The sequence below is a fragment of the Rhodoferax sp. GT1R46 genome, assembly GCF_056521285.1.
In genome coordinates this window covers 1-57354 of record NZ_JBWMBC010000007.1, presented here as the reverse complement: position 1 = coordinate 57354, position 57354 = coordinate 1, and the positions used below count along the sequence as shown (strand labels likewise).

The 57354-nt window shown below is 59.0% G+C and carries 54 protein-coding genes and 1 pseudogene (1 of these 55 only partly in view); 21 read left to right on the top strand and 34 right to left on the bottom strand.

The window, feature by feature from the left end:
* Positions 1–911 carry the 3' portion of an HD-GYP domain-containing protein gene (locus AC097W_RS15275; protein WP_479603478.1) on the top strand. The gene continues 319 nt to the left of window position 1, outside the view, so 911 of the gene's 1230 nt are visible here — the last part of the coding sequence; its start codon lies off the left edge, out of view; it ends in the stop codon at positions 909–911.
* Here AC097W_RS15275 and AC097W_RS15270 read toward each other — a convergent pair.
* Positions 894–1763, bottom strand: a pseudogene (locus AC097W_RS15270) (ferritin family protein). The gene AC097W_RS15275 and the pseudogene AC097W_RS15270 sit on opposite strands and share 18 nt — an antisense overlap.
* A 266-nt stretch (positions 1764–2029) precedes the next feature.
* Between AC097W_RS15270 and AC097W_RS15265 the strand changes: the two are divergent.
* From AC097W_RS15265 to AC097W_RS15230, 8 genes are read left to right on the top strand one after another with little or no spacing between them, the layout of a single operon-like run.
* The gene (locus tag AC097W_RS15265; RefSeq protein WP_479603477.1) at positions 2030–3322 is read left to right on the top strand and encodes an NAD(P)/FAD-dependent oxidoreductase; all 1293 of its coding nucleotides are present in this window, start codon (positions 2030–2032) and stop codon (positions 3320–3322) included.
* Positions 3323–3333: 11 nt separating this feature from the next.
* Positions 3334–4125 (top strand): DUF1365 domain-containing protein, encoded by a 792-nt coding sequence (locus tag AC097W_RS15260; protein WP_479603476.1) that lies wholly within the window; start codon positions 3334–3336, stop codon positions 4123–4125.
* A gap of 15 nt (positions 4126–4140) precedes the next feature.
* On the top strand, positions 4141–5364 hold the full coding sequence (locus AC097W_RS15255; RefSeq protein WP_479603475.1) for a class I SAM-dependent methyltransferase: 1224 nt from the start codon (positions 4141–4143) through the stop codon (positions 5362–5364).
* Between the two features lie 14 nt (positions 5365–5378).
* The gene (locus AC097W_RS15250) at positions 5379–5960 is read left to right on the top strand and encodes a chalcone isomerase family protein (protein ID WP_479603474.1); all 582 of its coding nucleotides are present in this window, start codon (positions 5379–5381) and stop codon (positions 5958–5960) included.
* The gene (locus tag AC097W_RS15245; protein WP_479603473.1) at positions 5957–7252 is read left to right on the top strand and encodes an MFS transporter; all 1296 of its coding nucleotides are present in this window, start codon (positions 5957–5959) and stop codon (positions 7250–7252) included. Before AC097W_RS15250 ends, AC097W_RS15245 begins: the two co-directional genes overlap by 4 nt.
* Positions 7249–7785 (top strand): DUF3833 domain-containing protein, encoded by a 537-nt coding sequence (locus AC097W_RS15240; protein WP_479603472.1) that lies wholly within the window; start codon positions 7249–7251, stop codon positions 7783–7785. The genes AC097W_RS15245 and AC097W_RS15240 overlap by 4 nt, the downstream gene beginning before the upstream one ends.
* 14 nt (positions 7786–7799) lie before the next feature.
* Entirely contained in the window at positions 7800–8576 is a 777-nt protein-coding gene (locus AC097W_RS15235) for an SDR family NAD(P)-dependent oxidoreductase (RefSeq protein ID WP_479603471.1), read from the top strand.
* Positions 8573–9004, top strand: a complete 432-nt coding sequence (locus tag AC097W_RS15230; RefSeq protein ID WP_479603470.1) for a nuclear transport factor 2 family protein — start codon at positions 8573–8575, stop codon at positions 9002–9004. Before AC097W_RS15235 ends, AC097W_RS15230 begins: the two co-directional genes overlap by 4 nt.
* 21 nt (positions 9005–9025) lie before the next feature.
* Here AC097W_RS15230 and AC097W_RS15225 read toward each other — a convergent pair whose 3' ends face one another.
* Positions 9026–9229 (bottom strand): hypothetical protein, encoded by a 204-nt coding sequence (locus AC097W_RS15225; RefSeq protein WP_479603469.1) that lies wholly within the window; start codon positions 9227–9229, stop codon positions 9026–9028.
* A gap of 97 nt (positions 9230–9326) precedes the next feature.
* The gene (locus AC097W_RS15220; protein ID WP_479603468.1) at positions 9327–9941 is read right to left on the bottom strand and encodes a glutathione S-transferase C-terminal domain-containing protein; all 615 of its coding nucleotides are present in this window, start codon (positions 9939–9941) and stop codon (positions 9327–9329) included.
* Between the two features lie 97 nt (positions 9942–10038).
* On the opposite strand from AC097W_RS15220, the gene purB reads away from it, so the two are divergent.
* From purB to AC097W_RS15205, 3 genes are all read left to right on the top strand, one after another.
* A complete protein-coding gene (gene purB / locus AC097W_RS15215; protein ID WP_479603467.1) occupies positions 10039–11418 on the top strand; it encodes an adenylosuccinate lyase in 1380 nt (459 codons plus the stop codon).
* A 122-nt stretch (positions 11419–11540) separates the two neighbouring features.
* Entirely contained in the window at positions 11541–12734 is a 1194-nt protein-coding gene (locus AC097W_RS15210; protein ID WP_479603466.1) for an ATP-binding protein, read from the top strand.
* Positions 12724–13284 (top strand): YaeQ family protein, encoded by a 561-nt coding sequence (locus AC097W_RS15205; RefSeq protein ID WP_479603465.1) that lies wholly within the window; start codon positions 12724–12726, stop codon positions 13282–13284. The genes AC097W_RS15210 and AC097W_RS15205 overlap by 11 nt, the downstream gene beginning before the upstream one ends.
* 52 nt (positions 13285–13336) lie before the next feature.
* On the opposite strand, the gene AC097W_RS15200 is transcribed toward AC097W_RS15205, so the two are convergent.
* Positions 13337–13771: a DUF3717 domain-containing protein gene (locus AC097W_RS15200; RefSeq protein ID WP_479603464.1), complete on the bottom strand. Its 435-nt coding sequence runs from the start codon at positions 13769–13771 to the stop codon at positions 13337–13339.
* A gap of 126 nt (positions 13772–13897) precedes the next feature.
* Between AC097W_RS15200 and AC097W_RS15195 the strand changes: the two genes are divergently transcribed.
* Entirely contained in the window at positions 13898–14596 is a 699-nt protein-coding gene (locus tag AC097W_RS15195; RefSeq protein ID WP_479603463.1) for a TerC family protein, read from the top strand.
* A gap of 24 nt (positions 14597–14620) precedes the next feature.
* Positions 14621–14974 carry a phage holin family protein gene (locus AC097W_RS15190; RefSeq protein ID WP_479603462.1) on the top strand — a complete coding sequence of 118 codons (354 nt, stop codon included), beginning with the start codon at positions 14621–14623 and terminating at the stop codon, positions 14972–14974.
* Here AC097W_RS15190 and AC097W_RS15185 read toward each other — a convergent pair.
* Together AC097W_RS15185 and tfpZ are read right to left on the bottom strand one after the other, a co-directional pair.
* Positions 14942–16441 (bottom strand): M48 family metalloprotease, encoded by a 1500-nt coding sequence (locus tag AC097W_RS15185; RefSeq protein WP_479603649.1) that lies wholly within the window; start codon positions 16439–16441, stop codon positions 14942–14944. The two genes, AC097W_RS15190 and AC097W_RS15185, sit on opposite strands and share 33 nt — an antisense overlap.
* A 77-nt stretch (positions 16442–16518) precedes the next feature.
* Positions 16519–17310 (bottom strand): TfpX/TfpZ family type IV pilin accessory protein, encoded by a 792-nt coding sequence (gene tfpZ / locus AC097W_RS15180; RefSeq protein WP_479603461.1) that lies wholly within the window; start codon positions 17308–17310, stop codon positions 16519–16521.
* A 72-nt stretch (positions 17311–17382) separates the two neighbouring features.
* Between tfpZ and moaC the strand changes: the two genes are divergently transcribed.
* Positions 17383–17868 (top strand): cyclic pyranopterin monophosphate synthase MoaC, encoded by a 486-nt coding sequence (gene moaC, locus AC097W_RS15175; protein ID WP_479603460.1) that lies wholly within the window; start codon positions 17383–17385, stop codon positions 17866–17868.
* A 16-nt stretch (positions 17869–17884) separates the two neighbouring features.
* On the opposite strand, the gene AC097W_RS15170 is transcribed toward moaC, so the two are convergent.
* The 16 genes from AC097W_RS15170 to sucC all read right to left on the bottom strand — a co-directional run bounded on the left by AC097W_RS15170 (position 17885) and on the right by sucC (position 36473).
* Positions 17885–18202, bottom strand: coding sequence for a type II toxin-antitoxin system RelE/ParE family toxin (locus tag AC097W_RS15170; RefSeq protein WP_479603459.1), 318 nt, complete (start codon positions 18200–18202; stop codon positions 17885–17887).
* Positions 18199–18474 (bottom strand): YlcI/YnfO family protein, encoded by a 276-nt coding sequence (locus tag AC097W_RS15165; protein WP_479603458.1) that lies wholly within the window; start codon positions 18472–18474, stop codon positions 18199–18201. Before AC097W_RS15165 ends, AC097W_RS15170 begins: the two co-directional genes overlap by 4 nt.
* A 45-nt stretch (positions 18475–18519) precedes the next feature.
* Positions 18520–19854, bottom strand: a complete 1335-nt coding sequence (locus tag AC097W_RS15160) for a Wzy polymerase domain-containing protein (RefSeq protein ID WP_479603457.1) — start codon at positions 19852–19854, stop codon at positions 18520–18522.
* A gap of 128 nt (positions 19855–19982) precedes the next feature.
* Positions 19983–21689 (bottom strand): PglL family O-oligosaccharyltransferase, encoded by a 1707-nt coding sequence (locus AC097W_RS15155; RefSeq protein WP_479603456.1) that lies wholly within the window; start codon positions 21687–21689, stop codon positions 19983–19985.
* A gap of 100 nt (positions 21690–21789) precedes the next feature.
* Positions 21790–22284: a pilin gene (locus tag AC097W_RS15150; protein ID WP_479603455.1), complete on the bottom strand. Its 495-nt coding sequence runs from the start codon at positions 22282–22284 to the stop codon at positions 21790–21792.
* Positions 22285–22470: 186 nt separating this feature from the next.
* Entirely contained in the window at positions 22471–22659 is a 189-nt protein-coding gene (locus tag AC097W_RS15145; protein WP_479603648.1) for a hypothetical protein, read from the bottom strand.
* 355 nt (positions 22660–23014) lie between these two features.
* A complete protein-coding gene (locus tag AC097W_RS15140; protein WP_479603454.1) occupies positions 23015–23509 on the bottom strand; it encodes a pilin in 495 nt (164 codons plus the stop codon).
* Positions 23510–23695: 186 nt separating this feature from the next.
* Positions 23696–26116, bottom strand: coding sequence for an ATPase, T2SS/T4P/T4SS family (locus tag AC097W_RS15135; protein WP_479603453.1), 2421 nt, complete (start codon positions 26114–26116; stop codon positions 23696–23698).
* Positions 26113–26904 carry a 3',5'-cyclic-nucleotide phosphodiesterase gene (locus tag AC097W_RS15130; protein WP_479603452.1) on the bottom strand — a complete coding sequence of 264 codons (792 nt, stop codon included), beginning with the start codon at positions 26902–26904 and terminating at the stop codon, positions 26113–26115. Before AC097W_RS15130 ends, AC097W_RS15135 begins: the two co-directional genes overlap by 4 nt.
* A 10-nt stretch (positions 26905–26914) precedes the next feature.
* Entirely contained in the window at positions 26915–29164 is a 2250-nt protein-coding gene (locus AC097W_RS15125) for a CHASE2 domain-containing protein (RefSeq protein ID WP_479603451.1), read from the bottom strand.
* A 56-nt stretch (positions 29165–29220) separates the two neighbouring features.
* On the bottom strand, positions 29221–29889 hold the full coding sequence (locus tag AC097W_RS15120) for an FHA domain-containing protein (RefSeq protein ID WP_479603450.1): 669 nt from the start codon (positions 29887–29889) through the stop codon (positions 29221–29223).
* A gap of 48 nt (positions 29890–29937) precedes the next feature.
* Complete coding sequence (locus AC097W_RS15115) at positions 29938–30723, bottom strand: Stp1/IreP family PP2C-type Ser/Thr phosphatase (RefSeq protein WP_479603647.1); 786 nt, start codon at positions 30721–30723, stop codon at positions 29938–29940.
* Between the two features lie 7 nt (positions 30724–30730).
* A complete protein-coding gene (locus AC097W_RS15110; RefSeq protein ID WP_479603449.1) occupies positions 30731–33358 on the bottom strand; it encodes a CHASE2 domain-containing serine/threonine-protein kinase in 2628 nt (875 codons plus the stop codon).
* Between the two features lie 216 nt (positions 33359–33574).
* Positions 33575–34273 carry a TerC family protein gene (locus AC097W_RS15105; protein WP_479603448.1) on the bottom strand — a complete coding sequence of 233 codons (699 nt, stop codon included), beginning with the start codon at positions 34271–34273 and terminating at the stop codon, positions 33575–33577.
* Positions 34274–34410: 137 nt separating this feature from the next.
* The gene (gene sucD, locus AC097W_RS15100) at positions 34411–35304 is read right to left on the bottom strand and encodes a succinate--CoA ligase subunit alpha (RefSeq protein ID WP_479603447.1); all 894 of its coding nucleotides are present in this window, start codon (positions 35302–35304) and stop codon (positions 34411–34413) included.
* Positions 35305–35309: 5 nt separating this feature from the next.
* On the bottom strand, positions 35310–36473 hold the full coding sequence (gene sucC, locus AC097W_RS15095; RefSeq protein WP_479603446.1) for an ADP-forming succinate--CoA ligase subunit beta: 1164 nt from the start codon (positions 36471–36473) through the stop codon (positions 35310–35312).
* Positions 36474–36657: 184 nt separating this feature from the next.
* Here sucC and argC point away from each other — a divergent pair, with 184 nt between their 5' ends.
* Positions 36658–37593 carry an N-acetyl-gamma-glutamyl-phosphate reductase gene (gene argC, locus AC097W_RS15090; RefSeq protein WP_479603445.1) on the top strand — a complete coding sequence of 312 codons (936 nt, stop codon included), beginning with the start codon at positions 36658–36660 and terminating at the stop codon, positions 37591–37593.
* Here argC and recX read toward each other — a convergent pair.
* Positions 37590–38039, bottom strand: coding sequence for a recombination regulator RecX (gene recX, locus AC097W_RS15085; protein WP_479603444.1), 450 nt, complete (start codon positions 38037–38039; stop codon positions 37590–37592). The two genes, argC and recX, sit on opposite strands and share 4 nt — an antisense overlap.
* A 50-nt stretch (positions 38040–38089) precedes the next feature.
* Positions 38090–39208, bottom strand: a complete 1119-nt coding sequence (gene recA, locus AC097W_RS15080; protein ID WP_479603443.1) for a recombinase RecA — start codon at positions 39206–39208, stop codon at positions 38090–38092.
* 140 nt (positions 39209–39348) lie between these two features.
* Between recA and AC097W_RS15075 the strand changes: the two genes are divergently transcribed.
* From AC097W_RS15075 to AC097W_RS15065, 3 genes are all read left to right on the top strand, one after another.
* Positions 39349–39825 (top strand): MarR family winged helix-turn-helix transcriptional regulator, encoded by a 477-nt coding sequence (locus tag AC097W_RS15075; RefSeq protein ID WP_479603442.1) that lies wholly within the window; start codon positions 39349–39351, stop codon positions 39823–39825.
* Positions 39826–39930: 105 nt separating this feature from the next.
* Positions 39931–40605: a response regulator gene (locus AC097W_RS15070; protein ID WP_479603441.1), complete on the top strand. Its 675-nt coding sequence runs from the start codon at positions 39931–39933 to the stop codon at positions 40603–40605.
* Positions 40602–42047, top strand: coding sequence for a sensor histidine kinase (locus tag AC097W_RS15065; protein ID WP_479603440.1), 1446 nt, complete (start codon positions 40602–40604; stop codon positions 42045–42047). The genes AC097W_RS15070 and AC097W_RS15065 overlap by 4 nt, the downstream gene beginning before the upstream one ends.
* A 14-nt stretch (positions 42048–42061) precedes the next feature.
* On the opposite strand, the gene AC097W_RS15060 is transcribed toward AC097W_RS15065, so the two are convergent.
* From AC097W_RS15060 to AC097W_RS15050, 3 genes are read right to left on the bottom strand one after another with little or no spacing between them, the layout of a single operon-like run.
* Positions 42062–42721 (bottom strand): SPOR domain-containing protein, encoded by a 660-nt coding sequence (locus AC097W_RS15060; protein ID WP_479603439.1) that lies wholly within the window; start codon positions 42719–42721, stop codon positions 42062–42064.
* A gap of 9 nt (positions 42722–42730) precedes the next feature.
* Entirely contained in the window at positions 42731–43510 is a 780-nt protein-coding gene (locus AC097W_RS15055; RefSeq protein WP_479603438.1) for a biotin--[acetyl-CoA-carboxylase] ligase, read from the bottom strand.
* Positions 43511–43512: 2 nt separating this feature from the next.
* Positions 43513–44007 carry an SET domain-containing protein gene (locus AC097W_RS15050; protein ID WP_479603437.1) on the bottom strand — a complete coding sequence of 165 codons (495 nt, stop codon included), beginning with the start codon at positions 44005–44007 and terminating at the stop codon, positions 43513–43515.
* A 114-nt stretch (positions 44008–44121) separates the two neighbouring features.
* Here AC097W_RS15050 and AC097W_RS15045 point away from each other — a divergent pair, with 114 nt between their 5' ends.
* A complete protein-coding gene (locus AC097W_RS15045) occupies positions 44122–47103 on the top strand; it encodes a DNA topoisomerase III (protein ID WP_479603436.1) in 2982 nt (993 codons plus the stop codon).
* A 9-nt stretch (positions 47104–47112) separates the two neighbouring features.
* Here AC097W_RS15045 and AC097W_RS15040 read toward each other — a convergent pair whose 3' ends face one another.
* Positions 47113–49398 carry an ATP-binding protein gene (locus AC097W_RS15040; protein WP_479603646.1) on the bottom strand — a complete coding sequence of 762 codons (2286 nt, stop codon included), beginning with the start codon at positions 49396–49398 and terminating at the stop codon, positions 47113–47115.
* A 50-nt stretch (positions 49399–49448) separates the two neighbouring features.
* Positions 49449–50549, bottom strand: coding sequence for an ABC transporter substrate-binding protein (locus tag AC097W_RS15035; RefSeq protein ID WP_479603435.1), 1101 nt, complete (start codon positions 50547–50549; stop codon positions 49449–49451).
* Positions 50550–50708: 159 nt separating this feature from the next.
* Here AC097W_RS15035 and AC097W_RS15030 point away from each other — a divergent pair, with 159 nt between their 5' ends.
* Positions 50709–51299: a lysophospholipid acyltransferase family protein gene (locus tag AC097W_RS15030; protein ID WP_479603434.1), complete on the top strand. Its 591-nt coding sequence runs from the start codon at positions 50709–50711 to the stop codon at positions 51297–51299.
* A gap of 63 nt (positions 51300–51362) precedes the next feature.
* Here the strand turns inward: AC097W_RS15030 and gap are convergent, their stop codons facing one another.
* The 5 genes from gap to AC097W_RS15005 form a co-directional block, all read right to left on the bottom strand.
* Positions 51363–52361: a type I glyceraldehyde-3-phosphate dehydrogenase gene (gene gap, locus AC097W_RS15025; RefSeq protein ID WP_479603433.1), complete on the bottom strand. Its 999-nt coding sequence runs from the start codon at positions 52359–52361 to the stop codon at positions 51363–51365.
* A 50-nt stretch (positions 52362–52411) separates the two neighbouring features.
* The gene (gene tkt / locus AC097W_RS15020) at positions 52412–54493 is read right to left on the bottom strand and encodes a transketolase (protein ID WP_479603432.1); all 2082 of its coding nucleotides are present in this window, start codon (positions 54491–54493) and stop codon (positions 52412–52414) included.
* An 88-nt stretch (positions 54494–54581) separates the two neighbouring features.
* Positions 54582–55346, bottom strand: coding sequence for a ParA family protein (locus AC097W_RS15015; RefSeq protein ID WP_479603431.1), 765 nt, complete (start codon positions 55344–55346; stop codon positions 54582–54584).
* A 57-nt stretch (positions 55347–55403) separates the two neighbouring features.
* The gene (locus tag AC097W_RS15010; RefSeq protein WP_479603645.1) at positions 55404–57059 is read right to left on the bottom strand and encodes an FAD-dependent oxidoreductase; all 1656 of its coding nucleotides are present in this window, start codon (positions 57057–57059) and stop codon (positions 55404–55406) included.
* 114 nt (positions 57060–57173) lie between these two features.
* Positions 57174–57354, bottom strand: a 181-nt coding sequence (locus AC097W_RS15005) for a hypothetical protein (RefSeq protein WP_479603430.1), incomplete at its 5' end; no start/stop codon positions are given.

The following is a 57354-nucleotide window of genomic DNA, read 5'->3' as shown; positions in this document are numbered from 1 at the left end:
TGGACCTCCAGGTTCAGGGCAACGCCTTGCTTCGGGATACCAACGCAGCCCCGTTCCGTGAGCGATTGGATCGGCTCTACGGTCAGTTGAGCCGCCATTCACGGCGCAACCCGGACGGAACGCTGTTTGCGCTGATTCACCTTTCCGCCACGGAGATGGGCATGTACAGCGCCACACACGCCATGCTGGTCAGCGTCATGTGCGGCCTGGCTGCCCGGGAAGTGCTTAATTGGTCTCCTGAAGTAGAAGACTCGCTTTGCAAGGCGGCCTTGACCATGAACATGGGCATGACCGAGTTGCAGGACCGGTTGGCAAAACAGGTAGAGGCCCCGACCGTGGCACAACGGCAAGCCATCGATGGCCACATGGCCAAGGCGGCTGACATGCTTGCCGACATGGGCGTGACCGACAAGAATTGGCTTCAAGCTGTACGGGAACACCATACCCAGGAGCCGGGCCCTCTGAAAACCAAGACACCGGCACAACAGATGGCCCGGTTGATTCAGCGGGCGGACATGTTTGCGGCCCGCCTGGCGCCGCGCGCTGCGCGTGTTCCGGTTTCACCCGCCGCCGCCATGCAGGCTTGCTACTTCGACGAAAACCGGCAGATTGATGAGGCGGGCGCCGCATTGATCAAGGCGGTCGGAATCTATCAGCCGGGATCGTTTGTGCGTCTGGCAACCGACGAAGTGGCGGTCGTGGTGAAACGCGGCATGAACACCGCCACACCCCGCGTGGCGGTACTGGTCAACCGCAGTGGCATGCCCACCATCGAGCCTACGGTGCGTGACACGAGCGTGCGTGATTACCGTATCGTCGCCAGCGTGGCCCATCGCGATGTCAAGGTCCAGATCAACCTGGATCGGCTGCTGCCTCTGACAGCGAGCCCTGCCTCAGACCGACCCTGGTAAGGCAGCCGCTTCCAGCGGCCCGGGCCGTTCACGACTTAGTTCTTTGCGGTATTTGTTGAGTTCCTGCACGGTACCAAAGCTGCGCTCCATGAGCAGACTCATGTTGTGCAAGATGCGTTCAACCACCTTGTTTTCCCACACGGCATCGAATTTGATTTGCGTGTCCAGCCAATGTTCCAGCCACTCGGGATCCGGCAGCCGGCTCTGGATGGTGTCGCGTGGAAACAGGGTTTTGTTGACATGAAGATTGGTGGGGTGCAGCGCCTGCGCAGTGCGCCGGGCGCTGGCCATCAACACACCGACGCGGGCGAAGGCGCTCTTGGCCTCCGTTCCAAAATTCTGAATCGCCCGCTTCATGTACTTGAGATAGGCACCGCCATGGCGGGCCTCATCCTGGCTGATCCGTGTATAGATGGCCTTGATAACGGGCTCGGTGTGCCATTCGCTGGCGCGGCGGTACCAGTGGTTCAGGCGGATTTCGCCGCAAAAATGCAGCATCAATGTTTCGAGCGCGGGCGCCGGATCAAATTCGAACCGTACGGCGTGCAACTCCGCCTCGGTAGGCATCAGCTCCGAACGAAAGCGGCGCAAATACTCCATCAAAACCAGCGAGTGTTTTTGCTATTCAAAAAACCAGATGGACATGAAGGCAGAAAAATCGCTGTCGCCCCGGTTGTCGCGCAAGAACATTTCGGTAGCCGGCAACGCCGACCACTCGGTAATGGCATTCATTTTGATAGTGGTGGCCTGCTCATCCGTGAGGCGGGTGGGGTCAAACGAGTCCCAGGGGATGTCTTTCTCCATGTCCCAGCGGACAGACTCTAGTTGCTTGAAAAGCTCCGGATACAGCATGGCGATCTCTTGATTTCAGACGGGATGGTGCCAGCAATTCTAGGGAGCGCGCGTGTCCGGACGATGACCACGGCCCTGCATCCATAAACCCAGCAAGGTCTCATAACCATGAGAAATTAGTGGTTATTTAATCCGCTTATTCATTAAATTACCAACCGGTCACAATACAACCAAATAGTTTTAATAAGGGAACTAATGCAATCCTATTTCCTGTTCGTCGGAAACACACATCATGGCCGCGAAAGGTTCGCGGACAGCGCTGCGTCATGAAAGTCGCCATCGTTGGCTCCGGGATTGCAGGTCTGGGTGCCGCCCACGCCTTGCGTGGTCAGGCTGACATCACGTTGCTTGAGTCGGGTGACTATTTTGGTGGCCACACCCACACCGTGAACCTCACGCTGGACGGACCCAGCGGGCCTGTTACGCATGGTGTGGACACCGGATTTCTGGTGTTCAACGAACGCACGTATCCCCAATTGATCGCTTTGCTGGCCGACCTGGGTGTTCCCACTGCGCGCTCGGACATGTCGTTCTCGGTGCAGGTCCCCGCTGCCAAGGGTCGCAAACCACTGGAGTGGAGCGGCTCTTCGCTGAACACCGTCTTCGCCCAGCGCCGCAATCTGGTCAATCCCCGGTTTTTGCGTATGTTGCGGGACGTGCTGCGCTTCAACCAGCTGGCCACCGATTTGGCCGTGGGCGGGTTGGAGGCCGACTTGATGCAGCCACTGGCGGGCTTCCTGGAGCAGCATCATCTCTCGCCCGAATTTCGGGACTGGTATTTCTTGCCCATGCTGGGGTGTATCTGGAGCTGCCCCACGGACCAGATGTTGCAGTTTCCCGTAGCGACCATGATCCGGTTTTGCCACAACCATGGCCTCATTCAGGTGAGCAACCGCCCGCAGTGGTGGACCGTGGACGGCGGTGCGCGCCAGTATGTGGAAAGAATCGTTGCCCACATCGCCGACAAGCGCCTGCGCAGCCCGGTGCAGCGCATCACACGCACGACCGACGGCGTTTCTGTCGTGGTCAACGGCCAGACCGAGCACTTTGACAAGGTGGTGCTAGCCAGCCATTCCGACCAATCACTAACCTTGCTGGGCGATGCTACGGACGCCGAACGCGCAACGCTGGGCGCCATCCGCTACCAGCCCAACCGGGCGGTACTGCACACCGACACCTCGGTGTTGCCGGACACCCGCCGCGCCTGGGCAGCCTGGAACTACGAACGCGCATCCGATGCCAGCCAGGACTCTGCGCAGGTGTGCCTGCACTACCTCATCAACATGCTGCAGCCCGTGCCATTTACCCAACCGGTGGTGGTGTCCCTCAACCCGGTTCAGGCGATTGACCCCGCCAAGGTGCACGGCACGTTTGACTATGCCCATCCGGTGTTCGATATATCCGCCATTCAAGCCCAGTCGCAGGTGCCTGCGCTGCAGGGCCGGCAGCACACCTATTTTTGCGGAGCATGGACCGGATACGGCTTCCATGAAGACGGCCTCAAATCCGGGCTGGATGTCGGTGCGCGGTTGCGCGTCGCCCTGACCCAAGGCGCCTGAATCGGTTCACCATGCAAGCAACCCAACCGCAAACTGCCCTGAGCCACGGCCCGCTGATCGGCTTTGGGCAAGTGCGCCACACCCGACTGGCGCCGGTGCACAACGCCTTTGCCTATGGCACGTATTTTCTGATGCTGCCGCTGCGCAGCCTGCAAAAAAATGGCTACGGCCACCTCGCCCACAACCGTTTTGCGCCCCTGAGTTTTTTTGACACCGACCATGGGGACGGGCGGGGTGCTTCCCAGGGCGGCGCACTGGCTTGGGTGGAAGCGCTGCTGGCGCATGAGGGAATCGACGGGGCGGACGGTGAGATCTGGCTGCACTGCTACCCGCGGGTCTGGGGACACACTTTCAAGCCGGTGAGCTTCTGGTACTGCCACCGGGCCGACGGCACCTTGCGCGCCATTGTGGTGGAGGTGAACAACACCTTTGGTGAACGCCATTGCTACCTGCTGGATGCGCCCCGTTTTGGCGTAGAACTACAGGCCGCCAAAGTGTTTCACGTGTCGCCATTTTGTCCGGTCGAAGGCACCTACCGCTTCCGTTTCATGGTAACGCCCGACCACACCCGCACCGTCGCCCGCATTGACTACGACAACGCCCAAGGTCCGCTGATCGAAACCAGTGTCAGCGGCACCCTGGAGCCGCTCACGGCCAGGACCGTACGACGCGCCCTGTGGCGCTATCCGGCCATGACGATCGGCGTGGTGCTGCGCATTCACTGGCAGGCGATCCGGCTGTTTTTCAAGAAGACGCCATTTTTTGGCAAGCCGTCGCCCCCCACCACTTTCACCACCCGTTGAACCAGCAGGCCCAAGATGAACAGCACTACAGCCTCCACTTTCTCGATTCCCCAGGGCACCCCTGCCGCCGCGCGGACGGTTCTCAAACTGCTGCAGCGTCTGCGCCACGGCACGCTGACCGTACAGCTGCCTGACGGCTCCATGCAATGCTTTGGTCAGGGGGGCTTGCCCCACGCAGCGCTGAGCCTGCACAACTGGAATGTATTTTCAGCCGCCCTCAAATCAGGAGATATCGGCTTTGCAGAAACCTACATCGCGGGCGACTGGACCACGCCCAGCCTGGTGGAACTGTTGCGCGTTCTGGTGAAGAACCGGGCAGAAGTCGAAAGTGTGGTTTATGGCTCGTGGGCGGGTCGCTTGCTGTACCGCATCAAGCACCTGCTCAACCGCAACACACGCAGCAACAGCCAGAAGAACATCCACGCCCACTATGACCTGGGCAACGCGTTCTACCACCTGTGGCTGGACGAGACCATGAACTACTCGGCGGCCATCTTTGCGGGTGACCTGCAGCAGCCCATGGCTACGGCGCAAAAAACCAAGGTACGCCGCGCGCTCGATCTCGCACAGGTCAAACCCGGTGACCGGGTGCTGGAAATTGGCTGCGGCTGGGGTGCGCTGGCGGAAATGGCGACCACTGAATTCGGCGCCTCGGTGGTGGGGGTGACCTTGAGTACCGAGCAGCTCGCGTTTGCTCAAGAGCGGATGCAGCGTCTGGGAGTCTCGCCGCAGGCTGATCTGCGCCTGCAGGATTATCGCGACATTGGCGATGCGCCCTTTGACGCCATTTGCTCTATTGAAATGGTTGAAGCGGTGGGCCGAGAATACTGGCCGACCTATTTTGCGTCGGTGGCCAAACTGCTCAAACCCGGGGGCCGCGCCTGCGTGCAAAGCATCGTGATTGATGATGCCTTGTTTGACCGCTATGTGGGCTCCACAGACTTCATTCAGCAGTACATTTTTCCTGGGGGCTGCCTGCCCTGCCCACGCGAGTTCCGGCTGCAAGCCGCCGCTGCGGGGCTGGACGTGGTGGACGAATACGCCTTCGGCCACGACTACGGCGAAACCCTGCGCCGCTGGCGCGATGCCTTCATGGCCCAGCGTGCCGCCGTTTTGCAGGGCGGCTTCGATCAGCGCTTCATCCTGATTTGGGAGTTCTACCTGGCCTACTGCGAGGCGGCGTTCAGTGAGGACAACATCGACGTCGTGCAGTACACCCTGCAGAAACGCGCCGCCTGAGCCGGACCGCCGCCATGACCCAACGCCGCACCCTGCTTAGAACCGGCCCTGCCTTTTGGCTGGCAGGCATGTGCCTGGGCGCAGCGCTGCCGGGTACTGCGTTCGCCCAGGCACAGGCGACCGTACCCGCTGAAGTGGCACCCGAGCTACCGGGTGCGCAGTGGAGCGGTTCGGCGCGCCTGCGCTACTTCGGCTTTGATATTTATGACGCTGCGTTGTGGACCGCTCCGGGGTTTCGGGCGACCACCTTCGCCCAGCATGCGCTGGCACTGGAGCTGACTTACCTGCGCGCGCTGAGCGGACCCGCCATCGCGCAGCGCTCGCTCGATGAGATGCGCCGCAGCGGGCCCATCACCCCCGCACAAGCGGAACGCTGGCTGGCGGCCATGCAGGATACCTTTCCCGACGTCAAGGCGGGCGACCGCCTGCTTGGGCTGCACAGCCCTGCCCAGGGTGCGCGCTTCTGGCTCAACGGACAAGCGCGCGGGGCTGTGCGGGACCCGGACTTCAGCCGCCTGTTTTTTGGCATCTGGCTGTCCGAATCCACCAGCGAACCCCAGTTGCGCAGCCGCCTGCTGTCGCGTGCAGCGACATGAAGCCGGCTGGCTCAGCTGCACAGGCGTTCACCTGGCATGAGGGATGGCGCTACGGTCTGATGGGGTTGCCCCTGGCGTTTGTGGCCTTGCCGCTGTACGTGGTGCTACCCAACCACTACGCCCGGGAGTTGGGTGTGCCACTGGCCATACTGGGTGCTGTGCTGCTGGGCTCGCGGCTGTTTGATGCCTTTATTGACCCTCTCATTGGCCGCTGGAGCGATCGCCTGTTTGCGCGCTCGCTGCAGGCGGTTCTGGCCTGGGCGGCACTGGCCGCAACCGTGCTGGCCATCGGGTTTGCGCTGCTGTTTTTCCCGCCCATCCGCCAGGTGCCGTTGCTGGTAATTTGGGCCACGGTATGCCTCATGGTGACCTATGCGGCCTACAGCACGCTCAGCGTCATGCACCAGTCGTGGGGCGCCATGCTTGGCGGTGATGAGAACCAGCGCAGCCGCATCGTCGCCTGGCGCGAGGGACTGGGCCTGGTGGGGGTGGTGGTTGCATCGATTACCCCGGTAGCCCTCGGCCTGCCTGCGACTACCGCTCTGTTTTTCATAGCATTGGCAGCAGGCTGGTGGGCCTGGAGCCGTGCGCGCAAACCCGAGCCGGTGGGCACCCATGCGCAGCGCAGTGGGGTGTGGTCGTCGGGCCGGCCCGGCTCGGTCTGGCTGCCCTTTTCCCGTCCCGGCTTTCGCGCACTGCTGGCCGTGTTTGTGGTCAATGGCATCGCCAGCGCCATACCGGCCACGCTGATCCTGTTTTTTGTGCAAGACCGGTTGCAGGCACCAGTCGCCATCGAACCGCTGTTTCTGGGCAGCTATTTTGTGTGCGCAGCGGCCGCCATACCTGCCTGGCTGGTCTTGGTGCGGCGCATCGGTCTGGCGCGCACCTGGGGCATTGGCATGCTGCTGTCGATTGCCGTATTTGTCTTTGCGTCGCAACTGGGAACGGGTGATGTGGCCGGTTTCGTGTGGGTCTGTGCGCTCTCGGGCATGGCACTGGGAACGGACCTGGCGCTCCCCAGCGCCCTCCTGGCCGGCACCATCGCAGCCAGCGGCGACCGGGGCCGGTCGGAAGGCGCTTATTTTGGCTGGTGGAATTTCGCTACCAAACTCAACCTGGCCCTGGCAGCGGGTGTGGCGCTGCCGGTGTTGGGCTGGCTGGGCTACACGCCCGGTACGCGCGACGAGGCCGCTCTCCAGACCCTGACCTGGGCCTATTGCCTGCTGCCCTGCCTGCTCAAGGTGGTAGCCGCGGGCCTTTTGTACACCCTCATCATCCGAAAGACCCCATGAAACGACGTTTGCTTCTGACATCGGCGGCCGCGGCCTCCGTACTCGCCTTGGGAGGCTGCGCTTCGCAACACATTGACAGCTATGCCAATGACAAGCCGGTGCTGGACTTGCAGGAGTATTTCAACGGCACCCTGGATGCCTACGGCGTGTTCACGGACCGCTCCGGCACCGTGGTCAAGCGCTTCACCGTGGTCATGCAGTGCAGCTGGCAAGGCAATGAAGGCGTGCTGGACGAAGACTTTCTGTATTCCGACGGCACCCGGCAAAAGCGCATCTGGCGCCTGACAAAACGGGCCGACGGACGTTATACCGGTCGCGCCGATGACGTCGTCGGTGAGGCGCAGGGCGAAAGCCGGGGCAATGCGTTTCACTGGACATACACCCTGAGCCTGCCGGTGGATGGCCGCGTTTTCGACGTGCAGTTTGACGACTGGATGTACCGCATGAGCGACAAAGTCATGCTCAACAAAGCCACGATGCGCAAGTTTGGCGTGCGCCTCGGTGAGGTCACCCTGTCGTTTACCAAACGCTAGTGCGGATAAAACATATGTTCCTGCCCCCCCTGAACCCGCCCATCACCGACTGGAACGGAAAAACCGTCTGGATTGTGGGTGCATCCACCGGCATTGGCCGCGCCACTGCGCAGGCCCTGCACGCGCGCGGCGCACGCGTGGTGGTCTCTGCACGCAAGGCCGAAGCACTGGCGGCCTTTGCGCAAAGGCACCCGGGCAGCCGCGCGCTGCCACTGGACGCGACCAACGCGGCCGCGCTCCGGACTGCGGCAGCCCAGTTGCTGGCCCAAGGCCCACTGGACTGCGTGGTCTACTGCGCAGGGCACTACCAGTCCATGCGTGCCAACGCCATGGACGTGGGCGAGATGGTGCGCCATGTGGAGGTCAATTACCTGGGTGCACTGCACCTGCTGGACGCGGTACTGCCCGCCATGCTGGCGCGTGGCGCTGGCCACATCAGCCTGGTGGGCAGCGTAGCCGGCTACCGGGGTCTGCCGCAAAGTCTGGCGTATGGCCCGACGAAGGCGGCGCTGATCAATCTGGCGGAAACGCTGTACCTGGATCTGCACGACAAGGGCATCGGTGTGTCCATCATCAACCCGGGTTTTGTGCAAACGCCACTCACTGCCGACAACGCGTTCGATATGCCCGCCCTGCTGACCCCTGAACAGGCGGCGACGGCCATTGTGAACGGGTGGCAGCGCGGCGCCTTCGAGATCCATTTCCCCAAGCGCTTCACGTTGTGGCTGAAGGCCCTGCGTGTGTTGCCCAACCGGGTTTACTTTTATTTGATGCAGCGGGTGAAACCATGACACCAACGGCGGTGGCGCAACTGGTGGCTTTCTTTGAAAACATCAGCCCGGACTCGGGGGGAACGATTGACAGGCTGTACGACCCGACCGCCCGGTTTGTCGACCCGTTCAACGATGTGCAAGGCGTGGCCGACATCCGCCGCATCTTTGCACACATGTTTGTGGCACTGGAGGCCCCCCGTTTTGTGGTCACCCATTCGCTCGTTCAAGGAAACCAATGCTTCCTGACCTGGGACTTCCACTTCCGCTTCAAGTCATTCCAGAAGGACAAGCCGCAGACCATCCACGGCGGCTCGCACCTGATTTTTTCTGAGCAGGGGCTGGTGACCTTGCACCGCGACTACTGGGACGCAGCCCAGGAGTTGTACGAAAAGCTGCCGCTGGTAGGCAGCCTGATGCGCTGGCTTAAAAAACGGGCGAACAGTTGAGTTCTACCCAGTCAGCGCACTTCAGCCCGACTGGACGCTGGGCTGAAAGTCCTGTGTGCGACGGGGCTCCCACCAGGCACGGATATTCGCAAACACGTTGCGACAGCCCGTACAGCGGTACTGACCCGTGGGCAGCAAAGCACCGCTTTCGGCGCGGTCAATGACCTGCTGGTAGCTGGTGGCGCCGCATTCGCGGCATTTGTAAATGGTTTTGTAATTTGCCATGGCGATTTGACTGTACTGGCAGTCGCGCCTTGTGTGGCAAGCAAAAATGTAAACCGATGTAAACGGCGTATCGATTTCTAACGAGGGAGCGCGTCGCTCAGGCTGGCACGGTGTCTGCGAAACTGGCGCGCAGCATCAACTTCTCAAACAGGCGAACCAGGTTAGGGTGGTCGGCACGCCAATCCAGTTCGGGAAACCGGAAGTCCAGATAGCCCAGCGCACAGCCCACAGCAACGTCGGCCAACGTGAGGTGGATGCCACCGCAATAGGGCTTTTCACCCAAGCCCTTGCTCATGGCTTTCACCGTCATGTCGATCTTGCCGAGTTGGCGATCGATCCACGCCTGGCTGCGCTGCGCTTTGGTGCGTCCGTCCCATGTGGCTTCCAGCCGTGCAAGCAAAGCGGCATCCAGCAGACCGTCAGCCAGCGATTCCCAGGTTTTGATCTCGGCCCGCTCCCGGCCCACCGTAGGAATCAGTTTTCCCACCGGCGAGAGAGTGTCCAGGTATTCCACAATCACGCGCGAATCAAACAGGGCCTCCGCGCCCTCCATGATCAGACAGGGCACCTTGCCCAGCGGATTGGATTGGGAAATCGTGGTGTCAGCAGCCCAAACGTCCTCGGTCACAAAGGCATAGTCCAGTTTCTTCTCGGCCATAACGACGCGCACTTTGCGTACGTAGGGGCTGGAGGTGGATCCGAGTAATTTCATGGGCGCTCAACTGTTGCAGGAGGGTTCATTCTATCCACTGGGGACTTTCCGGAAGCTTTTCCGGGGTGATTGGTGGCGCACAACCTACAATTGGGCCATGACTTTCTCCTCCATTTCCGCCCTTTCCCCGCTGGACGGCCGCTACGCCGCCAAGCTCGCCAATCTGCGCCCCCTGATGAGTGAACAAGGCTACATGCACCGACGGGTGCAAGTGGAAGTGGCCTGGTTCATCAAACTCAGTGATGCAGGGTTTGCCGAATTCAAGCCACTGACGCCCGGAGCACGTACTTACTTAATGGGACTGGTGAAGAACTTCTCGGAAGCCGATGGCGAAGCGATCAAGGTGATTGAGAAGACCACGAACCATGACGTGAAGGCCGTCGAATACTGGATCAAATCCAAATTTGAAGCCCGGCCAGAGCTGCTGGCCGCGCAGGAGTTTGTGCACTTTGCGTGCACGAGCGAAGACATCAACAACACCAGCCATGCCCTGCAGCTCAAGGGCGCACGCGACCTGGTTCTGCTGCCCGCGCTGGATGCGGTAATCACCCGACTGCGCACCATGGCCCACGGCTTTGCCGAGGTACCGATGCTCAGCCGGACCCATGGCCAGACCGCCAGCCCCACGACCGTGGGCAAAGAAGTGGCCAATGTGGTGGTGCGCCTGGTGGCCGCACGCGAGAAAATCGCTGCGATCAAGATCATGGCAAAAATGAACGGCGCGGTGGGTAACTACAACGCCCACCTGTCGGCCTGGCCCGACTTTGACTGGGAAGCCTTCAGCCGCAAAGTGATCGAGACCCCTGAGCCGCTGGGCCTGGGCTTGACCTTTCAGCCCTACAGCATCCAGATTGAGCCGCACGATTACATGGCCGAGATGTTTGACGCCATCGCCCGCGTTGACACCATCCTGATCGACTGGGCCCGGGACGTGTGGGGCTATGTGTCACTGGGCTATTTCAAGCAAAAACTGCGCGACGGCGAAGTGGGCTCGTCCACCATGCCGCACAAGGTCAACCCGATTGATTTTGAAAACGCCGAGGGCAATTTGGGCCTGGCCAACGCCCTGCTCAAGCACCTGAGCGAGAAGCTGCCGATTTCCCGCTGGCAGCGTGACCTGACCGACTCCACCGTGCTGCGCAACATGGGCGTGGCTGTGGGCTACGCCGTGCTGGCCTACCAGTCGCTGCTCACCGGCCTGAACAAGCTCGAAATCAACGAAGCTGCCATTGCTGCTGACCTCGATTCGTCCTGGGAAGTGCTGGCCGAGCCGATTCAAACCGTGATGCGCCGCTTTGGTCTGCCCCAGCCCTATGAGCAGCTCAAAAAGTTCACTCGCGGCGAGCCGATGACGCGCGAGCTGATGCAGGGCTTTATTGCCAATCTGGAAATTCCAGAGGCGGAGAAACAGCGCCTGCTGGCCATGACGCCGGGCAGCTACACCGGCATGGCGGCGGAGCTGGCGCGCCGGGTCTAAGACGACGGCAGCACAAAGGTACGCAAACCGGAAAGCGGGGTTCGTGCCGACCAGGAGTTGACCCTAACGCGAGCCAGAATCATACAAATTGATTTTTATTTCGTCTATTTGTATAATTTTGCATGCTCAACCGGCAACTTTCTCCCACCCTTGAACGCTTGGCCCGGTCTTTTCCGGTCATCGCCATCACGGGGCCGCGCCAGTCCGGCAAGACCACGTTGGCACGCGCCCTGTTTGCCGACAAGCCCTATGTCAGCCTGGAAGACCCGATCGAGCGGGCCTTTGCCGAAGAAGACCCACGCGGTTTTCTGGCCCGCTTTGCGCAGGGCGCGGTGTTTGATGAAGCCCAGCGCTGGCCGGATTTGTTCTCGCATCTGCAGGGCATGGTCGACGAGGACCGCACGCCTGGACGGTTTGTACTCACAGGCTCCCAGCAATTTGGCTTGCTGGCGGGCGTATCGCAATCGTTGGCCGGACGCGTCGGCATGACGCGCCTGCTACCCCTGGCGGCGCCCGAACTGGCGGGCGTGGCCGATGGCACGCTGGCGTTGGACGCCTTGTTCTGGCGCGGCGGCTACCCGGCACTGCATACCCAAAACGTTGAGCCGCTCGACTGGTTCGCCAGCTACGTCGCCACCTATCTGGAACGCGACGTGCGACAGGTGCTGAATGTGCAGGATCTGGGCGCATTTCAGCGCTTTTTGCGCCTGTGCGCGGGCCGAACCGGGCAGTTGCTCAACCTGAGCGCGCTAGCGGGCGAGGCCGGCGTTACGCACACCACGGCACGCGCCTGGTTGTCGGTGCTGGAAAGCAGCGACGTGGTCTTTCTGCTGCAACCGTATCACCGCAACTTCGGCAAACGGCTGGTCAAAACCCCCAAGCTCTACTTTGTCGACACCGGCCTGGCCTGCTGGCTGCTGGGCATTCGCGCAGCAGAGATGCTGCCGCTGCACCCCATGCGGGGCGCGTTGTTTGAAAACTGGGTGGTCATGGAACACCTCAAGCAGCGCTACAACCAGGGGCAGCCGGCCGATCTGCATTTCTGGCGGGACAACAATGGCGTCGAGGCCGATCTGCTCTTTGAGACCCCTTCCGGACAGATCCAGACCATTGAAATCAAGTCTGGGCAAACGCCCACCAGTGATTACATCCGTGCGGGCCAGAAATCGGCCCGCTTCGTCACCGAAGCAACCGCCACGCCACGCTTGATTTACGGCGGCGATGCCTCTTTTCAGCGGAGCGGCGTGGACGTGCTGAGTTGGCGCACACTTGGCGCAACGACTCCGCCTCAACAAAAAAATAACCATGGCCCTTAAATCCACCATCTTCAAAGCCAGTCTGCAAATTGCGGACATTGACCACAGCTACTACGCCGACCACACGCTCACCCTGGCCCGCCACCCCAGCGAGACCGATGAGCGCATGATGATTCGGCTGGCTGCGCTCGCCCTGCATGCCTACACCTTGCAGGAGATCTGCAACGGCGACGGCACGCTGGCGTTCGGCGCGGGCTTGTCAGACCCGGACAATCCGGATGTTTCGCTGACCGATTTCACGGGACAGAAGCGGCTGTGGATTGAAGTGGGCCAGCCCGAAGACAAGCCGCTGGCCAAAGCCTGCAACAAAGCCGATCAGGTGCTGGTGTACTGCTTTCACCATGCCGCGGAGGTCTGGTGGAAGGGCATCGAAAACAAGCTGACCCGGCTGGACCGGCTGCAGGTCTGGCGGGTGCCCACGGAAGCCTCACAGGCGCTGGCCAAACTGGCGCAGCGCAATATGCAGTTGCAGGCCACGATTCAGGAAGGCACGCTCACATTGGGCGACGCAAAAACCACAGTGGACATCGAGCCCGTTCGCTGGAAATAATGATCATTTAGGGCTCTAGCCCCCGTATCCATTGCGCAAACAGCTATCAATTTTATAGCGCTCTAGATGGCGGTCTGGTGCGACCCTCGGCAGCCCGCTCGGCATATTTATTGAACCGCCAAGCAGTGCCTTCGACGGTGATGCGGTGCCAGGTCGCGCGCTTCTCAATCGGGTCCATTTCCAGCCAGCGCTGCACCTCGGCAAACGAGCGGCCGCAGCCCTTGCACTCTTCATCACCCTGACTGGTCGAGCAAATGGCGATGCACGGGGTATCGGGCGTTGAGCCATACCACTCCATCCACGCTGCAAGCGCCTGGGCGGGCATAGAGGCAGCGTCGGTTTCGGTCTCGCGCCGGTACACCAGCAAGGCGTACACCTCTGCGAGCGCGCGGGTGGGCGCAGGCAGAACCACACCGTCCGGCGAAGGCTCACGGGCACGCCAGTAGTTGATGGCTGCCTCAATATCGGTGATGTGGATGCTGGACAAGAAATATGCCGCGAGATGGGGAGGCGCATCTTATACCGGTTGGCACCGCTTCCCCAAAGCCCCAAACCGGCAGGGGGCATGCAGCGGGCTGTTCCAATGGTTCCATTAACCCACGGAAACCCGCACATGGAATTCTTATCTGCCCCCTGGTGGTCGGCGCTGCTGGCCATCGTCATCATTGACCTGGTGCTCGCAGGCGACAACGCGATCGTCATCGCCCTGGCCGCGCGCAACCTGCCTGGCCCCCTCAAGAAAAAGGCCATCCTCTGGGGAACGGTCGGCGCCATCGCCGTGCGCTCGGTCATGACGCTGGGCGTCGTCTGGCTGCTCAAGATTCCCGGACTGATGCTGGTGGGAGGGCTGGGACTGGTGTGGATTGCCTACAAGCTGCTCGCGGATGAGGCCGGCGGCGAGCACGATGGCCCGGTCACCACCACGTTTTGGGGTGCCATGAAAACCATCGTTGTGGCCGATGCCCTCATGGGCGTGGACAACGTGCTGGGCGTGGCAGGGGCGGCGCATGGCGCCTTTGACCTGGTGATCATCGGTCTGTTGATCAGCGTACCGATTGTGGTGTACGGCAGTTCGGTGGTGCTGAAACTGGTGGAGCGCTTCCCGGCGATCATCCAGCTGGGCGCTGCCGTACTGGCCCTGACGGCGGCCAAGATGATGGTCAACGAGCCACTGCTGGATGCCGTGTTTGACGGTTCGGGCATCCCGCAAACCGCCGCCCGCTGGGGTTTGTATGCGGTGACCATTGCGGGCGTGCTGGGCGCCGGGTGGTGGTCGCAACGGCGGCTACGCCTGCAACTCGCCACCCAGTAAGCGCTGCGGTGCTATTCTTGGGCCATGAAACTCATTGCCAAATGGCTGCTCAGCGCAGCCGCCCTGCTTGCCGTGGCCTATTTGTACAGCGGTGTCGAAATCAAAAGCTATTCCGCTGCGTTGATTGCGGCTTTGGTCATCGGCTTGTTCAATACGATCCTGCGGCCGATTCTGGTGGTGTTGACGCTACCGGTGACGGTGCTGACCCTGGGTCTGTTCCTCTTCATCATCAACGCCCTGATGTTCTGGTCAGCCGCCGGCATTCTGGATGGCTTCTTTGTACGGGGCTTTGGCGCCGCACTGATCGGCTCGCTGATTTATTCGGTGCTGGGCATCGTGATTGACTCAGCGCTCCAGCGCCTGTTCCCGAACCAGTAATTCCATCTGCCGCGCGCGGGTGTCCACGATGGATGCCTCAATGTGGTCCAGCCCGACGCCCCCTTTGCGAGCCCAGTCCTGGGCGGTTTTGAAGCGGGTGAGCGCAGCGGGGTAATCCAGTTGCGCCACATCCACCTCCGCCAGCGCCCGGATCGAACTCAGGGTGCGACCTTGTGCCGCGTAGGCGCTGGAAAGCAGTTGCCAGGCCTGTGCATCACGCGGGTGGCCTGCCACCCAGGTCTGCAGATTTTGCGTCGAGCTGGCCAGTGCCTCGCCCCGGGTTGACGCCTGCGCGGCCAAAAACAGCTCGGCCCGGCTCGGGGACGCAGGCTTGCCATCCGGGTTCTGCACGAGCGCAAGCGCGCGCCCACTGTCACCCTGCGCCAGCCACAACTCGGCACCCAACAAGCGGGCCAAGCGGGTGGCGGCTGCATCAACGCGCGTCGCGTCACGCAGCCGGGTCCACGCGGTCTGCGCATCGGCAAAGTCACGCAGCTTGATGGCAGCCAGCGTCGCGCCATACAGGGCACCCACCTGCTGAGCCGGGGACAAACGCGCCAATTGCGCCGCATCGGCCTCTACCGCCCAGACGCGCAAGGCGTCCACTGCGGAATTGGACAGCACCCGCGCGCGGGCTGCAATCATGGCCTGATCCAGTTCCTGCACGCCCACGGGTCGCTTGGCGCCAGACGCGGGCGATGGAATGCGGGCCTGCATGTCGGCCATGCGTTCGGTGCTGAGCGGGTGGCTGCGCAAATAGGGGAAGTTGCCCGTATCGTTCAGGCGGGAAGCCTGCTGCAGCTTCTCGAACATCGACACAAAACCCTCGGGCGCGAAGCCCGCTTGGGTGGACACACCGAAGCCCACGCGGTCGGCCTCGCGCTCCATGTCGCGCGAAAAATTGAGCTGCGTCTGGGCCGCCACCGCCTGCCCACCCACGATCATGGCATTGGCAGCGCCGGGCGATTTGCTGGCGGCCAGCGCGCCCAGAATCATCGCCCCCAGCACCCACGGAGCCATTCCGCTTTGGCGCGTCATCATGCGGGAAATGTGCCGCTGCGTCACATGGCTCAGCTCGTGCGCCAGCACGGAAGCCAGCTCATCGCGACTGGTCACCACCGCCACCAGCCCCAGATGCAGGCCCAGGTAGCCGCCCGGCAGGGCAAAGGCGTTGACGGTACGGTCTCGTCCCAGCAAGATCTCCCAAGCGTAGTTTTCATCCAGCTCAGGCGGCAGCTCGCCCCGAAGCCGCGCGGCCGCCAGCAGGGGCTGCCAAATGCCCTGCACGTATTCCATGACCACCGGGTCATCCACGTAATCCGGGTCGCGGTACAGTTCCCGGGCAATGCGGTCACCCAAGCGGCGCTCGGCACTGGCCGCCATGTCGCTGCCATCGCCCAAGTTCGGCAGGGCCGCGCTGGTAGCGCCCACGCCGGGCTGCGGGGTTTGCGCCCAGCCCGCAGGCATCGCGCAGGATGCTATGAAAATAATAGCTGCTTGCGCAATGGCCACGGGGGCTAGAGCACGATTTTGCTTAAAAAACTTCAAAATGAGTCCAAGGGCATGCTGGCCACAACTTGCGCCGTCACAGGGTCCAGAAACACGGTCCAGAACGACTCGCGGCCCACCATAGGCAGATAGACCATCGATTGCGGGTTGCGTCCAGTGCTCGCAAGAACGCTGTCAATATTTGCGATTTGGCTAGGAAACCGATTCTTGAGCGCCGATAGCGGCTGGGCAGCCAGAAGGACCTCGTGCACACCAATGGCATAGGGCTGCCAGAGATCGGGGCGGGCCGAGAGTGAAACACCAGCCAATGCCGCCAGGGTCATCTCCATTTTCTCCTTGTCGTTGTGGAACGGTCGCAGCGACAAAAGCGTGGGCCCGGTAAGGGGCAAAGCATCCACACCGGGAGGCGTCTTGTCCAACAACTCCAGCGGCACATCAATGGCGTGCACTACGCGAAAACGGTCGTACTCAAACACCATGTGCACGGGACGCGCCACGCTGACGGTCCACAACCCATAGCCCAGCGCCGCCAACTGGATCAGCGCTACCATGACCAGATCGCGCAGCAGCTCAGCCCGGGGCTTGGCGCGGTTGAACACCGCCAAAGTAATCAGAGGCCCCAAAATTACGTCGACAGTCACCACCAGCAGAAACAATTCGCGCCCACCGGATATTTCGCGATAAGGGTACGGGTACCAAATACCAAACACCAGTAACGCAGCCAATGCAGCGATAACAAGACTCAGGCCCAAGTGGATGGCACTGGCTTTGAAGCGATCGCGCCAGAAGGCAGGTGGATTCAGAATGGCACTTGAAGTCATATTCATATGATGCGGCAGCTTGAGTTTGGTTTCCGGAAATCAGCAAGGCGTTAGGTGAAGGTCAGGTAAAGTCTGAGCATGCAAATTCTTACCCATTTTGACGCTCAGGGCCAAGCCCACATGGTAGACGTGGCCGCCAAGCCCGCTACCCACCGCATTGCAGTGGCCAGCGGTCGCATTGAGATGCTGCCTGCCACCCTGGCCATGATCGAGTCCGGCAACGCCAAAAAGGGCGACGTACTGGGTATTGCACGCATTGCGGGCATTCAGGGCGCCAAGAAAACTAGCGACCTGATTCCCCTGTGTCACCCCATTGCACTGACGCGCGTGGCGATGACCTTTGACGCAGTGCCTGCCACCGGTACGCAGCCCGCGCATGTCGCGTGCTCTGCCACCGCAGAAACGGTTGGGCCGACTGGAGTGGAGATGGAAGCCCTGACCGCCGTGCAGGTGGCCCTGCTCACCATTTACGACATGTGCAAAGCCGTGGACCGTGGCATGACGATCAATGACGTCAAACTGCTGGAGAAGCACGGTGGCAAGTCTGGCAGCTTTGTGGCGTAGGCGTAGCGACTGGTCGTCAGTGGTAATCGTCTTCCCGTTGATGCCGCACAGCAACGATAGTGATCGTTTCCCCATTTTCAATCTCATAGAGCGCCACATAACCGCTACGGCGAAACGTGATAATGAGCTCACGCAAGAAGGGGCTTTGGCCCGCCTTGCGATAGATGAAAGGCGAGCGACACAAATGGGTTTCTATCTCATTGACAAGGGTGTCTAGCGTTTGTTGCGCTGCGTCCAAGTCTTCGATGGTTTGGGCACGCTCCAGCAAGAAATCGAAAAGGCGAGAAAGATCGCCTTTGGCTGTTTCGGTGTAGCGGACCGCAAACGTTGTCATTCACCAAGTACCTGGCTCCGCCTGGCCGTAAGTCGCCGTTGAAGCTCGCCGTGCACGGCACTTACGGAATGGTAAACCCCGGTTGCCCTTGCGTCTTCAGCAGAGCGGATGCCACGCGCAACAAACTCATCCTGCTGCCTTCTGCGCTGAATCGTTTCAACCACAGCCAACTCAATCAGACTGGTAAGCGTTTCACCTTGGCGAAGTACGCTTTCAGCACTGGCGCGCAACCCGGGCTCGACGCGAAGTGAAGGCAGTGTGGCAGTTTTCATAAGGAAGGCTACTTGCGTTGCATTTGAGATGCAATGAGTGTACCGCTATTTTTTTGACCAGCGTGCATGCGCCTCGGGAAAGGCAGCCTTGAAGCGCTGCAGGTAAAACAGGGCCTCTTCGTCGCGCCCGAGCATCACCGCGCTTTCAATCAATTTTTCAACCACACGGGCTTCGGGAGAAAAGTGCAATAGCTGTTTAGCCATGGCGTTGATCTGCGCTGCGTTTTCGGGAGTCAGCGTGATGGTAGTCAACTCCGCAAACTGCACCTGATTCTGAAACAGCCACGAGCCCCGGATTTTGTTCAGCGTGTTTTCACGATAGGGCTCGGCTCGCATGGTGGGTATCAAGTAAATCTGACTAGTGCGCCAGTAGTCCCATCCGGCATAAGCGATAACCGCTATAAATAACGTAGCTATCCACGCAGAGTGGACGGGGGCTAGAGGGCTAAAAGGCTTACGCAATAGTAACCAGACACACAAACCCGCCGCGATCTGAAACGGCCCGTACCACAGCGGATACTCCAGCATGCTGTGCAGCAAAATCACCGCCAAAACGCCCCATGCCAACTGGCGCGTGGCGTCCGTCTCGCGCCACGGCTTGGCACGCCAGGTGAGCCACAGCCCCAGTCCACACACCACAAGCGCCACCGGCACGCCCAACTCCACCGCCAGATGCAGCGGCAGGTTGTGGGCGTTGTCCAAGATCTCGCAAAAGCGCTCGCCAGGGTAGAGCGTGATGAAGTGGGCGTAATCCAGTTCACCCCAACCCCAGCCGAACCAAGGCTTTTGTGCAATCAGGTGCAGGACGTTGGACCACAACACCCGGCGACTGCTGCAGCCAGCCTCTTCCTTGAAGCGCCCTAGCAGACCGCCGCTTTGCACACCCGCAACAACCTCCAGTAGCCAAGGCAGCGTCAGCGCCGCGACAACATAGGCAGCCAGCGCGAACGCACTTACCGCAACCACCCGCCATTGGCTGCGAGGGGCCCACATGAGGGTGAGCCCGAGCACCAGAACCCATTGCAACAAGCCCGTGCGTGAGCCACTTGCGGCGTTGCCCAGCGCCAGCAACAGCGCGCCAACATCCGTGTAGAACATGGTCCGGCGATCAGTCTGCGGGTTCTTCCCTTGGAAGGTTGGCTGTTGCGCCACCTGCCAGAGTAAGGCCAGCAGTCCGATGCTGGTGAGCGTGGCGAACTGGTTGCGTTGGCGCAGATTGGCGAATGCTTCGCCTAGGGCGGTTGAATGCACCCAGGGGCTCAGGTTCTGCGTTTGGCCGAAGTACTGCAGCAGGCCAATGAATGCGCTCATGAGTGCGGCCAGGAGCCAGGCCTGCGTCACGGATTGCGGGGTGAGTTGCGATCTGAATAGCCATGCCACGACGGCACCAAAGGCCGCAACCAGCCATGGAATGACTGATGGAGTGGGCCCACTGGAAAAAGGGACCAGCCAGATGACTATCAAGACTATCGATATCAGTGCTCGAAAAACGGCAGCACCCCTAAGCTTCATGGCAGCGTCAACTGGCCCAGTTGGGGGAACTTGCTTTCTGCCAGCTCTTTCCAGTTGGCCTTGATGCCTTCATACGTTTTCTCACCATGCATGGCGCGCATAACCTTCAGTTGCCGGATGGCTTCTTCCGGGTTGTCATTCAGGGCAAGAGAGAGGGCATAACGCTTTTGTGTCGCGGGCCATGGGTACCGCATGGCGACTTTTCGAACCAATTCGACTTGGTCCAGTGCCATCTTCGGCGCCGGCTCGATCCGTGCCGCTTCCAACAATGCCTCAAGCTGAGTCAGCATATAGATTCGTGGACGCTCGTAATCGCCAGAAGTCTGCCCAATGCGCAGAAATTCGAACCGGGCAACGCGAAAATCTTCTTCAATGGAAATGTACTCAACGACACTCCAGGCCATAGCGGTGCTGACTAACACCCAGCCCGCGGCAGCGCTCCACCAAGGGATGCGCACAACACTGTTTGGCGCCAGCCGCGCCTCTAAAACACCGAGTAAAAACATGACGGGGAATAACAGATATGCATAAGCGAATGGAAACTCCAACATCGAATGCACCCCGAATGGCAATGCGATAGCAAGACAATACCAACTAACAAGATCATTCGCGGCACGGACACGACGCCAGAGCCAAGCGACCACCGCGCCCACAAGCAAGAAGGTCAGGGGCAGTCCCATTCCAACCGCCATATCCAGAACGATGTTGTGAGCATAGGTGAAAGGCTCGCTCTCGATGTACGCATGAAGCACTGCATTGTGCGCCGTGGAAACCTCACCGAAACCCCAACCAAACCAGGGCCGCTGCAGAACGGCAACCCAAAGCTGCGGCCAGACAACCAGACGGGTACCAGCGCTGGTGTTAACTTGGGCCGCAACTGCATCAGACCAGCCCCCGTCCTGTATGAAGTTGAAAAACGTCGGCCAAAACCAAAAGCAACAAGCAAAGTAGACCAGCCACAAAACGACTGCACGGCTCGACAAGGCAAACCCGATTCGACGACGCTTTAAGAACCACCACGCTGCCATTAACGACAAACCCAACGCACCAGTGCGCGACTCAGTCAAAGCGAGACCGATGAGCAACACGGCAGCGACAGGCAATGCTGTGAATGTCCGCAGCCAACGGGATTCAAATAGATAGACGATGCTGGCGATGGAGAACAAGATCAATGTGGCCAGTTGGTTGGGCTGCCCGAGGTTGCCCCCTGGTCTGCGCAAAACGGGCATACGCACGACCCACATTACGTTCTCCCAGACATCCAGCACTTGCCCCAATGCCACCACGATGGAACACAACCCTCCGAGCAGCAATAGCATGGAAAAACCAAGAGACAGGGATTGGAACGGCGTCTGCAGAGGGGCGTCGTTTATACGTTCGCATCCGAACAAATATCCAAATGCAAGTGCAAATGCGCACGTCGCCAAATAGAAAACTAGAACCCAAGCATCCCCAGAAAACACAATGTTTCCGGCTATCGCCTGTATGACTACAACCACACACAATACCGCCAAGGGCCACATCAACTTTGGCAAGGCAACGGGGCGCCTTAGCTTATCGTGGTGGCGTACCAGTAAGCAGCCAAAGGCCCACAGCACCGCCGCAAATGCTCCAATTTCGTTATGCCAACTGATCCAGGGCGGAAAATGATCAGCCGTGAGCCATGCGAGGCTTAAAAGAAATGCTGAAACGAAAAGAACCATATTGCGCCAGTGGGAAATAACAAAGGGCTCCGAAGAGCCCTTTAAATATTGGCTGGCTTCAATTAGGCCAACCCCATCTCAAACGAATCCAATAAGCGGATTAATTCGCAGCCCAAGTTGCGCCCAAAGGGACAATCGTCGCACGGCAGGAACCAGGCAAATACTTGGCGGGCATCGCTCCAGTTGGACCACAATCCCAACCAGAAACTGATGTTCCTGCAGCGTTGATCGTCGGAGTCATAGACACATAAGAAGCGGCTGGGATGTTGGGCGTAAGTCCTTTCACTGTCACACGAATGTCGCCCTTCTCTGTAGTTTCAATTTGGGAAACATACTTTGTAGGACCAGAACTCGCACCCGTTGCAAACTCACAACCCCACTTACCACCAGCGGGCAACGAAGCAACGTTCGTGCTCTGATATACCTCGGTGATGCTCGTACGGCACGCTGAAGCAGCAAGAATCACTTCAGAAACCTTCGCACGCACGGTGTAGTCCTGGTAAGCAGGCAACGCCACCGCAGCCAAAATACCAATAATCGCCACAACGATCATCAATTCGATCAGGGTAAAACCCTTTTGCATAGAACGCTTCATTAAAAGCTCCTTGGTTGAATAAAAACAAAAGACCTTTTAGCTTTGCAGAATGCGTGCCAGGTTCTAAAGCCCGGAAAATGCCGCTAAACAGAGCCCTTTTCAATAAAAAGCGACCATACGTGGCACCCGCAGCGACATTTTTTGCTACAGGCCGCCCAACACGACATTTTTGTCACTTACCGTCCATCACTTGATACACACCGACCGGACCATCTTCAAGTCAGTCATACCCATCATGACTTTCTCCATGCCGTCCATCTTCAGGGTCCGCATGCCACCCTCCACCGCCATGGCGAACAGCTCGGCAACCCGGGCACGTTCCTGAATAAGCTTTTTGACGTCGTCGTCCGCCACCAGCAGTTCGTGCAGACCAATACGGCCTTTGTAGCCGGTCTTGTTGCACTTGTCGCAGCCAACGGCTTTGTAAAGCTTGATCTGGCCGTCTCACATCAACTTTGGCAAGGCAACGGGGCGCCTTAGCTTATCGTGGTGGCGTACCAGTAAGCAGCCAAAGGCCCACAGCACCGCCGCAAATGCTCCAATTTCGTTATGCCAACTGATCCAGGGCGGAAAATGATCAGCCGTGAGCCATGCGAGGCTTAAAAGAAATGCTGAAACGAAAAGAACCATATTGCGTCAGTGGGAAATAACAAAGGGCTCCGAAGAGCCCTTTAAATATTGGCTGGCTTCAATTAGGCCAACCCCATCTCAAACGAATCCAATAAGCGGATTAATTCGCAGCCCAAGTTGCGCCCAAAGCGACAATCGTCGCACGGCAGGAACCAGGCAAATACTTGGCGGGCATCGCTCCAGTTGGACCACAATCCCAACCAGAAACTGATGTTCCTGCAGCGTTGATCGTCGGAGTCATAGACACATAAGAAGCGGCTGGGATGTTGGGCGTAAGTCCTTGCACTGTCACCCGAATGTCGCCCTTCTCTGTAGTTTCAATTTGGGAAACATACTTTGTAGGACCAGAACTCGCACCCGTTGCAAACTCACAACCCCACTTACCACCAGCGGGCAACGAAGCAACGTTCGTGCTCTGATATACCTCGGTGATGCTCGTACGGCACGCTGAAGCAGCAAGAATCACTTCAGAAACCTTCGCACGCACGGTGTAGTCCTGGTAAGCAGGCAACGCCACCGCAGCCAAAATACCAATAATCGCCACAACGATCATCAATTCGATCAGGGTAAAACCCTTTTGCATAGAACGCTTCATTAAAAGCTCCTTGGTTGAATAAAAACAAAAGACCTTTTAGCTTTGCAGAATGCGTGCCAGGTTCTAAAGCCCGGAAAATGCCGCTAAACAGAGCCCTTTTCAATAAAAAGCGACCATGCGTGGCGCCCGTAGCGACATTTTTTGCTACAGGCCGCCCAACACGACATTTTTGTCACTTACCGTCCATCACTTGATACACACCGACCGGACCATCTTCAAGTCAGTCATACCCATCATGACTTTCTCCATGCCGTCCATCTTCAGGGTCCGCATGCCACCCTCCACCGCCATGGCGAACAGCTCGGCAACCCGGGCACGTTCCTGAATAAGCTTTTTGACGTCGTCGTCCGCCACCAGCAGTTCGTGCAGACCAATACGGCCTTTGTAGCCGGTCTTGTTGCACTTGTCGCAGCCAACGGCTTTGTAAAGCTTGATCTGGCCGTCAACTCCATAGATCTGGCGCCAGCTCTCAAGCAGTTTTTTGCTCTCGCCTGCGTGGTCTTCCTTCCAGGCTTTGGAGTGGCGCAGCTCTTCGGCGTATTCCGCCAGAAACAGGCGCAACTCTTCGGCATCGGGCTCGTACGATGCTTTGCAGTCGCACAGTTTCTTGGCTAGCCGCTGCGCCAAAATGCCCAAGAGCGCATCGGCAAAGTTGAACGGGTCCATGCCCATGTCCATCAACCGGGTGATGGACTCGGGCGCGGAATTGGTGTGCAGCGTGGAAAACACCAGGTGGCCGGTCAACGAGGCCTCGACGCCCATTGAAACCGTCTCCTTGTCGCGCGACTCGCCCACCATGATGATGTCGGGGTCGGCCCGCAGAAACGCACGCATGATGAGCGCAAAGTCGATGCCCGCCTTGCGGTTGATCTGAACCTGGCGCAGGCCTTTTTGGGTGATTTCAACCGGGTCTTCGGCGGTCCAGATCTTGGTGTCCGGCTTGTTGAGAAACTTCAGGATGGAGTGCAGTGTGGTGGTTTTGCCCGAGCCCGTAGGGCCGCACACGTAAAACAGTCCATAGGGTTTGCTGACGGTGGCTTCCAGCCGGGACTTGTTGTGGGCCGTCAAGCCCAGTTTTTCCAGAGGAATCGGTTCGCCAGCGGCCAATATGCGCATGACGACGTCTTCCACTCCGCCAGCAGAGGGAATGGTGGCCACGCGCAGTTCAATATCCAGCGGGCCATACTTCTTGAACTTGATCTTGCCGTCCTGCGGTTTGCGGCGCTCGGAAATGTCCAGGTCGCACATGATCTTGAGACGCGTGACCATGGCCTGGCGAAAGTGCGCTGGCACCTCCACATAGGGCACCAGGCTGCCATCGATGCGAAACCGGATGCCGGTTTTGAACTTGCCCGGCAGGGGTTCGATGTGGATATCGGACACCTTCTGATGGTAGGCGTCGATGATGACCTTGTTGACAAACTTCACCAGTTCGTTGTCGGCCGCAGCAGATTCAAGCGAGTCATCGTTGCTGCCATCGTCGATGGGACCACCATCCATGTCGGCCAAAAGCTGGTCAATGGTGCTGCTGTCGGCAACGGCGCCAAAGAGCTGGGCCAAGGTCTCCACAAATTCGGTTTGCGTGGTCACGCGGTAGGCAAATTTGGAAATGCGCGGAAACACCTGCGGCACGATACGAGAGCCCCGCACGGCCTCGGGATCCATGCACATAATCACCAGCCCTTCAGGCGACTCCTCCAGCGGAATCCAGCCCTGCTCCAAAATGAACTCCCGCTTGAGCGGACCATGCAGCATTTCGGATCGAATGCGTCCCGCATTGAATGGCTCGTACGGCAAATTGAAAAAATTGGCCAATGACGGGCCAATTTGCGCTGGCTTGATTTTGTAGTGACCCGTTAGCAGGCTTTCAACTGATTTGCCTTCGTTGCGGGCATCCAGCACGCACTGGTGCAGCTCGTCATCAGTCAGCAGTCCATCGGCTACCAGCGCGTCGTACTTGGTCGCTTTTTTGCGCGGAGCCGCGTTGGCGTCCTTGGCACGCTGGCGAATAGCTGTTGCAAGTGTCTTGCATAGCTCTGTTACGCCATCTACTTCCAGTTCGCCGAACGGCTCGTCGCTCTTGTTATTGATAACCTGCAGCACACCATGCAGGATGTCACCTTCCAGAATGGGGGCCACCAGCATCTGGCGGGTTCGATAACCCGAACGCTTGTCCACCTCTTTCAGAAACGTCAAGGACGGATGAATCTGCTTCAAGGCTTCGTCGTCGTACACATCGGCCAGATTCAGCGGTGTGCGGCTGAAAGCCACGTAGCCTGCAATACTTTGCGGCGTAATCGGTAATTTGAGGTCGCGACTGCTGTTGAGGCCGGTCTTGATCTTGGAGATGATGGCTGTGTGGTCTTCGTTGACGACATACAGGGTCAAGCGGTCGGCATTGAGCAGCTTGCAAATATCCTGACTGGCCTCGAGCATGATTTGCTCCAGGTTTTCGGTGTCGTGAATCCGTGCCGTGACATGGTGCAGTTGGCGATAGAAAAGCGCCTCAAAAGTCATGCCCCGCTTTTGCGAAGGCAGCTTTTGTGACTCAAAAAAGGCCTGCTCTGAAGATTGCGTGGGAGAACCAGAGGACAAGGTCGCACTCATATTTCAAACTCCTGCCCTGCGCGAAGTCTGCGAATGTCATGGGACACATGAGGCCCAGCCGGATGGGTCTGATCAAACTGTTGTACCTCCGCCATGATCAACTCAGTTTCTGCAGGCTTTGTATGGGTAATGTAGATCGGGTAATTCTTGTTGGGCGCAATGTGGTCCAACTCATCCGCCAGCGCCGTCGGAGACAGATGCAAACTGCGCTGGGCCAGGTCCTTTTCGCGGTTGCTGAACGCGGTCTCAATCACCAGCATGGCAACATTGAGTTGGTTGAGGCGCACCCACAACGCAGGGTTGCGCTCGGTATCTCCTGTGAAGACCCAGCACCCTCTGCCCGCGCTGATAGCAAACCCGGCTGCAGGCACGGTATGCACAGCGGGCAGGACTTCGACCAACTTGTCGTTGAACTGCAGGGTCTGACCAATAGAAATTTCATAGAAACTGATAAATGGTAGCGCTGGGCTTGGTATGCGCGTGAAGTCTGGCCAAATGACATCATTGAATATATGAGTTTTCAGCGCCGCAATGGTTCCGGCCAAGGCATATATCTTCAAGGGCCCTTGCCGTCGCGCGGCAATGGCATCAACCATCAATGGCAAAGCGGCGACATGGTCCAGATGAGAGTGCGTCAGCAATACATGGTCTATGGCACACATTTCGTCCAGAGTCAGATCGCCTACACCGGTTCCGGCGTCCAGCAAAATATCGCCGTCAATCAGGAATGAGGTGGTGCGGCAATCCCTGGCGATGGCGCCTGAGCAGCCCAATACACGAACTTTCACGACGGATGCCTCATTTGGTTTCGAAATTGGTTGCGCCGTCCCACTCAGGATCGAATGGCAGAAGTCGCATTGAGGCTACCCGTTCTCCGTAAAGTTGGTAAAGGTACTTTTTGGCATTCATGCGCATTAAATTGATCAAAAGGACCTCGGCCTGGTCCCATTTCTGTGCCCGGTATGCTTTCAGGAAGGTCGCCCAGGTCTTGAGTTCGTAGGCCATGTCCTTGTCTTGCAATTGGATGGAAGCCACAGGGAAGAATATCGAGACGGCCTGTGCCTTGCCCTTTACCCGGACCCGATCGAGTTCTTGCCACACATAATCTGGCGCCAGTTGGCGTGTGGTTTCATTCACAACGATGTCAACACCATAGATTTTGGACAGCCCCTCAAGCCGGGAGCCCAGATTAACTGCGTCGCCAATGACGGTGTAGCTTCTACGGATATTGGAACCCATATCCCCGACGCACATGGTACCGGTGTTCAAACCAATGCCGATACCAATCTCAGGCAAGCCGCGCGCCAAGTGGTCTTCATTGATGTGGCGAACGGCATCGGCCATCTCCATCGCGGCTCTCACGCCGAGATGGGCATGCTCGAGCGTTTCTACGGGTGCTCCCCAAAACGCCATTACGCAATCGCCCATGTATTTGTCGATAGTGCCCCGGTTGGCACGTATCAGGCTTGTCAAGCGGCTGAAAACCCCCGTCAGCAGCGCTTGCAACTCAATAGGCTCCATGCTTTCTGACATTTTGGTGAACCCACGCATGTCGCAAAACATAACCGTCAATTCCCGGTTGGCGGCCTGCATACTGTACCGATCGGGGTCCTTGACCATCTCATCAACCAACTCTGGGGGCACGTAGGTACCGAACAACTTGGCCAGCTCTCTTTTGGAACGGCTCTCCACAAAGTAGCCATAACTCATATTGAGTGCAAAGGCCGAAAGAACCATCGTAAGCGCAGAGGCCAGCGGCAGCACCAACCCATACGACAGGTACAACCAGAAGTTCAAACCAGCCAACATCGACAATACCGCCGCACTGAGAATCACAGCCCGAAAGGCGGACAAATGGGGCAGCCCGAAGGCCAAGATGAGCCCCGCAATCGTCAGCATCACAACGTCGTACCCCAATGCGTAATCTGGCCTGAGTAGAACCTTGCCATCCAGAAAACCAGAGATCACATTGGCATGCGTTTCTACCCCCGGGTATGCCTCCCCCACTGGTGTGACCCGCAGGTCCCATAAACCGGGGGCGGTGGTACCAACCAGAATAATCTTGCCTTTGAGGCTACCCGGGGGGACCCGCTGAGCCAAAACATCCCCTGCGGAAACATAGCGGAACGATCCTCCAGCAACGCCACCGGGTCCACGAAAGGGGACCAAGGTAGCAACTCTCTCGTCCACTGGCAAAGCCAGAGTCTTGTCACCTTGCTCAAACACCACGCGATCCATGCGCTGACCATTTGGAAACGAAACCCCTTCATTCGAATATCCAGGTCTCAGGCCAGGCGAGCCCACTAGCGCACGGAACATCGCCAGTGCAATGGACTCGTAGTACTGTGACTGATATTCCGCGAGCAAAGGCAAAGACCGCACTACCCCATCGGCGTCAGTGATTGAGTTGAAAAATCCCGCGATGGGCGCCGCCGTAGCGAGTCTTTCGATATTGGATCCATAGCCATTCCAGGAGGTCGCATGGATCGTACGCCCCTGAAGCGCCTCGCGGGAAAGGACGGGGGTAGGCAAGACCCCGCTGATCCGCCCATCCCGATCACTAGTCAAGTAATAGCCCAGCACAACGGGGCGGTTGGCCAGCGCCTTGGAAAAAACGCCGTCATAATCCAACGCTGGCTGCAACTGGCGCAGTCGTTCGGCGAAGCCGGGCTGATCTTTTAGCTCAGTACGCGCCAACTCGTTGAGCCGAGCGAGACCTGAGCTCTCGTCCGCCTCTGCAAACACCACGTCGAACCCCAACACGGCGATTTGGTGCTGGTCAAACAACACATCAACCAATCGTCCCAACTTGTTTCGGCCCCAAGGCCAGCGCCCGAACTCCGCAAGGCTTTTTTCATCGATATCGACAATCACGATTCGATCGTCGATCGTTCTTGGCATGGTGGCCCGCAAACGCGCGTCATAAATGATGTCGTCCAGGCGCTGCAACACTTCAATATGGGCAACACCAGCAACATGAAGCAGTGCGAGGATGACCGGGATCAACGTGACCGCAATGCGTGGCCAATGCTTTGCAATTGCACTCATGTCAAGGAGAACTGACAACCTGTGCCCGGCGGAACGATCCGACGAGACACCAAGCGTCAGATTTGAACAAACTGCATTTGCGTGCCTGCCAATTCGATCAGGTCCCCATTTTTCAGTGAAACCGGATCGGAACGGATCGGAGAGCCGTTCAACGTTGGATTGCCGGCCCCTTCAACATGGTGCACGACAAAGCCCCCCTGCCGCCGGGTAATTGCTGCGACGGCCACTCCAGGCTTGCCAATCGTAGTGACCACTTTGGTCAATGGGACTTCACGACCTGAAGCCGCGCCAGACAACACCTTGATGGCAGCATGGAATGCGCCCAAACCAGTCGAATCGCCCCCTCCACTGGATGCAAACCCGGAAGGGGTCGCTACGGCCGGCGCCGTCAGAGGTTGGGACTTGAAAACCATCGTTTTATCAAAACTGTCGGCCTGACCGTCGCCGACAAACTTGATTTTGTACTTGCCAATCTCGATGGCATCGCCATTTTGCAGCTGCTGCTTCTTGACAGCCTTCCCGTTCACATAGGTGCCGTTGGTGCTGTTAAGGTCTTCCAGAAATACCTCTCCACCCGTCATCTGAAGAACAGCGTGCTCCCCGCTGACAGCGAGGTTGTCAATCACGATATCGTTGTATGGTCTGCGCCCCAAAGTCGTACGGTCCTTCGTCAGCTGTACTTCCTTGATCACGACCTCATCGATCGAAACGATCATTTTCGGCATGATCGACTCCTTTTTCTGTAATTTATTTCTGAAAAACGCATCTGCTACTCACTTACCCAGCAATCTCGCGATTAGACCCCGCTTTTCAGTCGCCTCGCTCACTGCCACCAACAACACCGAAATATTGTCGCGACCACCGTTTGCATTGGCGGCGTCAATCAACTGAGCCGCTTTCTGTTCCAGCCCAGCCTCTGCCGCAACAATTTTCTCTATTACAGAGTCTTCTACCATATCAGACAGGCCGTCTGAACACATCAGATAAATATCGCCACTCTCGACCTGATACTCGTTGACTTCCAGCAACACCAACTCCTCTACTCCGAGTGCGCGCGTCACGAGGTTCCTGATTGAGGATGTCGCTGCTTGTTCGGGCGTGATCAGCCCCGCATCGATTTGCTCCTGAAGCAGCGAGTGGTCTTTCGTAATCTGGTCCAGCAACCCTGCACGCAGGCGATAACAACGGGAGTCGCCTATATGGCCGATTAGCAATTTATCTTCGCGAAAGACACCCACAACCAATGTGGTACCCATGCCGGCGTAGTGCGCATTGGAACTGGCGGAGTTGAATATCGACAAGTTCGCATTGTCCACGCAGATCTCCATTGCGCGGCGAACTTCCCGGGACTTGGCACCAACTCCCGCTTCACTCAACCAGCGGCTGAGCTCCGACTTGATGAAAGCGGTTGCCATACCGCTGGCAATTTCTCCGGCGTTGTATCCGCCCATGCCATCCGCCAACACCGCCGTGCGGGTCGCTTCATCAAACACCACCGAATCTTCATTGTTGTCCCTGGACATACCGGGGTCCGTCTTTGCGCAGAATTGATATATCATTTTTTCTCTATATTTCAGTATCTGCACGACCACCTACGGAGGCCTGATTCACCTTCCTCGCTGGTTGAAAAGACGTTTTTTCAAATTCGACAAGCGTTGCGGGAACCGTTTCAGCAAAATGCATGGGTGGCGCTGCCTCACTGACTACCGCCGGTTTCCTTGGCTCGGCAGCCTCCACTCGCGATAGATAAGTCAACACACTATTAAGATCTGCCGCGAACAGCTCGCCACTTTGATACCTGGTTTCTGGCCTCTTGGTCAGCGCCCGTGCCACAACGTCCACCAGAATCTGCGGCAACTCCGGACGGATGCGGTACAAATCAGGCGCGTCCTCGTTGGCGATTTTATACATCAACTCTGACATGGAGTCGCCCCGGAACGGCAACACCCCCGCCAGCATCTGAAACAGCATCACGCCCAAAGAATACAAATCGGACCGCCCGTCCACCCTTTTTCCCGCAAGTTGTTCTGGCGACATGAAGCTGGGAGTCCCCAGCACCAGACCGGTTTTGGTCTTGCTTGAATCCGTGATGCGTGCGATTCCAAAATCGGTGACTTTAACCGCATCACTTTCACGGTCATACATGATATTGGCCGGTTTGATATCCCGGTGCACCACATTTTGCTTGTGCGCATAGGCCAACGCATCAGCCACCCGCGCCACGATACCCAGCACAACAGGAACGGGAAGCAAGTGGCCCTGCTTGCAATGTTCAGCCAAATCCCGCCCCTTGAGAAACTCCATCGCGATGTAAGCCAAGTCATGCTCTTCGCCAGCGTCAAAAATCGTAACGATATTCTGGTGCTGCAACCGCCCAGCCGTTTCAGCCTCCCGGAAGAATCTCTCGCGCGCATCAACCAGATCTTCCCCTGAAAACTCCTGGCTCAAAGCCAGGGTTTTTATGGCAACGACACGCCCGATTTTTGGGTCCTTGCCCAGATACACGACACCCATGGCGCCCTTGCCCAACTCTTTTTCAACCTGGTAACGACCCAGCATCGGCTTTTCCACCGCTCCACCTTCGAGCAGCATGGTCCCGCCAGAATGGCCTGTGGCTCCACCCAGCATCACCGTTTCCGAAAGATTTCTGGCCCGGCTGAGCCTCGTTTTGATGTCCTTGTAGTCCTTGTCAAAGGCCGCCATGTGCTCATAAACGGCTTCGGCTTTGTTGAACTGCCGTTTTCGCTCGAAATCAAGTGCGAGGCTGTATAAATTGCTCATCACCGCGTCACTCATTGGCACCCGACGGAACCGGTCAAAAGCCATATCGAATTGGCCTTGCCCCTGCAGTGCCAAACCCATCATGCGATTGGTTTCTGCCGACTCTTCATCGGCTTGAACCTTACCCGCCTCAGTCATCAAGAACCGTTTGGTCGTCAAAGCCAAGTGGCCCAACACCAGTACCGCAGCCGGAAACACGAGCTTCAGCCAAATCGCTCCCACAGAGAGCAGGCCAAACTCCACTGCCAACAGTGCGGTAAAGAAGGTCAAAGTCAACGTTGCAGCCATACTGGCGGAAAGCCGCGGCAACGCTGCAATCACGTACAGAGAAACCAGCACGAAGACGGCCAAAGTGGCCCATACGCCCCACGGGGGTTGAACAATAAAATGCTCGTTCAGAATGCTGGAGGTAATGTGAGCTATGGTTTCTGCTGGCGAAAGGGCGGCATTGCCAGGAACTGGAAACTGGACCCCCACGCCCGCAGCCGTCGCGCCAATGATGACAATCTTGTCCGTGTATTTGGAGGCCGGAATTTTTCCGGACAATACGTCGTAAAACGAATCTACAGCGAAGGCTGGCTTGTTGTCGCGCCCTTTGTAGAACTGAGGCAGCATCAGTGCCGAATCACCCGTCTTCACGCGCAACTTGCCAAGTTGCACTGACTCGCCAACGTTGAGTTGAACATCTGCCGAAGACAAATTCAGGCTCTTGATTGCGGCGAGCAATGCAATAGAGGGGACCGCTTTCCCGTAGTAGTTGACCAATAACGGCTCCGCGCGTACGGCTCCATCCACATCAGGAAACTGATTCAAGTGGCCGATGCCTGCGGCCGCACTGCCAAGCAACCCGATCGGTTGCTGACCCCGCGAAGCGGGTACCGAAAATCCTTTGGGATCTTCAAGCGTACTTCCTAACGCAAAGCCAGGAAGCAGTGTGTCTGGGTTACCCTGTTGGTCGCCAAGGGTAAAAACAGACGGGAGCAGGACATTGCCCGCATCTTTGATACTGGCTGCCAGGATAGCGTCTGTGTCCAGCGCCGCCTCAGCCTCTGAAACCAGCTTTACCAACTCTGCGGTCGGCAGTACACCATCAGCCGGATTTCCGATTGCCGCTTTGATTTTGCGTATGTAGACCAAGCCGGGGTCTATCTGGGGCTCGAAGAAAAAAGCAGTATGGACAATCGTTTTGGCTTTGGCCCTCGCGAGTTGATCTATCAGCTTGGCGTGAATGTCCCGCGACCACGGCCACCGACCGATGTTGGCAATACTCTGGTCATCAATGGCAATGACAGCAATGCGGTCGGACGGCTGCCGGGATGTACTGGTGCTGGCAAAGTCGTAGTACCGACGCTCCAGAGTCCCAATGAAGTCGGTTGCGAGGTGCAACCCGATGGACGCAATCACAATAGCCACTCCGGCGAACCAATCGGTCCTCCAGAAGGACCCCGATTTAGTAGTAGTTTTCGCCACCGTCCAACCCTAACCCCAATTTGCAGCTGCGTGCACTTCGCGACGCTCGCCGATGACAAACCCCGACCAACAGGACGAGCCGAGGGTCCACGTTATCAGATGCCGTTGGTGTCGACAAGGCACTTCTTCACAAAACGACATTATTCATTGGGCAACCGTTCAAGCCGCAGGTTTCGCGCGACTTCTAAGCATCACCCCAGCGACAAGAACAAACACTGCACCGATCAGACCCAAGCCATAGCTCCACACGGCTGCTTGTGGAACCCAGTCACGCACGGCCGGGTCCGTGTGCGCCATGGTTCCTGCGATCCAGCCTAGCAGCATTCCCCCAATGGTGATGATCGCGGGGAAACGGTCCATGAGTTTGAGCACCAGTTGGCTCCCCCAAATAATGATGGGAACGCTGACCAGAAGACCGAAAATAACCAGGGGCAATTGGTGCTGACCACCCGCACCTGTCGCAGCACCGGCAATGGCAATGACGTTGTCAATACTCATTACCAGATCAGCAATGATGACGGTTTTGACTGCGGCCCAGAGCTTGTCGCTGCCTTGTATGCTGGAATGCTCATCGTCGTTTTGCGGGGCGAGTAGCTTGACGCCAATCCACAACAGCAACGCCGCGCCAACGAGCTTCAAGAATGGCACTTGCAACAGCGTGAGGGCAAAAGCGATGAGGACGACCCGGAGGACAATCGCGCCTGCGGTTCCCCACAAAATCCCCTTGAGGCGCAGGTTGGCGGGCAACTGACGGCAAGCCAACGCAATCACAACGGCGTTGTCCCCCCCCAGCAAGACGTCGATCATGATGATCTGGCCCACGGCCACCCAAAAATGGGCGGTAAGAAATTCTTCCATGATGACTCTCCGAACGGATACGCCCGCAAAAAGCGTTGCGCCAAAAACAAAACCGGATTTCCATCAGGAAATCCGGTTTTGTATTATGGCCGCTGGCCACGACAGCGCCCAAAAGAGGAACCGCCGCGCCGGGTGGTTTACAGCAATGCTTTGAGCAACTTCGCCATTTCGGAAGGATTGCGTGTGATTGTGAATCCGCACTCTTCCATCACCGCCAGCTTGGCATCGGCCGTATCGGCACCGCCAGAAATCAGCGCGCCAGCATGGCCCATGCGCTTGCCTGCAGGAGCAGTCACCCCGGCGATGAAACCGACGATGGGTTTCTTCATGTTGAGCTTGCACCAGCGCGCGGCTTCGGCTTCATCCGGACCACCGATTTCACCAATCATGATGACGGCGTCGGTGTCAGGATCGTCATTGAAAGCACGCATCACATCAATGTGCTTCAGGCCATTGATGGGGTCCCCACCAATGCCGACTGCAGTCGACTGGCCCAGACCGATTTCGGTCAATTGCGCCACGGCTTCATACGTCAGCGTGCCGGAGCGGCTCACTACACCAATACGACCCTTGCGGTGAATGTGACCAGGCATGATGCCGATCTTGATTTCATCGGGCGTAATCAAACCAGGGCAATTAGGTCCCAGCAACAAGGTCTTCTTGCCGCCAGCGGCTTCTTTGGCGCGCATGCGGTTGCGCACTTCCAGCATGTCCCGAACGGGGATGCCTTCGGTAATGCAGATGGCCAGGTCCAGGTCGGCTTCAACGGCTTCCCAGATCGCCGCAGCGGCGCCAGCCGGTGGCACGTAGATCACGGACACGGTGGCACCGGTCTCGGATGCTGCTTCCTTGACGGATGCGTAGATTGGAATATTGAAAATCGACTCGCCGGCCTTCTTGGGGTTCACACCCGCAACAAAGCACTCTTTGCCGTTGGCATATTCCTGGCACTTCTCGGTGTGGAACTGACCGGTTTTGCCGGTAATGCCCTGGGTGATAACGCGCGTGTCTTTATTGATATAGATCGACATTTTGATTAACCTTTCACCGCTTTAACGGCTGCCTGCGCAGCTTCTGCCATGGTGTCCACCGAGATGATGGGCAGACCGCTTTCCGCCAGCATTTTCTTGCCCAGGTCTTCGTTGGTGCCTTTCATGCGCACGACCAGGGGAACATTCAGGTTAGTGGCTTTGCACGCAGTGATGACTCCGGTTGCAATGGTGTCGCACTTCATGATGCCGCCGAAGATATTGACCAGAATGGCCTTGACCTTGGGGTTCTTCAACATGATCTTGAACGCTTCCGTGACCTTCTCGGGGGTCGCACCGCCACCCACGTCGAGGAAGTTGGCTGGCTCAGCGCCAAACAGCTTGATGGTGTCCATCGTGGCCATGGCCAAACCGGCACCGTTGACCAGGCAACCGATGTTGCCGTCGAGGCTGATGTAAGCAAGATCAAACTTACTGGCTTCGACTTCGGCGGGGTCTTCTTCATCCAGATCGCGGAACGCCACGATTTCGGGATGACGGAACAGCGCGTTGGCGTCAAAGTTGAACTTGGCATCAATGGCCTTGATGTTGCCATTGCCCTCGAGGATCAGCGGGTTGATTTCAACCAGCGATGCATCGGTATCCATGTAGACCTTGTACAGCTTTTGCAGTACGTCCACGGCTTGTGCGGTGGAGCCCGCAGGCACACCAATGCTGTCTGCCAGCATTTTGCCTTGCGTATCGGTCAGGCCAGTCGCCGGATCAACGAATTCAGTGATGATTTTCTCGGGTGTGGAATGGGCCACTTCCTCGATGTCCATGCCGCCCTCGGACGAGACAATGAACGCCACACGCTGGGTGGCGCGATCGGTCACTGCCGAGACGTAATACTCCTTCTTGATGTCGGCGCCGTCTTCGATCAGCAAGCGACGAACCTTCTGGCCTTCAGGGCCCGTCTGGTGGGTGATCAGCTGCATGCCGAGAATCTCGCCCGCCAGCTTTCTGACTTCTTCCACCGAGCGGGCCAGCTTGACGCCGCCGCCCTTACCGCGGCCACCGGCGTGGATTTGCGCTTTGACCACCCAGACTGGGCCGCCGAGCTTCTGTGCGGCTTCAACGGCCTCCTGGACGGTGAAGGCAGGGATGCCACGGGGCACCGGCACACCGGCTTGGCGCAAGATTTCCTTGCCCTGGTATTCGTGAATTTTCATAAAGTCTCTTTTCGAGCTGGAAAAATTTCTCCATGCTGCAACAGGTGTTACACGGTGCATGGGGCGGGAAACAGTCGTTTCGGAATGTATCATGTTGCGATGCGTCAAACTTGTCGCTCGCTTACAGCGAGCAGCTTTGCTGCAATTCGCATTCCTCTCCTGGCTCGTGTGACTGGCAACCCATATGAAAAAAATATTTATTGATGGCGAAGCCGGTACCACCGGGCTGCAGATCCGTGAGCGCCTGCAAAACATGCCAGGCGTGGAACTCATCAGCATTGCGCCGGAGTTGCGCAAGGATGCGGCGGCGAAACAGGCACTGATGGCGCAAGCGGACTTGGTTGTGCTGTGCCTGCATGATGATGCAGCGGTTGAATCGGTGGCCATGATTGACGCGATCGAAAAACAGACCGGAAAGCCCGGGCCGCGCATCATTGATGCCTCCACCGCCCACCGCACCGCTTCCGGCTGGGTCTATGGTTTTCCTGAACTCGCAGCATCCCAACGTGCGGCAGTCGCCCAGGCACGCCGGGTGGCCAACCCGGGCTGCTACGCCACCGGCGCCATTGCACTCATCCGCCCGCTGGTGGATGCAGGGCTGCTACCGGTTGATTTTCCGGTTTGCCTGCCATCGATCAGCGGCTACTCGGGCGGCGGACGGCCCATGATTGAAGCCTACGAGGCGGGTAAGGCACCAGCAATGGAACTGTACGGATTGGGTCTCAAGCACAAGCACATTCCCGAAATCATGTGCTACACCGGGCTCACACGGCGTCCTTTGTTTATTCCCTCGGTTGGCAACTTCCGCCAGGGCATGCTGGTGCAGTTGCCACTGCATCTGGATACGCTGCCGGGTCAACCAACCGCTAGGGATTTGCACGACGCGCTGGCACGCCACTACGCGGGCAGCGAATGGGTGACCGTGGAGCCGGCCACAGCCGACCAAAAACTCGACGCGGTTGCCTTGGCCGACACCAACAAAATGGAACTGCGGGTTTTTGCCAACGACGCCCGGGCCGATGGCTTCGCCCATGCGGTTTTGGTAGCGCGACTCGACAACCTGGGCAAAGGGGCTTCAGGCGCTGCGGTGCAGAACCTGAAACTCATGCTGGACATCTAATCTTCATTCGATCCTGCCACCACCTTGTGAATGGCATCGCCGCCAAAGCCCCGGCTGGCCAGAAAGCGCATCTGCTTGCCGCGCTCGGCCGCATCACTAGGTGGAACTCCAAATTTTTTGCGCCAGACCTCACGGGCCCGATCGACCTCGGTGGCCCGCAATTGCTCCACCGCCTGGTCCACGGCCTCACGGTCCAGACCCTTGCTTTGCAACTCTTGACGAATCCGTGAAGTACCCAGCTTGGCCGAGCGGCGATGGAGCACGGACTCCACCACCCGTTGCTCGCTGATAAATCCTTTGGCCTGCAATTCGTCCAGCGCTTTGGCGAGGGCACCCGGTTCTTCCTCAAACTCGGCCAGCTTGCGCTCCAGTTCAGCACGCGAATATTCGCGTCCACTGAGCAGGCGCAGGGCACGGCCTTTGAGAGAGACAGGGGCTATGGCCATCGGGATACGTGTTACAGAAGACAGGTGCTTGCTATTGTTTCAATAGCTGCTTACGCAGCATCCACGGGGGCTACCGCCTTCTTTCCACCTGTTTTCACCTTGACTTCTGGCTCTGGGGCACCGGGCAACAAAGGAATGCCCAGCGACGCGCGCACCTTGTTTTCAATCTCAGTCGAAAGCGCCGGGTTTTCGCGCAGGAATTCGCGGGCATTGTCGCGGCCCTGGCCGATTTTTTCGCCGTTGTAGGCATACCAGGCACCGGATTTGTCCAGAATATTGGCCGTCACCCCCATGTCGATGATCTCGCCATGGCGGCTGATGCCTTCACCAAACAGAATGTCGAACTCCGCCGTTTTGAACGGGGAAGCCACCTTGTTCTTGACCACTTTGACCTTGGTCTCGTTGCCAATGGCTTCGTCGCCCTTCTTGATGGTGCCCGTGCGGCGAATATCCAGGCGCACCGAGGCGTAAAACTTCAGCGCATTGCCGCCGGTGGTGGTTTCAGGTGATCCAAACATCACACCAATCTTCATGCGGATCTGGTTGATGAAAATGACGGTGCAGTTGGTCTTCTTGATGTGGGCGGTGAGCTTGCGCAGCGCCTGGCTCATCAGGCGGGCTTGCAGGCCGGGCAATGAATCGCCCATTTCGCCTTCCAGCTCGGCTTTGGGCGTCAATGCGGCCACCGAGTCAACCACGATCAGGTCCACGGCGCCCGAGCGCACCAGGCTGTCCACAATTTCCAGCGCCTGCTCGCCAGTATCAGGCTGACTGATCAGCAAGTCTTGCAGGTTCACACCGAGTTTTTGGGCGTATTGAATGTCCAGCGCATGCTCGGCATCCACAAAGGCGCACTGGCCGCCAATTTTCTGCATTTCGGCAATCACCTGCAGCGTGAGCGTGGTTTTGCCCGACGACTCCGGGCCGTAGATTTCGACCACCCGACCACGGGGCAGACCGCCAACGCCAAGGGCGATGTCCAGACCCAGTGAACCAGTGGACACGACCTGGATGTCTTCAATCACCTCGCCTTCGCCCAGCCGCATGATGGTGCCTTTGCCGAACTGCTTTTCGATCTGCGCCAGCGCCACTTGCAGGGCTTTGGCTTTTTCACTGTTGGCGCCGTTGGTGTTGTTGACGTTGGCTTGGGCTTTGACGGGTGCGTCCATAAAAATCTCCTTAAGAATCCATAGTGGGGCGCATGGCAGTCAGTGGGGTTAATCACAGGCTGGATGCTTGAACAGTAGTCTAAATGCGATCTTAAAACCCACAAACACTTTTTTTCGTCAGTTTGCATTACTATTTGCAAATGACTGAATTGCACTCACACGACCGCTGGCGCAGCGCCCACACCGGACACTGGTTGCGTCTGGCACTGGCCCGATTCGATGCGCGGGTCCTGGCCCTCATGGCCCACCATCCCGGCGTGCCGCTGGGGCTAGCCAATCTGGCCGCTCGCGGTCAGGTCGGTGCCGCGCACTTGCACATTACCCGCCATCTGGCGCTGGAGGGATCCCGCCTGACCGCACTGGCACAGAGCGCCGGCATAACCAAACAGGCCATGGGCACACTGGTCAACCAGTGCGAAGCGTGGGGAATGGTCACCCGCGAAAACGACCCCCACGATGCACGGGCACGCCAGGTGCGCTTTACCCCCGTCGGCCATGCGTGGCTGACCGCCTACCAGGACGCAGTGGCCCAGGCCGAAGCGGAAATGCGGCAGGCAGTGGGCGACGAAGTGGCTGCCGTAATTGCCATCGGACTGGAGGCCTACAGCGGGGAATAAATTCACGCGCGAAGCAGGGCAACACCCTAGAGCAGCGCACACCGGCCACGCCTAGAATGACATAAAACGCCCAAACCAATCGGGCGTAAAAAACAAGGAGCAGACATGCGAATTTTGATCGCCGAAGACGACCAGGTGCTGGCCGACGGTTTGCTGCGTGCACTGCGCAGCGCCGGTGCCGCAGTCGACCATGTAGCCAGTGGCTCCGAGGCCGATGCCGCATTGATGACGAATACCGAATTCGACCTGCTTATCCTCGATCTGGGCCTGCCCAAGATGCACGGCCTGGAAGTGCTGAAGAAACTGCGGGGGCGCGGCTCCTCGTTGCCAGTTCTGATTCTTACTGCCGCCGATGCAGTCGACGAGCGTGTCAAAGGACTGGATTACGGCGCAGACGATTACATGGCCAAACCCTTCAGCCTGCAGGAACTTGAAGCCCGGGTGCGCGCCCTGGTGCGCCGTGGCATGGGTGCCGCCAGCAGCAACATCAAGCACGGTCCCTTGATCTATGACCAGGCGGGACGCGTGGCTACGATCGACGGCAAGATGGTGGAACTCTCCGCCCGGGAACTGGGCCTGCTGGAGGTGCTGCTGCAGCGCGCTGGCCGCCTGGTGAGCAAGGACCAACTGGTGGAACGCCTGTGCGAATGGGGCGAAGAGGTGAGCAACAATGCCATTGAGGTCTACATCCACCGGCTGCGCAAGAAGATTGAAAAAGGACCCATTCGTATCGCAACGGTTCGCGGTTTGGGCTACTGCCTGGAAAAAATTCCTGGATGAAGATTTTCCAGCGTGAGCAACGCAGCCTGTTCGGAGAGATTCTGGACTGGATGCTCACGCCCTTGTTGTTGTTGTGGCCCGTCAGCCTGGTGCTCACCTGGCTGGTCGCCCAGGGCATTGCGGGCAAGCCCTTTGACAGGGCTCTGGAGTACAACGTGGGCGCGTTGGCGCAGCTGGTAACCGTGAATCACAACCGCGCCCAGTTTGTGCTCCCGCTACCGGCGCGCGAACTGCTGCGCGCCGATGACGCGGACACCGTGTACTACCAGGTGCTGGGCGCATCCGGCGAATACCTGAGTGGCGAGAAAAATCTGCCCCAACCCCCTGAAGACGAAAGAATCATCGCGGGTGAAGTGCGTATGCGCGACGACGAGTTTCGCGGCGTGGGCATCAAAGTTGCCTACACCTGGGTGAAGCTGGAGCTGCCCAACAGCAAGCCTGCACTTGTGCAGGTGGCTGAAACGATGGACAAGCGCTCGGTGCTGGCGACCGAAATTGTCAAAGGTGTGATGCTGCCGCAGTTTGTGGTTTTACCGTTGGCCGTCTTGCTGGTGTGGCTGGCGCTGGTGCAGGCGATCAAACCGCTCAATCACCTGGAGGAGCGCATTCGGGCGCGCAGCCCGGATGACCTGAGCCCTCTGGACGTGGAGGCCGTTCCCCTGGAGGTGGCACCGCTGGTGTCCTCCGTCAATGACCTGCTCTTGCGCCTCAAAGACTCTATTGCCACCCAGAAACGCTTCCTGGCCGATGCCGCGCACCAGCTGAAAACACCGCTGGCAGGCCTGCGCATGCAGGCCGACCTGGCACAGCGCGAAGACGCCAGCGCCGAAGACCTGAAACAATCCTTGCGCCAAATTGGCCGCTCCAGCATCCGGGCCACCCATACCGTCAACCAGTTGCTGGCGCTCGCGCGGGCCGAGAGCAGCGGTGCAGTGCTCAGCCACCAGACCTGCGATCTGGCCCGTCTGACCATGGAAGTCGTTCGCGACTGCGTACCGCGAGCCATGGACAAGCAGATTGACGTCGGCTACGAAGGCGCCCAGCCAGGTGCCGAAGGCGTCACGCTGCAAGGCAACCCCACGCTGCTCAAGGAAATGGTGCGCAACCTGATGGACAACGCCATCAACTACACCCCGTCCAATGCCGACAAACCCGGCGTCATCACCGCACGGGTGCTGATTGACCCCTTCAGTAAAGTGCTTGTACTGCAAGTGGAAGACTCTGGTCCGGGGATACCGGCCTCCGAGCGCGAACTGGTGTTCCAGCCGTTTTACCGGGTACTGGGAACAGAAGCTGACGGCTCAGGACTGGGTTTGCCCATCGTGCTGGAAATTGCACGCCAGCACAACGCCAGCGTCACGGTGGACGACAACCGCCCCGGGCAACAACCACCGGGCACCTGTTTCACCGTGCGATTTGCGGGTGATCCCTCCGAAGCCTGAAGAACCTCCTCGCCTTAACTGCAGCGCTTGAAGTCCTTGCCCGCCAGGGCGGGCTTGATCTCATTGAGACGGATTTTGAGGGCCTCAGTAGCCCCAGGCAGCTTCAACCGCGCGCTGCGCACCTCTTCACGCTCCTGAACCACTTTCGCGGTGCGAATGCCACGGGGGTTCAACCGCGCAAGTTCAGCTGCGGCCGCCTCTTGCGTGTCGAATCCACCCAGCGACAGGCCAGGCTCCAGCGCAGGATTCTTCAGGCCCTGTGGCGCGAGGCCCAGGGCCGAAAGCTCATTGCGCTTCTTGTTCAGCGCCTCTGCATTGGCGAACTTGCCCATGTAGACGATCCAGTGCGCTGGCTCCACGACAGAATCGAGCGTCCAGGAACCCGGGGGCAGACTGGCCTCCAGAACAAGGCGCAGCGCAGCCGTCTGCGCCTCATCAAAAGGACCGGCTTGCAAGCATTCTTTGGGGGTCAGATCCGCTTGTATCTGTATCTCGATCTGCTTGAGCTCGCCAGCTGACAACACGCGCAGCGCCTCGGGTTTGATCTGCTGCGCCAGGCGTTGTGGTTCGCGCTGCTGCGCCGGCGCAAACCCGTATGCCCGCAGCAAGCCTTCGCTCCACGCGAAGTAGGCCCCATTGGCCAGAATCAGTATCAGTACAAGCAGTCGCAACATGGGTTCAGATCAAGGGGCGGGCCGCACGCTGACCTCGGCACTGGTTATTTTTTTCAAGCCATTTTCAGTATGCACCAGCAGGGCACCCGTCGCGTCCACTCCCCGGGCGACGCCCGTCAGGCCATCGCTGCACTGGACAGTTTTTCCATAAAAAACGTCACGGGCATGAAACGCGGCTCTGAGGGGCGCAAAGCCCTGCACTTCAAAACGCTGTATGGCCCGCACCAGAGCCGGAACCACGCACTCCAGCGCTGCTGGGGCGTCGAGGTCGGGCAGTAACTCGGACAAAGCCGCAGGCGGTGTGCTCAGCCCTTCCCCGTCCCTTGGAGCGATATTGATACCCACGCCGATAACAGCATAGCGCACATCCCCCACGCTGGCCGTCTCGATCAGGATTCCAGCCAGCTTGCGCTCCTGTAACCACACGTCGTTGGGCCATTTGAGTTGCAGTGCCGGGTGCAGGCTCTCCACCACCGACAGCCCCACCGCCAGCGACAGGCCGGACCAGTCGTCGGGCTTCAAGGGCAACCCCAATGAAAAAGTGAGCGAAGGCAATACCCCGGCCGCAAGCGGCACGTTTGTGCTGCTGTACCAGGTTCGTCCCATGCGGCCACGGCCCGCACTTTGGCGCTCCGCCGCCAGCAGCACGGGCTCCAGTTGTCCCGCACGGGCCCGGCGCATCAGTTCGGTATTGGTGGAGTCGATTTCAGGCAACACTTCCACGGTGAAATGCGGCAATAGAGGTGAGACTACCTCCCAGATCGCCTCAGCAGGCCAGCGAATCGCCATTTTCAGGCTTTGGTGCGGCGTTTGGGTGCCAGCAGGGTGCCGCGACAGGTCTTGGCACCACACCAGCAGGGGTACTCGGCCTTGAGCTTGGGCGTATAGCGCTCGTCGATGATCAAACCATAGTCGTAGTTGAGCTCTTCACCCGCCTTGATGTTGCGCAAGGCCTTGATGAACACGCGCCCGCCCTCTTCGTCAGCCTCGCAATTGGCATCACACGAATGGTTGATCCAGCGCGAGGAGTTGCCGCCGAACAGCGCATCAATCACGTGGTCTTCATCAATGTGGAAGTAAAACGTGTGATTCGGGTCCTTGGGGTCGTGCGGGTGGCGGCGCTGCGCTTCGGGCCAGCTGATGATTTCACCCACATACTCAATGATGGTTTCGCCCTCGGCGATATCCTGCACAGCAAAGACACCCTTGCCATGCACGCCCGAGCGCCGGGTCTGGATACGGCGTGAATCGGAAGCCTTGGGAGAAATTTCAGGTTTTTTGGCCACGGCTCAAAAATTTGGTATGGTGAATCGTATGGGCGCACATGTGTGCGCCTGCGTGTGTGTGAGCGCGCCCGCGCACACAGGTGTGTGCGCACGCGAGAACTGGATTGTAGTCAGATGAAAACACTGGTCATTGCCGAGAAGCCTTCCGTCGCACAAGACATCGTGCGCGCACTCACGCCCACCGCGGGCAAATTCGAGAAGCACGACGAGTACTTTGAGAGCGACACCTACGTCGTCTCCAGCGCCGTGGGTCACCTGGTCGAGATTCAGGCACCCGAAGAATTTGATGTCAAGCGTGGCAAGTGGAGCTTTGCCAACCTGCCGGTGATTCCGCCCCACTTTGACCTCAAGCCGGTAGACAAAACCAAGACCCGCCTGAACGCCGTGGTCAAACTGGCCAAGCGCAAGGATGTAGACAAAATCATCAACGCCTGCGATGCGGGCCGCGAGGGCGAGCTGATCTTCCGCCTGATCGAGCAGTACGCCGGTGGCGCCAAACCACTGGGCAAGCCGGTCTCGCGCCTGTGGCTGCAGTCCATGACCCCGCAGGCCATTCGTGATGGCTTTGGCGCCCTGCGCACCAATGCGCAGATGCAGCCGCTGGCCGATGCGGCGCGTTGCCGCTCCGAGGCCGACTGGCTGGTGGGCATCAACGGCACGCGCGCCATGACCGCCTTCAACTCGCGCGATGGCGGCTTCTTTCTGACCACCGTCGGCCGGGTGCAGACGCCCACGCTCTCGGTGGTGGTGGAGCGCGAAGAACAAATCCGCAAATTCATCAGCCGCGACTACTGGGAAATCCACGCCAGCTTTGGCGCGCAGGCCGGTGAGTACGCTGCCAAATGGTTCAACCCCCAGCACAAAAAGGATACCGAGGACGGCGAGAAAAAGGCCGATCGCGTCTGGACCCAGCGCGAAGCCCAGGCCATTGCCGACGCCGTGCGCGACCAGCTGGCCACGGTGACGGAAGAAAGCAAGCCCACATCGCAGGCGTCGCCCCTGTTGTTTGACCTCACCTCCTTGCAGCGTGAGGCCAACGGAAAATTCGGCTTCAGTGCCAAGACCACGCTGTCCATTGCGCAGAGCCTGTACGAGCGCCACAAGGCTCTGACCTACCCGCGTACCGACTCCCGCAATCTGCCCGAAGACTACGTTCCGGTGGTCAAGGAAACCTTGCAGATGCTGGCCGATAGTGGCATGAAGCACCTGGCACCGCACGCCGCCACCGCCATCAAGGGCGGCTACGTGAAGCCCACCAAACGCGTGTTTGACAATGCCAAGGTGAGTGATCACTTTGCCATCATCCCCACGCTGCAGGCGCCCAGCGGCCTGAGTGAAGCCGAGCAAAAGGTGTACGACCTGGTGGTTCGCCGCTTTCTGGCGGTGTTTTTCCCCAGCGCCGAGTACCAGGTCACTACACGAATCACGACGGCGGTGGGCCACAACTTCAAGACCGAAGGCAAGGTGCTGGTCAAGCCGGGTTGGCTGGCCATCTATGGAAAAGAAGCGGCGGACGAAGTCGCTGACGCCAAAGATGGCGACAAAGGCCAAAGCCTGGTCCCTGTGCAGCCCGGAGAAAAGGTCAAGACAGAAACCGTGGACGCCAAAGGCCTCAAAACCCGTCCACCGGCACGCTACTCGGAAGCCACGCTCCTGGGCGCCATGGAAGGTGCCGGCAAGACCGTAGAAGACGACGAATTGCGCGAAGCAATGCAGGAAAAAGGGCTGGGCACACCGGCCACCCGCGCCGCCACGATTGAGGGCCTGATTTCCGAGAAATACATGCTGCGCGAGGGCCGCGAACTGATACCCACCGCCAAGGCATTCCAGCTCATGACGCTGCTGCGCGGCTTGGGCGTGGAAGAGCTGTCCAAAGCCGAACTCACCGGCGAATGGGAGTACAAGCTCAACCAGATGGAGCACGGCAAACTGCGCCGCGAAACCTTCATGGCCGAGATCGCCTCCATGACCGAGCGCATGGTCAAGAAGGCCAAAGAGTACGACCGCGACACGATTCCCGGCGACTACGCCACACTGACTGCACCGTGCCCCAACTGTGGTGGCATCGTCAAGGAAAACTACCGGCGCTACACCTGCACGGGCAAGACCGGCACGGAAGAAGGCTGCGGCTTTTCATTCGGCAAAACGCCCGCCGGGCGCACCTTTGAAGTGGCCGAGGTGGAGCAGTTTCTGCGCGACAAGAAGATCGGTCCACTGGAGGGTTTTCGCTCCAAGGCTGGCTGGCCGTTCACGGCAGAGATGGTCATCAAGTTCGACGACGAGACCAAAAACTACAAACTCGAATTTGATTTTGGCGATGACAAGAAGGGCGAGGAAAGCGGCGAGATCATCGACTTCTCGGCCCAGGAATCGCTGGGTCCATGCCCCAAATGCGGCGCTGGAACGGGTAATGCCGCAGGCGGCATGGTGTTCGAGCACGGCAAGAACTATGTGTGCGACAAGTCGGTACCCACCCTGGCCCAGCCCACCCCCACATGCGACTTCAAAACTGGCCAGATCATCCTGCAGCAGCCGATTGAACGTGCGCAGATGGTCAAGCTGCTGGAGACCGGCAAGACCGACCTGCTGGACAAGTTTGTCAGCATGCGCACGCGTCGTGCTTTCAAGGCGATGCTGGCGTGGGACGCCGAGGCGGGCAAAGTGAATTTTGAGTTTGCACCGAGCAAGTTTCCGCCGCGCAAGACGGCGGCCAAGACGACCGCCGCTACAAAAACAGGAGCTACTCGCACAGCATCTACGGGGGCTGCAGCCAAGAAAGCACCCGCAAAGAAGGTTGCAGGTGCAAAAACCGCTGCGAAGGTCGCCCCCAAAACGGCCAAACCCAAAGTGCCGCGCAAAACCACTGCGGCCAGCGGCAAGCTGCCCAGCCCCGCGCTGGCGGCCGTCATTGGCGCAGACCCCATAGCGCGCCCCGCAGTGATCAAAGCACTATGGGACTACATCAAGGCCAATGGCTTGCAGGACGCCACCAACAAGCGCGCCATCAATGCGGATGCCAAATTGCTGGCTGTGTTTGGCAAGCCGCAGGTGACGATGTTTGAACTGGCGGGAATTGTGGGCAAGCACCTGAGCTAGGCGCCGATGTCACGCAAGGTGACTGTCGCCACCTGACAGCGGCGCGGTTTCGGCAAGACGCACCTCAAAGACTGCGCCTTCACCTTCCACGCTGGTCACGCTCAAGGTTCCGCCCAGTAAATTGACCACCGCGTTGTAGGCAATATTCAAACCCAGGCCGGTACCACCCCGGCCCATTTTCGTTGTGACAAAGGGATCGAAAATCCGCGGCACCAGTGCCGCGGGAATACCTTTGCCGTCATCCGCCACGCTCAGAACGATCGCGCCATCGGGAGCCCGCATCCCTGCCACGCGAATGACTCCATGCGCGCGTCCGTCAAAGCCATGCTGCACCGCGTTGTTGATCAGGTTGCCGAGCACTTGCCCCAGTGGTCCGGGGTAACTGTCCAGCCGCAACCCCGAGGACGCAACGTCCACCACAAGCCGGTAAGGTGTGCGTCGCAACGATGGCGCCAGACTGGTCACCATTTCATTCACGACTTCTGCCAATTCAAATGACCGTCGCTGCGAACTGGTCTGGTCGACCGCCACTTGCTTGAAACTGGAAACCAGGTCGGCTGCGCGCTGCAGGTTGCGGGTCGCAATGTCGGCGCCTTGCTCCACGGTGAGCAAAAAGCCTTCTAGCGCCGAGCGTTTCAGGCCCGCCTGCATTTGCGCCCTGAATTCACGCACCACATCGCCCATGGACGTAACGGCCAACAGGCCGTTGCCCAATGGCGTGTTGAGCTCGTGCGCCACGCCAGCCACCAACCCGCCCAGAGCGGCCATTTTTTCTGCACGCACCAGTTCAGCCTGGGTCTGCCGCAGGTTGACCACCGTGACAGAGAGCTCTTCATTGAGCGTCTCCAGGGCCTGGGTACGGCCGGCCACTCGGACTTCAAGTTCGGTGTTCAAGTCGCGCAACTCATTTTCAATGCGCCGAAGCTCTGTGATGTCCACCATGGCAACCACGCGCAGGCGGGCGCTGCCGACGCTGACCATCCGCGCGTAGATCTGGCCCAGAATGGGTGTGCCATTGCTATGAAGCAACCATGACTCACCCACCATCTTGGCACTGCCGCCGACGCTCACCAGCGAAGGCACTTCGCGAAGTTCCGCTCGCGATTCCGGCGATTGAAACAATCCAAGCTCAAGACCTGTATGTCCCAAAACCTCCGTCCGCTGTCTCCCGAACACATCGCACCAGGCGTCATTGACATCGAGATGCACATAGTGGTTGTTAGCATCCGTGACGGCCATGGGCACCGGAAACCCATTGAAAATGGCCAGATATTTTTGCTCCCGTTCCTGCAGTGCATCCGCCATCTGCCCAAGATCCGAGGACAGGTCATTGAACTCTACGATGGAGCCACGCGGCCATTGCCCCACCACCCCACCCCGGGTGATCTGACCGGCTCGCTCAACAATGTTCCGCAGGGGTTTGGTGAACCACGAAGCCCAGAACGGTGCCAACAGCAAGCCGACCAGCAAGGCGCCTAAAAACCCGACGCCCACAAATATCACGGCCCCTTGTATCTGTTTGCTACCCAGGCCCGCCGGGCTACCCGCAACAAAGTACCAGTCAAGCTTTTTTGAATGCGCAACCGCCGGGTAGTAATTGCCACCTTCGAAACGGAATTCGGCGGGCAGGGGTTGCCCCTTGATGGCAGCCTGCACAATGGGCTGGTTGAGCATATTGACGGTGCCCACGCTACGCCCTTCCTGGGTGTCCGCGACGATTTCGCCGGTGCGGTCCACCAGCCAGATACTGGAGCTGCGTTGACCGGCCGCCAATTCGAACGTGCTCAGCAAATAAGTGAGGGGCACCTCAGCCACCAAGATACCGCCATCATCCAGCGGCACGGCAAGCCCGACAGTGACCGCACCCGACAGTCCCGACAAGTACTTGTCGCTCCAGACAATCGCATGCTGCCCCCTTGAGGCTACGAAGAGCGGGTTGGCAGACAGGTCGCCACCAAGCGACTCCTCCCGGCGGGATCGCAAATCCGGCGCCAAGCCAGCCGCCCGCACAGTGCCAGCAGGTGAAACCAGGTAGATTGCCCGGAATGCGTGGCCATCACCGATGGCCCGGTCCAGTATTGCACTGGACTGGGCGGCTGATCCGGACATTTGCACCGCGTGCCCTACCAATACTATCTGGGACTCCAGCGCGCCCAGAAGAATTTCTACCCGTGCGGTCAGGTCGTGGGTCTCGCGCGCTATAGCCTCTTTGCTTTCCTGCTCCAGTTGCGGTATGCGTATCCACAACAGCAGACTGCCCACAGTGCCTACTGTCACCAGCGTGGTGACAACCATCAATGCAGACAGAACGGTTCGCAGCTGCCAGGACCGTTTGCCCGCTCCCATCATTTCACGAGGACAAAACGTCCAGCCCTGATTTCCGTGAAATAGACAAGCCGAGCGGTATCTCCAAACTGATCGAATTGGATGGGTTGCTGCAAACCTTCATAGGGACCGTACTTCAGCACAGCCGCCTTGAGCGTTTCGTCGCCGGTCTGGCGTGACATTGCCTGCATCAGCACGATCGCAGCGTCATATCCGTTGAGAGCGCTGTACACGGGTTCGCGTCCGAACCGGATTTGATAGGCATCATGAAACTGGCGGAAACGCTCCGAATGGTCGTCGCGGTTGAACGCTTGGGCAATCAACAGCCCCTCTACCGCCTGCCCTCCGAGTTCGATCAGCGCATCGCTGGTGGCCCATTCGGCGGCACTCTTGGGCAATCCAGGTGCGAGCTTGGCGGCCTGCTGCGACAGGCGCGCCACGTCCACCGTGTTGGTGATGAACAGCAGTCCATCAGGTTTGACTGCCAGCATCTTGCGAACGATTTCGCTCAATGGGGTCTCTGGTTGCGACTCGAAAGGCACTTTGGCAACCGTCCGCCCGCCAAGCGCCGCAAAGGCCAATTCGAACTCATTCAACCAGGACTCTGAATAGCTCCGGTTGCGCGTGTCATACGCCACTGACACCTGCTTTTGACCCCGCTTGAACAGTTGCTGTGCGTAGTCGCGCGCATTGTCGCGGGTCGTTCGATTGATCCGGACGAAGTAGTCGTCTTTGCCGACAAAGGCACCGCCGGTAACCGTGGGACTGACCATCACCAACCGGGCCTCGTTGGCAACCGGCACAACCACCGCCGCGATAGCGCTGATAAAGGGCCCTACAACCGCATCAACTTTGGCATCAACCAGGGTCTTGATGGCGACCCCCGCTTTCTCCGGGTTTTGACCGTCGTCCTGAATCAGGAGTTCGATCTTGCGACCGTTGATGCCGCCATTGGCGTTGCGCTGCTCGACTGCCAGCATCAGCCCGTTACGCCCACCTTCGCCGACGTCCGAGCCCCGATCGGACAAGCCGCCAATGAATCCGATGCGCACTGGTTTTTCGGGGCTGCAGCCGAGTAATGCAGCAAGCGCCAGCAGGGAAAACCAGAGTCGATTGTTCATGGCATCGGTCTCGCTGATGTTGCACCAACACGAGGGGGTTGGCGGTCAACTGTCGTGATTCTAGTGTGACGATGAACAAGCAACCGCAAGCCTGCTGAAAGCACTTCAACGTGGCCCATAATCCACCCATCTTTTCGCAGTGCCATGCATCCACACTCCATGCACAGAACCATCTTCGACACACCCATCATCAACACGCTGCTGCGAATCATTTCCCTGGTGTTTCTCAAGCTCGCAGGCTGGAAAGTCGAAGGCCAACTGCCCGCCGGATGTGAAAAAAGTGTGTTCATTGCCGCCCCCCACACGAGCAACTGGGATCTTCCCTACACGCTGATGGTGGCGTTTGCACTGCGGCTCAACGTGTACTGGATGGGAAAGACCCAGCTGTTCCAGCCGCCGTTTCGCGGCATCATGATGTGGCTGGGCGGAATCCCGGTGCGCCGGGAGGCGGCCAACAATCTGGTCACGGCTTCCGTTGAGGCCATCAAAGCCGCGACCGGTCCGCTGCAGCTTATCGTGCCCCCTGAAGGCACCCGTGGCAAAACCCGCTTCTGGAAAACCGGGTTTTATTACATCGCCATGGGGGCGCAAGTGCCCATCGTGATGGCCTATATGGACTACGACAAAAAGATCAGTGGTCTGGGCCCGGTGTTTCAGCCCACGGGCGACATTGAAGCCGACATGGCGGCCATCAAAGCCTTTTACGCGCCTTTCAAGGGCAAAAACGCGGACCAGTTTCACGCCGAGTAAGGGCGAAAAAAAGCCCATGCTGACTGGCAGCATGGACTGGGCGCCTGGGGTGCCTGTCAGCGCTTACTTGGCGACTACGCGCACCATCTCCAGGCACTTGTTCGAGTAGCCCCACTCGTTGTCGTACCAGCTGATCAGCTTCACAAACGTGCCGTCCAGCGCAATCGATGCATCGGCATCAAAGATGGAGGTACGGGTGTCACCGCGGAAGTCGGTGGCGACCACTTTGTCTTCGGTGTAACCCAGCACGCCCTTCATGGCGCCTTCGGACTGCGCCTTGATCTCGGCGCAAATTTCAGCCAGGGTGGCCGAGGTGTTCAGCTCCACGGTCAGGTCAACCACCGACACGTCGCTGGTGGGCACGCGGAAAGACATGCCGGTGAGCTTTTTGTTCAGTTCGGGAATGACCACGCCCACGGCCTTGGCCGCGCCCGTGCTGGAGGGGATGATGTTTTCCAGAATGCCGCGGCCACCGCGCCAGTCTTTGTTGGAAGGGCCGTCCACCGTCTTCTGCGTGGCAGTAGCAGCGTGCACGGTGGTCATCAGGCCGCGCTTGATACCAAACTTGTCGTTGATGACCTTGGCCAAGGGTGCCAGGCAGTTGGTGGTGCAGCTGGCGTTGCTGATGATGGCTTCGCCTTTGTAGGTGGCGTGGTTCACCCCATAGACAAACATGGGAGTGTCGTCTTTGGAGGGGGCCGAGAAGATGACCTTCTTGGCACCGGCTGCCAGGTGTTTCTCACCACCCGCCTTGTCCAGGAAGATGCCGGTGGCTTCGATCACGATGTCGGCACCGACTTCGTTCCATTTCAGGTTGGCGGGGTCACGCTCTTGCGTCAAACGGATTTTCTTGCCATTGACGATGAGGGTGTTGCCATCGACCGAGACCTCGCCCTTGAAGCGGCCGTGCACGCTGTCGTATTGCAGCATGTAGGCCAGGTAATGGGGCTCCAGCAGGTCGTTGATGGCCACGACTTCGATGTCGCTGAAGTTTTGCAGGGCGGAGCGCAAAACGTTGCGTCCAATGCGGCCGAAGCCGTTGATGCCGATTTTGATAGTCATGGTAATTTCCTATAAAAAAACTGAACTGCGAATGAACCTGAATCGGTGGATTACTTCTTTGCCAGAACGGTCAGCACCGTATCGGCCACATTCTCGGGCGTGAAACCAAAGTGCTTGAACAACACCGGTGCGGGAGCGGACTCGCCATAGGTGTCGATGCCCACAACGGCGGCACAGCCGTATTTCCACCAGCCGTCGCTGACACCCATCTCCACGGCAATGCGGGGAACACCGGCAGGCAGAACCGCCGCTTTGTACGCTTCGGTTTGTTTGTCAAATGTGGTGTTGCTTGGCATGGAGACTACGCGAACCGCTATCTTCCGGGTAGCAAGAATTTCCTGCGCCTTGAGCGCCAGCTGCACCTCGGAACCGGTGGCAATGATGACGGCTTGCGCCTTTTTCTTCATGCCTACTTCAGAAGGATCTGCCAGCACATACGCGCCTTTGCTGATGGCGTCCAGACCGCATGCGTCGGGCGCCGCAGCGGACTCGGCCTTGGGTGCATAGCTGATGTTCTGGCGGGAGAGGAGCAGCGCGGTCGGTTTGCTCTTGTTTTGCAGGGCGACTGTCCAGGCCACAGCGGTTTCCGCCGTGTCACCCGGACGCCACACGTCCAGATTCGGAATCAAACGCAGGGATGCGGCATGCTCGATGGATTGGTGCGTGGGGCCGTCTTCACCCAGACCAATGCTGTCGTGGGTGAACACATGGATCACGCGCAGCTTCATGAGTGCCGCCATGCGGATGGCGTTGCGGCTGTAGTCACTGAAGGTGAGGAAGGTGCCGCCGTAAGGAATGAAGCCGCCATGCAGCGCCACGCCATTCATGATAGCAGCCATGCCGAACTCGCGCACGCCGTAATTGATGTGGCGGCCGCCCTGGCCTTCCGCGGTCTTGACGACTGCGCCCTGCATGTCAAAGCGCAGGTTGGGCGTGCTCTTGGTGTTGGTGAGGTTGGAGCCGGTCAGGTCGGCAGAGCCGCCGAGCAACTCGGGCAGGGCGGCGGTGAAGGATTCCAGTGCCAACTGCGAGGCCTTGCGCGAAGCCACCGTTTCCGCCTTGGTGTGCGCGGCAATTACGGTGTCCACTGCAGTCTGCACAAAGTTCCTGGGCAACTCGCCCTTCATGCGGCGCAGCAGCTCTTTGGCTTGCGCAGGGAAGGCTGCTTTGTAAGCGGCGAATTTGTCGTTCCATGCCTTCTCGGTGGCCTGGCCTACGGCCTTGGCATCCCAATCCGCGTACACCTCTTTGGGCACCACAAACGGCGCGTGGTTCCAGCCGATGGCTGCTCGGGTGAGTGCGATTTCCTCCGCGCCCAAAGGCTCGCCGTGGGCCTTGGCCGTGTTGGCGCGATTGGGGGAGCCAAAACCGATGGCAGTCTTGCAAATGATGAGCGTAGGTCGGTCGACCGTCTTTTTGGCTTCGGCAATGGCATCGCTCACAGCTTGTGCATCGTTACCGTTGACCGGGCCGATCACGTTCCAGCCGTAGGCCACAAAGCGCTGTGCGGTATTGTCGATGAACCAGGGTGCGACTTGGCCGTCGATGGAGATGCCGTTGTCGTCATACAGGGCAATGAGTTTGCCCAGCTTCCAGGCGCCTGCGAGTGCGGCAGCTTCGTGGCTGATGCCTTCCATCAGGCAGCCGTCACCCATGAACACATAGGTGTGGTGGTCCACGATGGTGTGCTCCACATCGCCGTCCTTGCGGTTGAACTCGCTGGCGAGCAGCTTCTCGGCCAGCGCCATGCCCACGGCATTGGTCAGGCCCTGACCCAAGGGGCCGGTGGTGGTTTCTACGCCAGGGGTCACGCCCACTTCCGGATGACCGGCGGTCTTGCTGTGCAACTGGCGAAAGTTTTTCAGTTCGCTCATGGGCAGTTTGTAGCCAGTGAGGTGCAACAGTGCGTAAATCAGCATGGAGCCGTGGCCGTTGGACAGCACAAAGCGGTCACGGTTCACCCAGTGGGGGTTGCTGGGGTTGTGGCTCAGGTGCTGACCCCAGAGGGCCACCGCCATGTCGGCCATGCCCATGGGGGCGCCGGGGTGGCCGGAGTTGGCTGCCTGCACGGCATCCATCGAAAGCGCGCGAATGGCACTTGCCATCTGTTGTGTGTTGTGGTTGGTGGCCATGGGGCGAGCGACTCCGGGTAAGGTGGGGCGGGGGTAAACCCGGTATTTTACCGGGGGTATGACAAGGGCCTTCTGGACCCGGTCTGAACTACAGCAATGCGTCGTGCAGTGCAACGAATTCTTGCGTGAGTTTGTGGCCAGGGTCCAGAAAAATCATGGGCAAGCTTTGCTCGTGCGACTCGCGAATCCGCACCGATGAACCCAGATACGGCTGCAACACCGGCAGGCCTTCGTCAATCAACTCCTGCACCATGCGCTGGGGCAGGTTGGCGCGGGCCTGGAACTGGTTAACAACGATGCCTTCCACGCGCAATTCAGAGTTGTGGTCGGCCTTGATTTCTTCGACGTTCTGCAGCAGGGTGTAGAGCGCACGGCGTGAAAAATCGTCGCAGTCAAACGGAATCAGGCAACCACGCGCCGCAATGAGGGCACAGCGCGTGTAGAAGTTGAGTGCGGGTGGCGTGTCTATGTAAATCTGGTCGTAGTCTTCCGCCAAAAGATCCAGCGCGTCGCGCAGCTTGTAGATTTTGTGGCGCGATTCCAGTTTGCCATGCAACTCGTCCAGCAAGGGGCTTGACGGCATCACGTCCAGCCCCTCCCACTGGGTGTGCACGATGTACTCGCTGGCGGATTTGTCACGGATGGTGAACTTCAGACTCTGCTCAAAAAACTCGGCCACATTGGGCAAGTCATCCGGCATGTCGCCGCCCAGCAGATACCGGGTAGAGTTGCCTTGCGAATCCAGGTCAATCACCAGCGTACGCAGCCCTTGCCAGGCACTGATGGCGGCCAGATTGCAGGTGATGGTGGACTTGCCAACACCCCCTTTTTGATTGAAGACGACGTGCTGCATGGGGTGGGCCCTGGTGAAATGGAATGGTGAGAGTGGGGTAACCGATTGACAGGGAGTTTACGTGCTCGGTTTTCCAGCGGCCTGACCCGCAGCATGCCCGGCAGTGAACGCCTCCTCAAACACCGAATACCCCGCCCAGTCGCTGTGCGCAAAGGCCAGGCGCTCCCACTGCACCACGGGGCGAGAGGGATATTGCTCTGCTTTTGATAGCTGTTTGCGCATATTCCACGGGGACCTAAGGCCGATTTGACCATGGGTCTGCGGCACCGGTGTCGCCATGGCATGGCCGTAGCGCGTGATGTCAATCTGGCGGGTCTTCGTGGAGAGATCGGGATGCGCGACCGACAGGTCCGCCAGTATTTCGTCGCGCCAGGCGGCCCAGGGTTTGTCCAGCAACTGCTTGCGCCCATCCGGCAAATCGCCCAAGGCCCGGTAGTGGGTCAGCACAGTGGCACCGGGCACGCTCTGCAGGCTTTGGTGCATGGCGTCCACATAGCCCAGGCCTCCCGAACTGCTTGCACCGCTGTACACCACGTTGTCCCAGCTGGGGGCTGGGCCGGGGCGGTCGTGCAGTGGCTCGGCAATGTGGATATTGGCTACCAGCCAGGGGGCATAGACCACGCGCTGGCGGGCCTGGCGCAGGAAGTCTGGCGCGTTTTGCAGGACACGGGCAGCCACGAAAACGGGTAGCGCAACGATGACCCGTTGGGCCTGCCAGCGCTCCAGCGTTTGGGTGGCGGTGTTGAAGGCATCTACTTCCACACCACTTCGGGTCTGGGCAATGCGCACCACGACACGACCGGTGTGCAGGCGCTCGCCCAGGGGCGTAGCCAGACGGCGCGTCAGCCACGCGTTGCCCTCGGGCCAGGTGAGCACGCTGTCGCGTTCGGCACTCTCGGTGCCCGGCGCGTGGAAGCCATGTCGGCTGGCAAAATAATGGATGCCCGCCCACGCCGACACAGTGGCAATGCCCGCACCGTAGTCGTCACGGCAGCAGTAATTCAGGTACCAGCGCAGATGCGGGTCCGTCAGGCCGTTTTGATCGAGGTATGCTATGAAAGTAATAGCTGCTAGCGCAGACTGCACGGGGGCTAGCGACCTGTTTTGCACTGGAATGGTCCAGCGCGCAGCACCTCGGGCCTGATCCACCAGCAGCGCAAACTTCTGGTAATGCGCCAAAGTTGCCGGGCCCACCTCCCGCACGGGCAGCAACCCCTCTTGCCATTCACCGTTAAAAAACAGGCGCTCCTGCGGGCTGTGGCAGAGGTGGCGCTCGTCATATTGCCAGCGACCCGCCACACGGGTGCGCAATCCCAGTTCCTCCAGCAAGTCTTGCACTTCGGGAGCGTCGTCACCCGGGACCGGCAGGTAGTGGGCGCCCAGCGGGCAAGGGATACCCGCTACCGAGCCACCCCGGCTGTTGCCACCCGCAGAGTCTTCCAATTCCAGAAGGGCATAGTCGTCAATGCCCTTCAAACGCAAGGCCCGCGCTGCGGCCAGGCCGGCCACTCCACCACCAGCGATGAGAACTTGGGTTTTATGAGTTTTCGTGGGCGCGGGCCATGACGCACCATCGCGCAACAAATGCCCCCGTGTGTGGTTGATACCGGTAAAGCCACCGGCGATGTGCGACGCTTGGTCCGCCGGCTGGCAGCCCGCGTTTGTGAGGGCGGCACCCGCACCAGTAACCAGAAAATGGCGGCGGTTGAGCACGGTGGTAATGGGGGTGTTGCAGACGGAAAAGTTCAGCAAGGCTATCAGATTGCCCGCATGCAAAAAGGGCGCGGTGTCCACGACACCGCGCCCTTTTGCCAGGTTACCCAGGAATTAATTCGCAGATTTTGCCGCGTATTTGGCGGGGAACAGCGTGCTGAGCTTTTGGCCGGTAGCGGGCTCGATCACATCACCGCTGTTGCCAGCGCGCTGTGCCTGAGCCATCTCGGTGCTCACTTGCGAGCGGGTTTTGCCGGATGCCACTGCGCTATTGGAGTAGAGCGCGGGGAACAAT

What these genes read in the sequence shown, in the direction of transcription:
- AC097W_RS15230 (WP_479603470.1), top strand. Translation starts at nt 8,573, where the DNA reads ATGACACCAACGGCGGTGGCGCAACTGGTGGCTTTCTTTGAAAACATC.
- AC097W_RS15035 (WP_479603435.1), bottom strand. Translation starts at nt 50,549, where the DNA reads ATGAACAATCGACTCTGGTTTTCCCTGCTGGCGCTTGCTGCATTACTC.
- AC097W_RS15105 (WP_479603448.1), bottom strand. Translation starts at nt 34,273, where the DNA reads ATGGAAGAATTTCTTACCGCCCATTTTTGGGTGGCCGTGGGCCAGATC.
- moaC (WP_479603460.1), top strand. Translation starts at nt 17,383, where the DNA reads ATGCAAATTCTTACCCATTTTGACGCTCAGGGCCAAGCCCACATGGTA.
- AC097W_RS15255 (WP_479603475.1), top strand. Translation starts at nt 4,141, where the DNA reads ATGAACAGCACTACAGCCTCCACTTTCTCGATTCCCCAGGGCACCCCT.
- AC097W_RS15210 (WP_479603466.1), top strand. Translation starts at nt 11,541, where the DNA reads ATGCTCAACCGGCAACTTTCTCCCACCCTTGAACGCTTGGCCCGGTCT.
- AC097W_RS15170 (WP_479603459.1), bottom strand. Translation starts at nt 18,202, where the DNA reads ATGACAACGTTTGCGGTCCGCTACACCGAAACAGCCAAAGGCGATCTT.
- purB (WP_479603467.1), top strand. Translation starts at nt 10,039, where the DNA reads ATGACTTTCTCCTCCATTTCCGCCCTTTCCCCGCTGGACGGCCGCTAC.
- AC097W_RS15125 (WP_479603451.1), bottom strand. Translation starts at nt 29,164, where the DNA reads ATGAGTGCAATTGCAAAGCATTGGCCACGCATTGCGGTCACGTTGATC.
- AC097W_RS15225 (WP_479603469.1), bottom strand. Translation starts at nt 9,229, where the DNA reads ATGGCAAATTACAAAACCATTTACAAATGCCGCGAATGCGGCGCCACC.
- AC097W_RS15055 (WP_479603438.1), bottom strand. Translation starts at nt 43,510, where the DNA reads ATGGCGATTCGCTGGCCTGCTGAGGCGATCTGGGAGGTAGTCTCACCT.
- AC097W_RS15185 (WP_479603649.1), bottom strand. Translation starts at nt 16,441, where the DNA reads ATGCCTGCGGGCTGGGCGCAAACCCCGCAGCCCGGCGTGGGCGCTACC.
- AC097W_RS15150 (WP_479603455.1), bottom strand. Translation starts at nt 22,284, where the DNA reads ATGAAGCGTTCTATGCAAAAGGGTTTTACCCTGATCGAATTGATGATC.
- AC097W_RS15240 (WP_479603472.1), top strand. Translation starts at nt 7,249, where the DNA reads ATGAAACGACGTTTGCTTCTGACATCGGCGGCCGCGGCCTCCGTACTC.
- tkt (WP_479603432.1), bottom strand. Translation starts at nt 54,493, where the DNA reads ATGGCCACCAACCACAACACACAACAGATGGCAAGTGCCATTCGCGCG.
- AC097W_RS15165 (WP_479603458.1), bottom strand. Translation starts at nt 18,474, where the DNA reads ATGAAAACTGCCACACTGCCTTCACTTCGCGTCGAGCCCGGGTTGCGC.
- AC097W_RS15115 (WP_479603647.1), bottom strand. Translation starts at nt 30,723, where the DNA reads ATGATATATCAATTCTGCGCAAAGACGGACCCCGGTATGTCCAGGGAC.
- gap (WP_479603433.1), bottom strand. Translation starts at nt 52,361, where the DNA reads ATGACTATCAAAATCGGCATCAACGGCTTCGGCCGCATTGGACGCAAC.
- AC097W_RS15120 (WP_479603450.1), bottom strand. Translation starts at nt 29,889, where the DNA reads ATGCCGAAAATGATCGTTTCGATCGATGAGGTCGTGATCAAGGAAGTA.
- tfpZ (WP_479603461.1), bottom strand. Translation starts at nt 17,310, where the DNA reads ATGAATATGACTTCAAGTGCCATTCTGAATCCACCTGCCTTCTGGCGC.
- AC097W_RS15040 (WP_479603646.1), bottom strand. Translation starts at nt 49,398, where the DNA reads ATGGTTGTCACCACGCTGGTGACAGTAGGCACTGTGGGCAGTCTGCTG.
- AC097W_RS15065 (WP_479603440.1), top strand. Translation starts at nt 40,602, where the DNA reads ATGAAGATTTTCCAGCGTGAGCAACGCAGCCTGTTCGGAGAGATTCTG.
- AC097W_RS15045 (WP_479603436.1), top strand. Translation starts at nt 44,122, where the DNA reads ATGAAAACACTGGTCATTGCCGAGAAGCCTTCCGTCGCACAAGACATC.
- AC097W_RS15235 (WP_479603471.1), top strand. Translation starts at nt 7,800, where the DNA reads ATGTTCCTGCCCCCCCTGAACCCGCCCATCACCGACTGGAACGGAAAA.
- AC097W_RS15250 (WP_479603474.1), top strand. Translation starts at nt 5,379, where the DNA reads ATGACCCAACGCCGCACCCTGCTTAGAACCGGCCCTGCCTTTTGGCTG.
- AC097W_RS15075 (WP_479603442.1), top strand. Translation starts at nt 39,349, where the DNA reads ATGACTGAATTGCACTCACACGACCGCTGGCGCAGCGCCCACACCGGA.
- sucD (WP_479603447.1), bottom strand. Translation starts at nt 35,304, where the DNA reads ATGTCGATCTATATCAATAAAGACACGCGCGTTATCACCCAGGGCATT.
- AC097W_RS15220 (WP_479603468.1), bottom strand. Translation starts at nt 9,941, where the DNA reads ATGAAATTACTCGGATCCACCTCCAGCCCCTACGTACGCAAAGTGCGC.
- AC097W_RS15195 (WP_479603463.1), top strand. Translation starts at nt 13,898, where the DNA reads ATGGAATTCTTATCTGCCCCCTGGTGGTCGGCGCTGCTGGCCATCGTC.
- recA (WP_479603443.1), bottom strand. Translation starts at nt 39,208, where the DNA reads ATGGACGCACCCGTCAAAGCCCAAGCCAACGTCAACAACACCAACGGC.
- recX (WP_479603444.1), bottom strand. Translation starts at nt 38,039, where the DNA reads ATGGCCATAGCCCCTGTCTCTCTCAAAGGCCGTGCCCTGCGCCTGCTC.
- AC097W_RS15155 (WP_479603456.1), bottom strand. Translation starts at nt 21,689, where the DNA reads ATGGTTCTTTTCGTTTCAGCATTTCTTTTAAGCCTCGCATGGCTCACG.
- argC (WP_479603445.1), top strand. Translation starts at nt 36,658, where the DNA reads ATGAAAAAAATATTTATTGATGGCGAAGCCGGTACCACCGGGCTGCAG.
- AC097W_RS15205 (WP_479603465.1), top strand. Translation starts at nt 12,724, where the DNA reads ATGGCCCTTAAATCCACCATCTTCAAAGCCAGTCTGCAAATTGCGGAC.
- sucC (WP_479603446.1), bottom strand. Translation starts at nt 36,473, where the DNA reads ATGAAAATTCACGAATACCAGGGCAAGGAAATCTTGCGCCAAGCCGGT.
- AC097W_RS15060 (WP_479603439.1), bottom strand. Translation starts at nt 42,721, where the DNA reads ATGTTGCGACTGCTTGTACTGATACTGATTCTGGCCAATGGGGCCTAC.
- AC097W_RS15140 (WP_479603454.1), bottom strand. Translation starts at nt 23,509, where the DNA reads ATGAAGCGTTCTATGCAAAAGGGTTTTACCCTGATCGAATTGATGATC.
- AC097W_RS15245 (WP_479603473.1), top strand. Translation starts at nt 5,957, where the DNA reads ATGAAGCCGGCTGGCTCAGCTGCACAGGCGTTCACCTGGCATGAGGGA.
- AC097W_RS15030 (WP_479603434.1), top strand. Translation starts at nt 50,709, where the DNA reads ATGCACAGAACCATCTTCGACACACCCATCATCAACACGCTGCTGCGA.
- AC097W_RS15265 (WP_479603477.1), top strand. Translation starts at nt 2,030, where the DNA reads ATGAAAGTCGCCATCGTTGGCTCCGGGATTGCAGGTCTGGGTGCCGCC.
- AC097W_RS15260 (WP_479603476.1), top strand. Translation starts at nt 3,334, where the DNA reads ATGCAAGCAACCCAACCGCAAACTGCCCTGAGCCACGGCCCGCTGATC.
- AC097W_RS15135 (WP_479603453.1), bottom strand. Translation starts at nt 26,116, where the DNA reads ATGAGTGCGACCTTGTCCTCTGGTTCTCCCACGCAATCTTCAGAGCAG.
- AC097W_RS15190 (WP_479603462.1), top strand. Translation starts at nt 14,621, where the DNA reads ATGAAACTCATTGCCAAATGGCTGCTCAGCGCAGCCGCCCTGCTTGCC.
- AC097W_RS15015 (WP_479603431.1), bottom strand. Translation starts at nt 55,346, where the DNA reads ATGCAGCACGTCGTCTTCAATCAAAAAGGGGGTGTTGGCAAGTCCACC.
- AC097W_RS15070 (WP_479603441.1), top strand. Translation starts at nt 39,931, where the DNA reads ATGCGAATTTTGATCGCCGAAGACGACCAGGTGCTGGCCGACGGTTTG.